Origin of the sequence: Actinomyces sp. oral taxon 181 (genome assembly GCF_018370895.1) — a bacterium.
GTDB lineage: Bacteria > Actinomycetota > Actinomycetes > Actinomycetales > Actinomycetaceae > Pauljensenia.
The window spans coordinates 1-56,922 of the sequence record NZ_JAGYZL010000012.1 but is presented as its reverse complement, the minus strand read 5'-3'; the positions used below and the strand labels follow the sequence as shown (position 1 = coordinate 56,922).

Genomic DNA, 56,922 nt, shown 5'->3' with positions numbered 1-56,922 from the left:
GGATCCGCGTTCGGATCGGTACTCGATGGAGTTGCTGCTTGCACTATTGCGAAATTGGGATAGTTAATGCGCCAGCATGGAAATTTCGACGCCGATGGGCGTAATAACTGGGAGCGGATGCTCGCGGGGGATTGGTATATCGGAGATCACCCGAAAATGGCTGAGGTTTCACAGCGTTCGCAGCGCCTGTTGAAACTCTACGAGCAGGCACTTCCAGACGACCCTGATATTGCGCACTATCTTCTTCAGCAAATCCTCGGCAGCGTCGGGGAACGGGTGACAATTCGTCCGCCTTTTCGCGTTGACTACGGATTTAATATTCATATCGGCGAGGGGGTCTGGGTGAACTATGGCTTGACCGCGCTCGATGTTGCAGAAATTCGTATCGGTAATGACGTTCTTATCGGTCCGAATTGTCAATTATTGACTCCCGTTCATCCCTTGGAACACGGGCCTCGCCGTGCGGGGTGGGAGAGCGCTGAGCCCATCACTATTGAAGATAATGTGTGGCTGGCAAGCGGGGTAACAGTATGCCAGGGAGTGACAATTGGCCATGACTCGGTAGTCGGAGCAGGATCGGTTGTCACGCGCTCACTTCCGCCTTATAGCTTGGCTGTGGGTAATCCTGCTCGCGTGATCCGTGAGCTGCGTGAGCGGGAGGATTTGCACGGTGCATTGGGCTCGCTCTCCCAGGAGGCCAATACGGAGTAGAACTTACGGTGTGAGAGGACGTGCACACCTGTCGTTCGATATGCGTGCCGATTTTCTTAGTCAGCACAGCCTTCGTCGATGTAGGAACGATAAAGCCTCAATCGTGACAAGAAAGTAGCCGCCCCTGAATCTAGATGGGATTCGAGGGGCGGCATAACTTTTGCCCGTCTACAGTTTCTCAGTGGACTTCGAAGCCTAGACTGCGGAAGTACTCACGAACCTTGTCTGTTGCTTCGGGCGATGGTGGCTTCGTATCTTCCAGCTTGTACTCGAGTCCCAAGCTCTTCCACTTATCGGAACCAAGCTGGTGGAAGGGAAGAACCTCAACACGGTCAATGACGTTCTTCCATCGCAAGACGATCTCGCCGACTCGGCGAATGTTCTCCGGATCATCGGTCAGACCGGGAACTAAGACGAAGCGGATCCAAATTCTGGTCGGACCGCCCCGCTGAGCGATGCGATCACCAAAGTCGATGGTCGGCTGAAGGTCACGGCCAGTGACTTCCTTGTAGGTCTCGGGGAAGCCAGACTTCACGTCCAGAAGGACAAGATCAAGGTTGTCCAGCATCTCATCGTCACAGTTAGCGCCAAGGTAACCGGAGGTATCGATGCAGGTGTGGATCCCCATGGCTTTCGTGCCCAAGATAATGTGCTTGGCGAATGCCGGCTGCATGAGGACCTCGCCACCGGAAAGGGTAATTCCACCGTTGGTCGCTTTAAAAACCCTGCGGTAGCGACGGATCCTATTCAAAAGCTCCACATCTGAAATGGGCGCGCCATCCTTCATGAGGAAGGTATCGGGGTTGTGGCAGTACAAGCAGCGAAGTGGGCAGCCGTTGAGGAAGACCGTCATGCGGGTTCCAGGGCCGTCAACGGCAGTGACCAATTCCCATGAGTGGATTGAACCAAGGGTTCCCTCACGCATTCGAGCCAAGCGATCCGAACGTTCAAGGTCGGTCAACTCTTCCAGGCCTTCAACACCCTGGCCGGCTGTTCGAGCCGTGGGTGCCTGGAAATCCTGATCGCGAAGTAGCTCAGCGCTGCTCATAGTCATGGTCATTGTGTGCTCCGTGGATTACTACCCAAAGGTTGGTTCCTACCTAGAGGAACGAAAGAAAGATAAGAGAAATTTCATGATCCGCCAGATAAATGAATGGGGCGCGGGCCCTGCGGCCAGCGCCCCATTCATGTCATCTACGCTCAGGCAGAGTGGTGGAAGGTGCGGGAAAGCACGTCCAGCTGCTGCTCGCGGGTGAGCTTCACGAAGTTCACTGCGTAGCCCGAAACGCGAACGGTCAGGTTCGGGTAGTTCTCGGGGTGCTCCATTGCGTCTTCGAGGGTTGCCTGGTCGAGAACGTTGATGTTGGCGTGGTACAGACCAGCGCCTTCCTCACGCTCTTCGCGGGCGGCCTTCATGGAAGCAAGACGCTCTTCGTAGGTCTTCGTTGCCATTTCATTTCTCCTTTTCTTCCGGGTGGGGCCGGATAGGCAAGCGGTGTTCCGTTTGCCTAAGACTTGTTTCTATCAGTAACCCTTGGTGCCGTCGTAGGCGCAGGAATCGTCCGGAACGAAGCCTGCATCCAAGATGCCGACCAGGTTGGTGATCTGCTCGTCACGCGTACGACCAAGACCCTGAGGGGTAATGGTGTTGGTCAGTGAGATGCCGTCCAGTGCGTCGTTGTAGTCGAGCTTGGCGACCGAAAGCATGGAGGCAACCATGCCGTGGGTATCGATACCGTTCTCGGGGTTTGCACCGGGTGCGAAGGGAGTGCCCTTCTGGTGGCCCGAGGGGAAGGAACCGGTTGCCTTACCGTAAACAACGTTCGAGGTAATGGTCAGCACCGACTGGGTCGGGATTGCATCACGGTACATGGGGATTGCGCGAATCTTATCCATGATGGTGTGAACGACAGTTGCTGCAATGTCGTCGGCACGATCGTCATCGTTACCGTAGGTCGGGAAGTCTCCCTCGGTACGGTAGTCGACAACCAGTCCGGTTTCGTCGCGAATCGGGTAAACCTTCGCGTACTTGATAGCGGACAGGGAGTCAGCAACGATGGACAGGCCAGCAATGCCGCAACCCATGGTCCGGACGATCTCGGAATCGTGCAGCGCCATCTCTACTGACTCGTAGGCGTAGCGGTCGTGGCAGTAGTGGATGATGTTCAGGGCCTCAACGTAGGTGCCCACAACCCAGTCCAGCATCTCTTCGTACTTTGCCCAGACCTCGTCGAAGTCGAGCGGGCCGTCGCCCTTAATGGGCTCGTAGCCTTCCATGATCTGCTTTCCGCTCATCTCATCGCGGCCACCATTGATGGCGTAGAGGAGAGCCTTTGCAGAGTTCACGCGGGCGCCGAAGAACTGCATCTGCTTGCCAACGCGCATGGGGGAGACACAGCAAGCGATGGCTGCGTCATCGCCCCAGTGCTCACGAATCTGCTCGTCGGACTCGTACTGAATGGAGGAAGTCTCGATCGAGATCAGTGCGCAGAATTCCTTGTAACCCTTGGGGAGCTTCTCATCCCAGAAGATGGTGATGTTCGGCTCGGGTGCGGGGCCCAGGTTACGCAGGGTCTGCAGAAGACGGAAAGCGGTCTTGGTGACCAAGGTGCGTCCATCTTCGCCGAAGCCTGCATCCGACCAGGTTGCCCAGTAGGGATCTCCGGAGAAGATCTGATCGTAATCGATCGTGCGCAGGAAGCGGGTGATGCGGAGCTTGATGACCAGGGAGTCAATGATCTCCTGAGCCTCGAGCTCGGTGAGGGTTCCGCGCTTAAGATCGCGCTCGAAGTAGCAGTCGAAGAATGCGGAGAGGCGGCCGATCGACATTGCGGCGCCGTCCTGGGACTTCACAGAGGCAAGGTAGCCGAAGTAGGTCCACTGGACTGCTTCGTGTGCGTTGCGAGCGGGGCCGGAGATGTCGAAGCCGTAGTCGGCTGCCATCTTCTTGAGCTTCTTCAGAGCCTTGATCTGCTCCGAGTGCTCCTCGCGGTAGCGGGCCCAGTGCTCTGAGAAGGGCTGATCTGCGTAGCGATCCTTGTCCTTCTGCTTCTCCTCGATCAGGTGGTCAACACCGTACAGTGCAACACGGCGGTAGTCACCAATGATGCGGCCACGGCCGTATGCATCGGGGAGACCGGTGATGATGTGGGAGGAACGCGCTGCGCGGATACGAGGCGTGTAGATATCGAAGACCGCGTCGTTGTGAGTCTTGCGGTACTGGGTGAAGATCTTCTTGACCTCGGGGTCGACTTCCTTGCCGGCTTCCTTAATAGCGGTCTCGACCATACGCCAGCCGCCGTTTGGCATCATTGCACGCTTCAGAGGTGCATCGGTCTGCAGGCCGACGATGACGTCGTCATCATCGCTGATGTAGCCCGGCTTGAAAGCGTCGATATCGGCGGGGGTATGGGTGTCGACATCGAGGATGCGAACCTTACGCTCCTTGGACAGGTAGTCCTTTTCGAGCGTCTCCCAGACGCGCAGGGTCTTTTCGGTCGGCCCGGCCAGGAAGGAAGCATCTCCTTCGTAAGGGGTGTAGTTGTGCTGGATGAAGTCGCGCACGTCAATTGCTTCGGACCAATGGCCCTTGACGAAACCATCCCAGGCGTCGGTTGTGACGTCGGCGGTCTGCTGATCAGTCATGTTCCCTCTTCTCGGTTGCCGTGGCTTTCGGACTGAAAACCTCCGGTTGATAAGGCGTCGGCCTCATCTTTGGTGCCGTATCGGGCATCTGCTAATAGTCTCTCGCACTTGGCGTACCGACAGCATCTTTATGCCTGTTCTGTGTATATGCCATGTCTAACAATCTGGGACTTTTGCCGCCCCGATCACTCATAGTGTAGGACAAAAGTCCTTTTTAGTCTTTGAGTGTGCGGTATGTAGTTCAATGGTCGATGCCCCTGTGCCTTCAGGGGGCGTGCACAGTAGACTCATCACTGGTCCATGAGCAATTTCAGCTGAAGATATACGTGCCGATTTGGCGCCCACGAGGAGTAAATGTGAACACGACACCATCCCCGATCCGTATTGGAGTTTTGGGTGCAGGCACTGTTGGCGCTCATGTGATCCACCTTCTTCAACAGTGGTCGGATGAATATGAGCGTCGTTTGAGTACTCGTCTCGAGGTTCAATCCGTGCTCGTTCGACGCCTAGAAGCCAAGCGCGCCTTCCCTATTGATTCGTCATTGCTGACGACTGATCCCTATGAAGTCATTGCGGGAAAAGATCTTGTCGTTGAATTGATCGGCGGGGTCGATCCGGCGTACGACTATGTCATGGCTGCCCTGAAGAATGGCAGCGCGGTCATCACTGGCAATAAGGCTCTTATTGCTTCTCGTGGGCCCGAGCTTTTTGCTGCTGCGCGTGAGGCGAATACCCGCCTCTATTTCGAAGCCGCCGTCGCCGGTGCAATACCTGTGATTGGCGCTTTGACGTCATCCCTGCGCAGCGATCGAATTCGCCAGATTGCTGGAGTCGTCAATGGGACGACAAATTTTATTCTTGATCAAATGACCACTCAGGGCGCGGACTATGGCGAAGCTTTGGCTCAGGCCCAGGGATTGGGGTTCGCAGAGGCTGATCCCAGTGCCGATGTTGAGGGTTATGATGCCTCAGCAAAATGCGCAATTATGTCCTCGCTCTCCTTTGGGCGATGGGTCAGCGTTGAGAGTGTGCCCCGTCAGGGGATCACCGCACTGTCGAGAGACGACATTGCGTTGGCCGAACGTCTGGGCTACGTCATTAAGCTTGTAGCTCGCGCTCAATATGATGAGGAGGCAGGAGAGCCTGTTCTTCGTCTAGGGGTTGAGCCGACGTTCGTCCCTCTCGATCATGCCTTCGCCTCTCTTCATGGACCTGCGAACGGTGTATTTGTCAATGCCCAGGCTGCGGGAACGCTCTCTTTCCTAGGCCTTGGGGCGGGTGGCTTCCCAACGGCCTCGGCTGTCTTGGGGGACATTGTTGCCGCCGCGCGTGACCGCCTCAGCGGGCTGGGGGCAATGCGTGAAGAAGATGAGTTACCTGTGAAGCTTTCAGACAATTGGAGTGTTGTTTCGCCATTCATTATCCGTTTGAGCATCCCGACGACTTCAGGTGTGAGTGAATCTGTGAGCCGGGTGTGTTCCTCATGCGAAGTGTCGCTACAGGGGATCGATATCGAAGCGGGGGATACTGAAGGAGAAAGCGTTGTGACCCTGACGACCCAGGCTGTCGCGCGAGACCGTGCTCATGGCCTCGTCGAGGCTCTGGTGCATGAGCTCAGCGCTCATGTTCCACCCGCAATCTTCCCGCTCCTGGATATCTAAATTCTGGAAAGTGACCCTCCATGCGCATCACTCAAGATTTTGTCGCTGTCCGCGTTCCCGCTACCTCGGCTAATCTCGGACCTGGTTTTGATTCCTTCGGTCTTGCCTTAGACCTGTGGGATGAGGTGAGTGTCCATGCGACCGCGGGGACAACCCACGTGACCATTGAAGGTGAAGGGGCGGGAGTCCTCGACGAAGGTGAAAATCACCTTGTTGTTCAGGCACTGCGTATGGGGCTGGATGCAGCAGGCGTTGCACAGGTTGGCATCCAGATGCGCTGTATGAACCGGATTCCTCATTCTCGAGGCCTTGGTTCCTCGGCCTCGGCAATCGTCGCTGGTCTTGGGCTTGCTCGTGCGCTTATTGGGGATCCCGAGGCTCTTACCGCGGAGGATATCCTTTCGATTGCGACCGAGATGGAAGGCCATCCGGATAACGTCGCCCCAGCTATCTCTGGCGGAGTGACAATTTCATGGATGGATGGTGAGCTGCCGGGCATGTTGCGTCTTTCAGGGGAAGCGCCGATTGAGCCCGTTGCCTTTATTCCTGATTTTGAGCTGGCGACCTCGAAAGCGCGCGCTGTACTTCCGCAGCAGGTCCCCTTTGATGATGCAAAGTTTAATCTTTCGCGTGCTGGAATCTTGGGTGCCGTCCTCAGCGGACAAAACCACGTTATTGGGGCGGGAAAGAATATTCATGACCTGCTCATGGCTGCGACTGAAGATCGCCTGCACCAAGACTATCGACGTCAATCAATGCAACCTTCTCATGCTTTGGTGACCTGGCTTCGCGGTGCTGGTAAAGCAGCGGTGATCTCTGGTGCAGGACCGACAGTGCTCAGTCTTGAAAGCATTGATCCCAAGGTTCAAACCGATGCTCAGACAGCAGGGTGGGCAGTGCGTCCTTTGAAACTTGCCACGTCAGGTCTTCAAATTACTCGCGGCAATCTTTCAAAGATTAACGATGGATGCCTATTTGTGTGATTTAGCGCGCAGAGCAAAACTGTTTGCGTGAAAGTAGTGAGAAAACGCGTTTAGCTTGCTACTATCGCACTGAAGGAAATCCTTCGATCTCCAAATGTGGAAATTCTTCCGTGTTCCTGTTGGAACATGTCCTTTCTATTCATCTCATGTTGATTGAGAAGTTCACCTGGTCTGTTGTGAGACCATGCATGTGAGGATTACCAGTTGAGCAACGATGTGACCACCCAAGAGCGCGAATTGTCGCACATGAAGTTGGTGGAACTCAAAGCCATGGCCACCGAACTGGGCCTTAAAGGCGTTTCTGCAATGCGTAAGCCCCAGCTGATTGAGGCGCTCAGTGCTGCGCAAGGTGGCGCGCCCAAACAAGAAGAGGCCCCGCGTTCGCGTCGCCGTCGCCTTGCGCGTGAGGAAGCGAGTGAGGCCCCGCAGATCAATATTGAACTGCCTGCTCCCGTTTCGCAGTCAACCTCGGAAGAGCGTTCGTCGAATGACGCTGGCCTTCTGCGAAAGAGCCGTCGTCGTCGCGTTGTTTCCAGTGAGGCTGCAGAACCGCAGACCGTTACCTTGGATCTGCCAACTCCGACCCGTCACGAAGAAGAGGAGAGTGCTCCCGCACCGGCACAGCACATTGAGATTGCTCTTCCCGATAGTGATGATCCCGAGGCTCGCGATCGTTCCCGTCGTGATCGCGAAGGGCGCCGCCGTGGACGCGGACGTGAGGGACGTCGTGAACGCGGTGAGCGCAATGAACGCGTAGAGCGTGGCGAGCGTCGTGAGTCTGCGCCGGTCTCCGAAGAGAATCTTGCACCAATTGCGGGCATCTTGGACGTTCAAGAAAACCACGCATTCGTTCGTACCTCCGGCTACCTACCCGGACCCAATGACGTTTATGTGACCCTCGGCAATGTTCGTCGCTGGGGACTGCGTCCCGGTGATGCTGTCGCAGGTGCGGTTCGTGCACCCCGTGAAGGCGAGCGCCAGCGCCAGAAGTACAATGCACTGGTTCGCGTTGACTCTGTCAACGGTATGAGCGTTGAAGACGCGCAGGCGCGCCGCGAGTTCTCCAAGCTCACGCCGATTTACCCTGACCAACAACTGCGAATGGAGACCTCGGCAAAAGCCTTCACTCCTCGCGTGATCGACTTGGTTGCCCCCATTGGTAAGGGCCAGCGTGGTTTGATTGTTTCGCCTCCAAAGGCCGGCAAGACCATGGTTATCCAGCAGATTGCCAAGGCAATCGAATTGAATAACCCCGAGGTTCACCTCATGGTCGTTCTGGTTGATGAGCGTCCTGAAGAAGTGACCGATATGCGCTCCATCGTTAAGGGTGAGGTTATTGCTTCGACCTTTGATCGTCCCGCATCGGATCACGCAATTGTTGCAGAGCTGGCGATTGAACGCGCCAAGCGTCTGGTCGAGCTCGGTCAAGATGTCGTCGTTCTTCTTGACTCAATCACCAGGCTTTCGCGTGCGTACAACCTCGCCGCACCGGCCTCGGGTCGAATCCTCTCCGGTGGTGTTGACGCCTCGGCGCTCTACCCGCCCAAGAAGTTCTTTGGTGGCGCACGTAACCTGCGCGAGGGCGGATCACTGACCATCATCGCTTCGGCTCTTGTCGAGACCGGTTCGAAGATGGATGAGGTGATCTTCGAAGAGTTCAAGGGTACTGGCAACATGGAACTGCGTCTGTCTCGCCAGCTTGCCGATCGTCGAATCTTCCCTGCCATTGACATCAATGCCTCGGGAACGCGTCGCGAAGAAATGCTGCTTAAGCCCGAAGAATTGCGCATTATGTGGAAGCTGCGCCGCGTTTTGGGCACTTTGGATCAGCAAAGTGCGCTGGAAGCGGTTTTGGATCGTTTGAAGGAAACGCAGTCGAACGCAGAATTCCTCATGCTGGTTCAAAAGCAAGTGCCATCTGCCGACTAATCGGCGAGACTGACGGGGACGGAAGGAGAAATCCTTTCGCCCCCGTTTGTTTTGCTGCTTAAACACTCTAAAAACACCATGTGAGGAGAGCAGCAAGCGTGGCGCGTAAACCTCGTCCTTCTTCTGCCTCAGACAGAAGAAACAGCTCAGCGCAAAGCGACGCGGAGTCTACCGTCTTCTTCTTTTTAGCGACGAGGCCAGCCTGCAGACACGCATGACTGGCTAGCTTCCATTTGTTTAGTCTTTGACGGTGCGCGTATCCTCAGTGAATCTGCGTTAGGAGAAATAGCTTCATGTCGAATACACCTCAAGCTTCACCCGAAACTCCCGAAAGATCTCAGAACATGCGTCGACGTGGCGTGGTCCGATTACTGCTTTCGCTAGCACTGATGGCTGTGTGTCCGCTATTTTTCCTGAGTTCTTTTATCCAAAACGGGATCAGCGGAGCAAGTAAGGCCGATTTCGCTCCTGAGGTTGTCGTTGAAGATCAATCGTCAGTCTTCGAAGATGTCAACGGGCAATCCTTGGATGCAGCCATGGAATCCATAGGTTTTCGTCAGCCTATTAAACTGGTGATTCTCTCAACCGATAACGTGCCGACTGGCAATCTCAACGAAGCAGTCTTGAACTATGCTCGTTCAAACCACAAAGAATGGTTAAACGCAAGCCGGGATAAGTGGGCAGACGGCTTGGTAATTCTTGCGGTTTCCCCCAGCTACCGAAAAGTTGGGACGTATTTTGGTGAAGACGTTAAGGTTTCTTCTTCGAAACAAAGCACAATTCAAGAGGCCGCGAAGAACGATTTTCGATCCGCTGATTGGAGTCAGGGGATGCTCCAGGCAGCTCAGGCGGCTGCCAAGTATGTGCCGGACTCTTCCGGTAACGGTGGGGAAGACTCTGTCCCGCCTTTCTATTCTTTCGTCTTGCTGATTGCCGGTGCAGCAAACCTGCTCAGAGGGTTCCGTCTGCGTTCCTTGACAAAGCGGAACCTTCGTGAAGCGCGAGCACACTGGGATGTTGTTCAGGCAGATCGCTACCGTGCAGAGCAAGCATTCGCAGGTATCGGGGATGCGGGCAAATACAAGACCGGACTTGACATGCGCTATAAGCGCTATGAGTCAGATTTCGTCGAGGCCGGGAAAGAATGGGATGAAATCGGTAATCCCACCTTCTTGCAAACCCTCAGCGCAGCGCTCAATAACACCAGTGCTGACCTGCGTCAGCGTACCGAATCTATGGATGCGAGCGATGACACCTTTGCTGCCGCGGCTGAGTTCTTCAATCTGGGAGCCGGATGGGTTGACGTCTGGATGAAAGAGATTGGCCCGGTCATGGAAGACCTCGAGGTCCTCTGTGAATTGGTCACTTCTGTGAGTGAGGAAATGGGCACTCCAGATGCCATACGTGGTCGTGATGAAATCCTTCAGTGGTCCAGCCAGCAAATGGCGCTGATCGACTCCCTGAAAGAACAACTGGCAAAGGGTGGAATTACTCCAATCGCTGCCCTTGAAAAGCTCGATGAAATCGCTGAAGGCACCCGCCGCTGGGCAAAGGGAATTATTCTTGCGTCCTTGAAGGCCGATCCTTCCTCGAATAGCGATAAGCGCTACGAGCAGTGGGAGAACTCCCAGAAGGAACGCGAAGCAGCCGATTCTGCCGATTACACCGGGTACTACCACCTGAACGGTGTTCTGCATAACTACGACCCCGCGAAAACTATCCGCTTGAACTCTCAGTCCGCGGGTATCGATCTTGCTGCCTTGAAGGCTGCCGCATTCGGTACCTATGCGGGTCGGAACTCCTCCACGGATAACTGGTACCTCTATCAACCTCTATCGACTGACCGTACGTATTATCAGTCCGCACACTCGTGGACACCCAGTAGTGATTCGTCGAGTAGCGACTATGGAAGCTCAGGAGGGGGCTTCTCGGGCTCTGGGTCTTCCTCGTCGTTCTAGACCAGAGCATTACCTATTTCACGCACGGCGAATGAACTGAGCGTGAAAAACTAGCGATTCGCATGGCATAATGTCATGTCGGCTTCCGCCTCACCGGAGTGCTTCTTTGAGAGAATCGAAGAAAGTGACTCATTGCCAGATGCAATGAGCACTGCATTTCGGACCCGGAGCACCAAACGATCCAGGAGATATTTCCATGAAGAAGGGCATTCACCCCGAATATGTGGATACCGTTGTGACCTGCACCTGCGGCAACACCTTCCACACCCGTTCCACCATCACCTCTGGCGAGATGCGCGTGGACGTCTGCTCCGCTTGCCACCCGTTCTACACCGGCAAGCAGAAGATCCTCGACACCGGCGGTCGTGTCGCCCGTTTCGAGGCGCGTTACGGAAAGCGCGTACGCCCCTCCAAGTGAGCTTTTACTCGGCGCCGACGACTTATGGTCGTCGGCGCCGATGTGTTTAAACAGCTACCCTTGAACTACTCCCGCAGGAAGGATCAGACATGAGTGCTCTTGGAGAAGAATTCTCCGCATTGGACGCGCTACTTGACGAACACGCGCAGCTTGAAACTCGAATGTCTGATCCGGAGGTCCTTTCTTCCCCCAAGCTTCTCAAGCAAGTCTCTCGTCGTTACGCGGAGCTTTCGCGCATTAAAGCCGCTGCGGATCAGCTGGAGCATGCGCAGGGAGATCTCGAGGCCGCTCGGGAGCTTGCCGAAGACGATTCCTCTTTCGCAGAGGAAATCCCCGCATTGGAAGAAGCAGAGCGAAACGCTCACGAACACCTTCTGTCTATCCTTGCACCGCGAGATCCCGATGATGCCTGCGATGTCATCTTGGAAATCAAAGCAGGTGAAGGCGGTGAGGAATCCGCACTCTTTGCGGCTGATCTTGCCCGGATGTATCTGCGCTACGCGGATTCGAAGGGGTGGAAGACCACTGAGCTGTCCTCCACCTACACGGAGCTAGGCGGTTTTAAAGAAGTCACCCTTGCGATTAGAGCATCTGGTAATCCCGCACCAGATGAAGGAGTGTGGGCGCACCTGAAGTATGAAGGGGGAGTACACCGAGTACAGCGAGTTCCCGTCACCGAGTCGCAGGGACGTGTACATACCAGTGCTGCGGGCGTTTTCGTCATGCCCGAACTTGAAGTCGATGATGAGATTGTCATTGACCCCAATGATTTGCGAATTGATGTCTACCGTTCCTCAGGTCCGGGTGGGCAGTCGGTGAATACCACCGATTCAGCTGTTCGCATTACCCACCTTCCTTCGGGGATCGTCGTTTCCATGCAAAATGAGAAGTCTCAGCTTCAAAATAAAGAGGCCGCGCTTCGTGTTCTTGCTTCGCGCTTAGCAGCTGAAGCGAAAGCCAAGCGCGAGGCCGAGGCCTCGGCACAGCGCCTTTCTCAGGTGCGAACTGTTGACCGTTCGGAACGTGTTCGTACGTACAACTTCCCCGAGAATCGCATTGCTGATCACCGCAGCGGTTTCAAGGCATACAACCTTGACCAGGTGCTTGACGGCGCGCTTGACCCGGTTATTGAATCTCTTCAAAGCGCAGATGAGGCCGAACGTCTCGCCTCCGCCGACGCACATGTATGAGTTCGCAAGCTGAGCTTATTGTGTGGGGTTCATCCCTCCTGAGCACTCTTGAGGGCGACGAGGGGGGAGCAACTCCCTTGGCCGAGGCGCGCCACCTCTTAACGTGGGCCTTGGGCGTTGATTCTTTACTATTTGCCCCCCGCGAGGTTCCTCCATCCAACGAGGCCGCCTACCGCGCTGCAGTCACCCAACGTGCCCTCCGTCGCCCGCGAAGCCATGTGACCGGTGAAATGTATTTCAGAGGCCTTGTTCTTTTCGGCGGTAAAGGAGTCTTTACTGTTCGGCCCGAAACGGAGATGCTTGTCGAGCACGTTGAGGAGCTGACGCGCTTGGGAGCGCTTCCTGAAGGTGAATGGGTTGATCTGTGTACTGGGTCTGCAGCGATTGCGCTTGCACTTTCTACTGAAACTGGTCATCAGGTGACCGCCGTTGAAATTGACTCCGATGCCTTTGCTTACGCCGAGCGCAACCTCGCTCGATACCCGAAAGCCCAGATTCGCCTCGTCAAGGGGGACGCGACGGCCACCGATACTCTCAGCGAGCTCAATGGAAAAACCGCATTGGTTGTGACAAATCCGCCCTATGTACCGGCTCAGGAAGCGCCGACGCAAATTGAGGCACAGCGGGATCCGGAGCGCGCCCTCTATGGTGGGGGAGACGACGGTACTGAGATTCCTCGTCGGATTATTGAACGCTCGCGCGAGCTCCTTGTTAGTGGAGGAATCCTGGCGATGGAGCACTCTCCCTCGCAGGCACAGACGCTCCGGCAAATCGCGGTGATGAACGGATTTACTCAGGTTCATACTCGCAGTGACTTAAGCGGAGTTGAGCGTTTCCTTATCGCTTGGAAAACACAGAGAAAGTAATTCACAGTGGAACATATTTTTGAGTGCACTCATGGTTGGGAAAAGGACGAGCTTGACCTCCTTAAAGGACAGATCGAGCAGGGAGCGTTGGTTGTCCTGCCAACTGATACCGTTTATGGAATCGGCGTATCCGCCGACGATCACGAGGGTGTTCGCCGTCTTCTTGCGGCGAAAGGCAGAGGAGAGACAATGCCGCCTCCCGTCCTCGTCGCCTCTGTTGAGCAAGCGCGGAGCGTCTCAATTGACCTTGATAACGATGCCATTGGGCTGATGAAAGCCTTCTGGCCGGGTGCGCTGACCTTGATTGTGCGTGCAAACCCCAGCGTGAACTGGGACCTTGGAAAAACTCACGGTACAGTCGCGCTTCGCATGCCCAACCATCCGCAAGTGTGTGAACTGCTCGAGGCCGTGGGACCGATGGCAGTGACCTCAGCCAACCTAACGGGAGAACCTCCTGCGACAAATATTGATGAAGCGCTCGGATACTTCCGTGGCACGGTAGACTACTACGTGAATTCGGGGCCGACCCAGAGTGCACAACCGTCAACAATTATCGATTGTGCACACGGACAGGCCCGCGTACTTCGCGAAGGAGCACTGAGCGTAGAAGATATTGCCAGGGTGCTGGACTACCAGCCCCTAGCTCGCTGAGGGAGGAGACATCGACGCCGTGAAGGTTTATGTCCTGCTGATGGTCGTGGCTGCCGCACTCACCGTGCTGCTGACACCGCTGGTCCGCTGGGCATGCCTGCGTTGGGGGATTGTCCCCAAGCTGCGCAGCAGAGATATCCAATCCACTCCGATTCCTCGACTTGGAGGAATCGCGATCACCATCGCCCTGGTGATCACGATGCTCATCAGTGCACGAATTCCCTATATGTCGCCTCTCTTTGAAACGAATGCTGCCTGGGCTGTTGTCGTGGGTGCACTCGCAATGTGCATTCTCGGCGTAGTCGATGATGTCGTGGAATTGGACTGGCTGACGAAACTTTCCGGACAGATTCTGATCGCAGGATCGATGGCTTTCAACGGCGTGCAATTGGTAAGTTTCCCAATTTTTGGTGTCACCATCGGCTCCTCACGTCTTTCCTTGATGCTCACCGTTTTCCTCATCGTCGGAATTATGAATGCGGTGAACTTTATTGACGGCCTGGATGGTTTGGCTGCTGGTGTCGTCGGGATCGGAGCTGCTGCCTTCTTCGTCTATTCCTATGTGCTCACGCGGATCATGGGGGCGGCTTCATACGCTACGACTGCATCTTTGGCGGTCATTACCTTGGTCGGAGTCTGTTTGGGCTTCTTGTGGTTCAACTTCCACCCATCCTCAATCATGATGGGTGGGGGCTCTGAGACAATGGGCTTGGTTCTGGCCGCTGCAGGAATCATCGTGACGGGGCAGGTTGACCCTTCTGTTTTAGGCGGACAACAGCTGTTGGTTTCCTTCCTTCCGCTATTGCTTCCTATTTCGGTGATCTGCGTCCCCATTGGAGATCTTGTCGTCACCACGATTCGACGAATGCTCAGGGGGAAGAGCCCCTTCCATGCGGATCGCTCACACTTCCACGACCGTCTACTTGCTAGGGGACACTCGCACCGAGGTGTTGTCGCAATCTTGTGGATGTGGACAGCCCTAGTAGCTTTTCCTCCGGTCGCCATTCTTGTTCATGACTGGAAACGTGTTGTACTGTGGGCGCTTCCGGCGCTGGCCTTGGGGGTCTGGCTCACCGCTTCAGAATTCCCCGCTTTTACGCGTGCGCGTCGGCGTGCGCGTCAGGATCACGTTGTAACCACTCCCGAGAATTCCAAGGAAAATGCATGAGTGATTCTTTGCAGGCGCATCAAAGAGATATTCAGTTGGTCATGTGCCGCCTGTGGGGGGTCGTTGCTGCGGGTGCCTTTATTGTCGGTGTATGGCAGGCATGCGTCGGACACGGCCTGCGTAGCTTGCTTCTTCCTGTACTTATGTTGGCATTGGGCGCTGTCACGCATCTGTGTCTTGGTGCCATGATTCGTAGTGATGCAACTACCCGACCGATGTGGATATGGGTCCATATGTTCGGAACATTTGCCATCCTGATCGGCGGATTGTTCCTGAGCAAAGCCTTGGGGGCATCTGCGATTGTCACCGGACTTGTTCTCATCTGTGAGCACTTTGTTGTTTTCGGTGGCCTTGGGGTCGCTTTATCACGCATAATTCGTGAGGTTCCGGTTGAGGAAGAGCCAGCGATCACAGATGCCGACTGTTCGTCGGAGTTGACGAAAGAACAAAATTCTCAGGGATGAGTTCTTGATCTCTGGTTAGCTGGGTTAGACTGGACCGGGTTAACCCTAGTGAGGAAGTGGAGCACGTGGAATCGACAGTTCTCGGCGAAGAGAAGGCCGCGCAACGCAGCTACGCTATGCCTTTGTGGTACAAGGTCCTCATCGGTATTGTCGCACTGATTGCTGCTGCAACATGTATTCCCGCTGTTACGCAGGCGCCCCACGCACCCGGTATCCATGATTTCTTCCCCGATGCATTTTTTGGTGAGGGGACGCTCTTCCAATTCAATCGGCTGACACTGGTGCGCGTGGTCGCCGGAATTACACTGTGCTTGGTTTTCTGGCTCGGTGCCCGCAGTGTCAAGCTCATGCCGGGGCGGGGACAGGTCCTCCTCGAAATGGCAGCCGAGTTTGTTCGCAATGGTATTTCCGTCGCGATGCTGGGTGAAGGCCGAGGCCGTCGGTGGGCCGCCTTTATCGGTGTTGTTTTCTTCGGCGTCCTTTTCATGAATATCCAGGGAATTATCCCCGGGATGAATATCGCAGCCTCCTCTGTGATGGCCGTGCCGATTGTTTTTGCCGTCATCGCCTACGTCTCATTCGTGGGTGCCGGAATTAAACAGTACGGTTTCTTCCATTTCTTCAAGTCACAGCTTTTCCCCAAGGGATTGCCCTGGCCGATCTACTTCCTCATCACCCCCATCGAGTTCTTCTCGACTTTTATTGTTCGTCCCGCAACCTTGGCTATTCGTCTTCTGTGCAACATGATTTCAGGGCACCTGCTTCTTGCACTGACCTATTTTGGAACGTCGAACCTTCTCATCGCTGCCGGTATGAAACAGACTGGTGCCCTCTTAACCGGAGCTGGCGCGGTTGCGGCGACGCTCTTCGAAATTTTCGTAGCTGTCTTGCAGGCGTACATTTTCGCCATGCTGACAGCGGTCTACATCAAGCTTTCAGTCGAAGAACACTAAAGGCTTCTTGCGCCTTCGACTGATTCACCAAAGGAAAAGGAAAGAAAAATGACCGGATCCCTTGCCTACATCGGCTACGGCCTGGCTGCGATTGGCCCTGGTATTGGTATTGGCCTCCTCGTGGGAAAGACCCAGGAAGCAACCGCACGCCAGCCTGAGATCGCCGGTAAGCTCTTCACCAACATGATTATTGGTGCGGCACTTGCTGAGGCTCTTGGCCTGATCGGCTTCGTTCTGCCCTTCATCGTCTGATGTTCACACAGCTTGTTCCTATGTCCGAGGGATCGGTCGGAGGAATTGGCGTTGTTCTGCCTCCTCTCTATGAGATTTTCTGGTCAGCGCTGGTTCTCCTGGTGATTCTCTTGGTCGTCGGTCTGTACGCGTTGCCGCGGATCTACTCGATGATCGACCAGCGGCGTGATGCAATTCAGGAAGGCCTTGATAACGCTGAGAAAGCTCGTGAAGATCTCTCTCTTGCTTCGCGTAAGAAAGATGAGCTACTGCGCGACGCTCAGGCTGAGGCTCACCAGATCCGTGAAGATGCACGTGCTCAGGCCCAGCAGATCGTCGCACAGGCACGTCTTGATGCGCAGGTAGAGGCTCAGCGCGTGCAAGATGCCGCTCAACGCCAGATTCTTGCCGAGCGGCAGGCCGCGCAGATTAGCCTGCGTAGCGATGTTGGTTTGCTCGCTAGCGAACTCGCAGAGAAGCTCGTGGGTGAGCATCTGGAGAATACTGATCTCACTGCTCGCGTTGTGGATCGCTTCTTGGATGAACTCGAGGCTGAAGAAGTTCCCATTGGTGGTGTGAACTGATGACTCCTGAGTTGTTACGCGAACGTCTTGCGCAGGCGGGCGATGAGCGTATGAAGGTAGCGGAAGATCTTTTCGGTGTCGCAGACTTTTTGCGAACGAATTCTTCTGTCCAACGTGCACTCACCGACCCTTCGCGAGAACAGAGTGATAAAGACGCTCTTGTTGATCGTCTTTTTGCTCCGGTTGTATCTGCTGTCTCGATTCAGTGTCTGCATGACCTGGTAGCGGGTCACTGGTCCCGTCCGCGTGACATCGTGCACGCTGTCGAAGAAGCAGGCTGCGATGCAGTGCTGCTCAGCGCGCAATTTGATGGGGTATTGGAAGAAACAGAAGCTCAGCTTGTTGCGGTTTCTGTTTTCCTTCAGTCACATCGCGATCTCAGAAATGAACTCTCTGACCTGTCTGCACTTTCTCCGAAGGGACGCGCAAATCTTGCCCAGACGGTGTTCCAGAGTGTTCTTGGCCAGCCGAGTCTGCGTCTTTTACGCCGATGCGTGGGACGAACCTCGCATGGTCATCTCTTGGGAAAGCTGCGGGAATTGGCTGTTCGCGCCGCAAAGCTCTCCGGTCGACGCTTCGTATTCGTTGAGTCGGCACACGAGCTGAGCGACGACCAAAAGATGCGTCTCGAGAAGATTCTTGAGGCCAAGCTGGCCAGCCCCGTTTCGGCAACCTATACGCTGCGCCCTGAACTGCTCGGCGGCCTCGTCATCCGAATGGGGACGGAGCGAGTCGATGCATCACTGGCGACGCGAGTTGGCGCTCTCAAACGTTCGATCGTCGGTTAAGCCCGATGTGTCTGAGGAATAGATAGAAGGAATGCTCAATGGCTGATCTGTCCATTAGCCCCGAGGAAGTACGGGCGGCGCTCGACTCTTTCGTGGAATCGTATCAACCTGCACAGGTTGCGACCGATGAAGTCGGTCATGTTACCGAAACTGCTGACGGTATTGCCCACGTTGAAGGGCTTCCCGGAACTATGGCAAACGAACTCCTGCGTTTCGAGGACGGGACGCTGGGGCTTGCTATGAACCTAGAACAACGTGAAATCGGTACTGTTGTCCTTGGGGATTTCTCCTCCATTGAAGAAGGCCAGCCTGTTTACCGTACTGGTGAAGTGCTCTCAGTCCCCGTTGGCGATGGCTACCTCGGTCGTACCGTTGACCCGCTGGGTCGCCCCATTGATGGCCTCGGTGATATCACAGACTTGGAAGGTCGACGAGCGCTGGAACTTCAGGCCCCTGGTGTCATGATGCGTAAGTCGGTTCACGAGCCGCTGCAGACCGGTCTGAAGGCGATCGACTCGATGATCCCGATTGGCCGTGGTCAGCGTCAGCTCATCATTGGTGACCGTCAAACCGGTAAGACCGCGATCGCCTTGGACACGATCATTAACCAGCGTGACAACTGGCTTTCGGGCGATGTCAACAAGCAGGTTCGATGCATCTATGTCGCTATCGGCCAGAAGGGCTCGACAATCGCGTCGGTTCGCTCGACTCTTGAAGATGCCGGAGCAATGGAGTACACGACGATCGTTGCTTCTCCGGCCTCGGATCCCGCGGGCTACAAGTACATGGCTCCCTACACGGGTAGCGCAATTGGTCAGCACTGGATGTACCAGGGCAAGCACGTCCTCATCGTTTTCGATGACCTTTCTAAGCAGGCTGAGGCCTACCGTGCGGTTTCGCTTCTTCTGCGCCGTCCGCCGGGGCGTGAAGCATACCCCGGTGACGTCTTCTACTTGCACTCACGCTTGCTGGAACGCTGTGCGAAGCTCTCCGATGAACTCGGTGGGGGATCGATGACCGGTTTGCCGATTATCGAAACCAAGGCAAATGACGTTTCCGCGTACATTCCGACCAACGTTATTTCGATTACCGATGGTCAGATCTTCCTTCAGTCTGACCTTTTCAACTCGAACCAGCGACCGGCTGTTGATGTCGGTATTTCGGTGTCTCGTGTCGGTGGCGCTGCTCAGATTAAGGCGATGAAGAAGGTCGCCGGTACATTGAAGCTCACGCTTGCGCAGTACCGTTCGATGGCGGCCTTCGCGATGTTTGCATCCGATCTTGATGCTGCAACGCGTCGTCAGCTCACCCGCGGTGAGCGTCTCATGGAGCTTCTCAAGCAGCCGCAAAACTCGCCCTATGTTGTTCAAGACCAGGTTGCCTCAATCTGGGCCGGAACAAATGGTTACCTCGATGACCTCGAGGTCAGCGAAGTTCTCTCCTTTGAAAGCGGTCTGCTCGACTACTTGCGTGCAAACTCCACGGTGCTTGATGAGATCGCCGCTACCGGCGAGCTCTCGAAGGAAACCGAAGAAGCCTTGCGCGCTGCGGTTGAGACCTTCCATAGCCAATGGGTGAGCGCGAAGGCAGCACCGGTCTCACTTGATGACGCTGAGGTGCAGGCCGAGCGTTCTCAGGAAGAAATCGTTCGTTCGCGCCCGGTAGTGTCTGAGGCCTGAGTATGGGCGGACAACAAAGGATCTATAAACAGCGGATTGCATCTACGCAGACGCTGGCTAAGGTCTTTCGTGCGATGGAAATGATTGCGGCATCGCGAATTGGTGCTGCGCGTCGGGCAGCGACTGAACTTGGACCCTATGAGAAGGCTCTGACTCAGGCAGTTGCCGCTGTCGCTATTCATACGGACCTTGACCACCCGCTGACTCGTGAGCGTCACGATACGCCACGTGTCGCGGTCCTTGTGGTTGCTTCCGATCGAGGGATGGCCGGAGCCTACTCTGCAACGATTCTTCGCGAGGCCGAACGTCTTGTTGAACGCCTCGAAGAAGAAGGAAAGGTTCCGGTCCTCTACACCTACGGTCGACGCGCTCAGGCGTATTTCCGCTTCCGGGGCGTGGAGATCGAAGATTCTTGGGAAGGGGAGTCTGATTCGCCTTCCCAGGAGATCAGCAGTCAAATCGCTCGTGAACTTCTTGAGCGTTTTACCGATTCAGATCCTATGACTGGCGTGTGCGAAGTTCATTTGGTTTACACGCGGTTCAAGTCGATGATGAGTCAGGTTCCTGAGGTTCGACGAATGATTCCTCTTTCCGTTGTCGATGCTCCTGAAGGGGATCGTGAACGCGATGAGGAACGCGGTGAGCACAAGGTGAATGCTGAGCTCTTCCCCGAGTACGAGTTCATTCCTTCACCCGGAGAAGTTCTTGACACCCTGCTTCCGCTGTATGTCTCGAGCAGGATCCGAAATGTTCTTTTGCAAGCTGCCGCATCAGAGTTGGCTTCGCGCCAGCGCGCAATGCATACGGCGACGGATAATGCAGAAGAGCTCATTACGAAATACACGCGTCTGGCGAATTCGGCCCGTCAGGCGGAGATCACTCAAGAGATCACTGAAATCGTGGGCGGTGCCGACGCATTGGTCCAGGGCTGAGGCCCGTGCACATGGAGAAAATAGAAATGACTACTACTTCAACAGGACAGGGACGGGTCGCACGTGTTGTCGGACCGGTTGTCGATGTTGAGTTCCCGCCGGACGCAATTCCTCCCCTGTACAACGCATTGCACGTTGATGTGAATCTTTCCGGGCAGAGCGAAGGCGAAGACGCGGTTCAGACGATCACTCTTGAGGTTGCTCAGCACCTTGGTGACAACCTGATTCGCGCGATTTCGCTCAAACCAACCGATGGTATGGTTCGCGGCTCGGTTGTCACCGATACTGGAGCTCCGATTTCGGTTCCGGTTGGCGATATCACGAAGGGTCATGTCTTCAACGTGACCGGTGAGGTGTTGAACCTTAAGCCAGGTGAACATCTGGAAATCACCGAACGCTGGCCCATTCACCGCCAGCCTCCGGCATTCGACCAGCTTGAGGCCCGTACGAAGATGTTCGAAACGGGTATCAAGGTCATCGATTTGCTCACCCCGTATGTTCAGGGTGGCAAGATTGGCCTCTTCGGTGGCGCAGGTGTGGGCAAGACTGTTCTGATTCAGGAAATGATTCAGCGTGTTGCTCAGAACCACGGTGGCGTTTCGGTTTTCGCTGGCGTTGGTGAGCGTACCCGTGAAGGTAACGACCTAATTCACGAAATGGAAGAGGCTGGTGTCTTCGATAAGACGGCACTGGTCTTCGGACAGATGGATGAGCCGCCGGGGACCCGTCTTCGTATTGCGCTGACCGGTTTGATCATGGCAGAGTACTTCCGCGATGTTCAGCATCAGGACGTGCTGCTCTTCATCGACAACATCTTCCGCTTCACTCAGGCAGGTTCAGAGGTTTCGACGCTTCTGGGTCGTATGCCTTCCGCTGTTGGTTATCAGCCGAACCTTGCTGATGAAATGGGACAGCTTCAGGAACGTATTACGTCTGCTGGTGGTCACTCGATTACGTCGCTGCAAGCAATTTACGTTCCCGCGGACGACTACACTGACCCGGCACCTGCGACGACCTTCGCCCACTTGGACGCAACGACGGAGTTGTCGCGTGAAATTGCATCACGCGGTATTTACCCCGCCGTTGATCCGTTGGCATCGACGTCTCGAATCCTTGACCCGGCGCTGGTCGGTCGTGAGCACTACGACACTGCTACTCACGTGAAGGCGATCTTGCAGAAGAATAAGGAACTGCAAGACATCATTGCCATTTTGGGCGTTGATGAATTGTCTGAAGAAGACAAGGTCACCGTTGCACGTGCACGCCGCATTGAGCAGTTCCTCTCGCAGAACACCTACATGGCTGAGAAGTTCACCGGTGTTGAGGGCTCGACTGTTCCACTGTCCGAAACCATCGAGGCCTTCAAGCGCATTGCTGAGGGCTATTACGATCAGGTCCCGGAGCAGGCCTTCTACAATATTGGTGGCATCGACGATCTTGAACGTCGTTGGCACGAGATCGAGAAGGATAACTAACGTGCCTGCCACCGATAAGTTGCAGGTCGAGATCGTTTCACACGAAGGCAGGCTGTGGCACGGTAGTGCATCTCAGGTCAGTTTCCCGGCAACTGATGGCTCCATCGGTGTGCTTCCCGGACGGCAACCGCTTCTTGCGGGTCTTGTTCGCGGACGTGTGAGTATCACGACTGAGCAAGGAGTTGTCGACTTCGATATCGATAAAGGTCTGGCTTCAGTAGATTCCGACTTTATTACGATTGTCGTGGAACACGCCTCCCAGATGTGAGTGAGCGGTGTGCGGGCTTAAACTGTCCGCACACCGTCATTTTCTTCAGGAGGTTTTCATGGTTGTGCTGAACATTATCGTGATGCTCCTCCTTGCCTTATTTGTCGTCTGGCTGCTTCTAAATCTGCGCGCGCGTCATCTCGATCAACAAGATGGTGCTTTTCGGGCGTGGGCGCGACTTGATTCGCATTCCGGATGGATGTCAGGAATCGGTCAGTATCAGGGGGACCGCCTGTGTTGGTATCGCTTGATTGCCCCTTCACTGAAACCGCATGTCGTCCTTCCTCGACATGGACTTGAAGTCTCCCTTCCCCTGCAACGCTCAACCGATGGATCAATGGTTGAGGTCCGCTTGACATCAGGGGATGTTTTTCTGGACCTCGCAGTTGAACCACTGACCTATAACGGGCTTGTGTCCTGGGGAGAATCCGAGCCTCCCGCAATCGAACATGGCTCTACGCTCTAGTTTTATTCCCACGACACTGCCAGTTCCAGAAAGGTAAGTTTGTGCGCGTTCTTATCGCTTCATGCACGGTCGATTACTCAGGCCGCCTCAGTGCGCACCTTGACCGCGCAATTCGCCTCATTATGCACAAGGCGGATGGCTCTGTACTGATCCACTCTGATGGCGGTTCGTATAAACCGCTGAATTGGATGAATGCTCCTTGTACTGTCACCACTGAAATCCCCGAAGAAGGGGAAGAGATGGATGGTGTGACCCAGGTTTGGCAGGTCCAATCTGATAAGACTGACGACCGACTAGTTATTCGCATTCACGAGATCATCAGCGACGTCACTGAAGAGTTTGGTATCGATCCGGGACTCGTCAAAGACGGTGTCGAAACCCACCTTCAAGAACTCTTGGCGCAGCAGGTTCCGCAGGTACTGGGCGAAGGATGGGAACTGGTACGTCGCGAATATCCCACTCCCGTTGGTCCAGTTGACCTGCTTGTCCGCGATCCGCAGGGGCTGCCCGTTGCAATCGAGGTCAAAAGACGCGGAGGAATGGATGGCGTTGATCAGTTAACGCGCTATCTGTCCCTCTTGGGCCGCGATCCATTGCTTGATGGGATTAGAGGGATCTTTGCAGCCCAAGAGATTACGCGGCAGGCCCGTACCTTGGCTGAAGACCGTGGTATCGACTGCCTCATTCTCGATTATGATGCCATGCGAGGTTTTGACGATCCCGATTCCCGTCTCTTCTAATGACTCAAGCTGCACTCAATCTGAGCCTGGCGCGCATTATTAGCCAAGGCCTCGTCGAAGAAACGGCTGCGGATCATCCCATTGCTGCGGTTGACAATATGCTCGCTTTGCAGGCGCAACTTCCTTCTTCGATTCCGTGGGCTATTAATCTTCGCGTGAAAGAGCCTTCTGTTCGTGCGATTGAAGAGGCTTTTGAGTCTGCTGAGCTTGTGCGTTCGTGGCCTATGCGCGGAACAATCCATGTCACCAGCGCACAGGATCATCATTGGCTGCGTCAGGTGCTTCGACATCGGTATCGCGCATGGATGCGCTCGTTTGAGGAAGAGGGATTGACTCGCGCGCGTATTGAAGAAGCCGCGCAGATTGCATATTCGCGCATTGCTTCGGAGGGACCTCAAAGCCGTGAAGAGCTGTGCGCGGTTTGGGAGCAGGAAGGAATCCGAACGGGTACGCGCCCACAACGCGAATTAGCCCTTCAAGCGGGGGAGAGCGGGACCTTCCTTGACCGTCGTAATCTTTTCCTTGCGTTGCATATTGAGGGATTCCTCGTGGGCGGTCCCAAGCGGGGTAATTCCTTCCTTTTTTGTGATGCGCGGGCTTTGCCCCCTGCAGAAGGGGTCGCCCAGGGAGAAGGCAATCACGAGGCCGCGCTGGCTGAACTTGCGCGTCGCTATGCTTGGGGGCACGGCCCCATCAGTGTCGAGGATTTTTCTCGGTGGACATCACTAACGAAACGCGAGTCTCGGGCTGCGCTGGAACGCGCAGTGCGTTTAAAGGGAAGTGAGCGCCCCATTGTGCTCGGTGAATCTGGATATCAACGTGCCGATCTTGACTCACTGTTGAGCCGCTACGCAGATGAAGCGCGAGCACTGTTTTCTTTCCCCTCTTTCGATGAAATCCATGTGGGATATGCCGATCGAAGTAGCATGGCCAGTTCGGAGGCAGAGAAGGCAATTTGCCCCGCAAAGAATGGGATGTTTCGGCCAATTGTTATCAAAGATGGCCGGGTGATTGCGGTACAGGATCCGCGTAAAGGATATGCCTTTTTGGATTCGGTGCGAGATGAATATGATCAATCTCTGCTGGAAGAAGCTAAAGAAAACGGTAAGTATTTGAGCGGCAAATAAGTGAACGCACAGCTGAAAATGTGCGAAAATATTCGTATGGATTCACAAGTTATGCGAGGCCGCATCGTCCTGAAAGATTCCATCATTGAAGATGGCGTTATCACCGTTGAAGGCCAGTTTATTTCTCATATTTGCCCGGCATCTGATTTCTTAGGCGAGCTTCCGCAGTCAAGTGGCTCGACTTTCCTTCCGGGACTTGTTGATGTGCACTGTCACGGAGGCGGTGGAGAGTCTTTCCCGAATGCAACCACTCCCGAGGCCGCAATGCAAGCCGTCATGGAACACCGTCGTCACGGTACGACCTCGTTGGTCGCTTCGTGCGTCACCGCTGATGCTGACACCTTGAAAGCACGTGCTCGCACCCTAGCTTCGCTTGCTGAAAAGGATGAAATCGCGGGTATTCACTTCGAAGGTCCCTTCGTTTCCCATGCACGTTGTGGCGCGCAGGATCCGACCTACATCGTTGATCCAGATCCCGATCTCACCCGCGAACTCATTGATGAATGCAAGGGATATGCGCTTTCAATGACGCTGGCTCCGGAAAAGCTCCGTGCATTCGGTGAAGGTTCTGTTGCTGAAGCGCTGATTGATGGGGGTGCTATTCCTTCGTGGGGGCACACGGATTCGAACTCAACCTTTGCGCGTCAAGCCTTGGAATACTCACGTGAGCATTTCGCAGATTCTTCGACCGCTCGTGGTCCTCGTGCGACGATTACGCATCTCTTCAATGGTATGCGTCCGCTTCACCACCGCGATACCGGTCCGATCGCGGAATTTCTTTCAGATGCAGCCCGTGGTGGTGCGGTTGCAGAGCTGATTTGCGATAACGTCCACGTTGATCCACTTCTTGTCCGTGATGTCTACGAACTTGTCGGTCGCGATCACGTTGTGCTGATTACAGATGCGATGGCTGCCGCCGGAATGCCCGACGGTTCCTACACACTTGGCCCTCAGGACGTTGTTGTTCGTGATGGCATTGCGCGCTTGGCCCAGGGTGATTCTATTGCCGGTGGTACTGCGCACCTTCTTGACTGTGTTCGCGTGGCGACGACTTTGGGCGGAATTCCTCTGGTGGATGCTGTCTACATGGCATCAGCTCAAGGAGCCAAGATCTTGGGTGATCCGCGAGTGGGCAGCCTTGAGGCTGGAAAATTTGCGGATATCATCGAGGTGGATTCCGAGCTCAATGTGCGACGCGTAGTTCGCCGTGGCACAGTAGTTGAGTGAGAGGGAAGCGATCTCGCAAGCGTCCTTGGGGCGAGAGCCGGCCATTACAAATGTCGGCTCTCGCCTCACTTGCGCGCAGCGAAATTGGTCCTGATGGTGAGTTCTATCAGGTCCAGTATCTTCGTTCTTCTTCAAAGCCCTATACCTGCCCCGCCTGCCTGCAACCAATCGCCATTGGCAGCGCGCACGTCGTTGCATGGCCAGAAGAACGTGCCTATGGATTGGATCAGGGAGTTCGCGCTCGGCGACACTGGCACCTGAACTGTTGGAAACGTGGTCTTCGCCCGGCATAATGGGCGTGATTGGCTACGTGCACGTGGCGTGAGACACCTCCAGTATGCACTCGTGTTGTTTGCCCGTAGAGTTACTAACTAGAGGTTGACACTATCCCATTAATAGGAGACTCCGAGTGGACCAGCTCAGAAGATTTTCAGGAGCAGCTGCAGCATGTGCAGTTGCGGTGATTGCTGCGATTGTCGCGGTATTGGCTTTGACGGTGTGGAAGCCAACCCAACAAATTAGTGCGACTGTTACCCCCCAGCAGCCGGTCGTCATCACCCGTGAGGGCCTCTTCCAACTCGAAGGGGGCGAAGTCACCGTTACCGCGGCTTCTGCCTCGGGAAAGCAAGTGACGATGGCACTGGGTACAGCGGCAGATGTTCGCGCATGGGTTTCCGATCTTTCCTACGCGGAAATCACTGGCATCTCGGCAAATCGTGAGAATCTTTTGACCGAGGGACATGACTCTGCGGCGTCGGCAACTTCATCGCCTTCTCCTTCGCCGTCCCCTTCCAGTGAGGCTCCGCAAAACCCTGATCAGAATGCTCAGCCTGCGCCTTCTCCCAGCGCGACTCCCACTCTGTCGGCTGCCGGTGGAGATATGTGGCTTGACGAGGCGACCGCTCCTTCAACCGCAACGATGACGCTTCGTGATGTTGAAGCCGGTCGTTCGCTGGTTATTACGTCGGATGGAACGACTCCCTCTGATTTGACGGTCACTATGACCTGGCAGACCCCTCATGCGAATGTCTTAGCAATCACTGCAGGCGTTATTACATTCATTTGTCTTCTCATCGCCGCAGCCTTGGTCGGCTTCGTTCTCTGGCGTGAACGTCATGCCGCTTCTGAGGAAGAAACCCGCGAGCAAGACGAAGCAGAAGAAGGCGCATCTCAACAGGTAGATCCTGCCTTCTTTGAAGCAGTAGATCATTCTGATTCTTCCGAAGAAGAGGCTGGAACTTCTGAAATCGACAACGAAGATTCTGAAGAGTACAGCAGCTTAATCGACGAAGAGGAAACACCTTTAGATTCAACGGCTCAGGATTCCTCCGCTGAAGTCGCTGAGTTTGACGAGGAGAAGTCAGAAGGCGAGTTGCCAGAAGACCACACCTTAGAAGAGAGCTTTGAAGTTGATGAAACTTCCGTTACCGATCAGGATGAGTCTTCGGATTCTGAGCTGCGTCGTGGTCGACACGGTATTGCCTATCACGATGATGAAGTAGATCCACCTGCTCGTGAATCAACAGATACGGGAATTATTGATTTGTCCGCTATTCGTCCAGGTGCAGTTCTTCCATCGCGCCGTGCGCTGCGTCAGGCACGCGAGAAGGGTGAAGGACGCTTGGTGATTGGTGGTCAAGAATTTGATACTGGCTTGATTCCTCAGGTGGAGAAGGAAGAAGAAACATCCACCGCTGATGGTTCCGAAGAAAAGCGCTCGTGGGGTTCGATCATGGGGAATTGGATTTCACCAAAGCAACGCGGACAGAAGGGACAGTGATGATGAAACTACGACGTATCCTTCCAGTCCTGTGTGTGCCTGCACTTGTTCTTGGGGCATGTAGCAGCCGCGATCTAGTTGCTCCTGAGGCGGCTTCCCAGCCTTCTTCCGCCTCGCCAAACCTCGACTCGGCTCGCATCGAGCGTGTTCTTGGATCTATTCAGGACACTCTTAATACTGCTGATGCAACACGCGACGCTGCTGCTCTTGAACCTCGACTTGAGGGTGGGGCGTTGCGTATGCGTAGCGACCAGTACGCTGCTGCTAAAGCAACGAATACCGAAGTTCCTAAGCTTGTCGTCAATCAGGGTTCGGTTGCAGTGACGAATTCGGATCAGTGGCCGCGCGTTATTGTGAATGTCTCCAGCCCTGATCAGGCATCTCTTCCTGTGCTCGCATTCGCAGTTCAAGATGACGCTCGATCGAAATACAAGCTCGTTGGTTGGACGCGTGCGCTTGGTGGAGCTCAATTCCAGTTGGATAATGTGGAGAAGGGTTCTGCGGCACTTGGTCCGGATGCTCAGGGATTCGTGAAGACTCCGAAGGAAGCGCTCCAAGGCTACGTGGACATGCTGAATTCCGGTAATGCCGGTAATGATCAGTATGCGGGTGATGATTTTGCTCGTCGCTACTTGCAGGATGCAAAGAGTTTGAATGATGCGGTTCAGGCTGCAGGAAACGTTCAGGCTCATGCTGATCTCTCGGCTGATTTCCCGATTCTCGGTGTCGAACTAGTCGATGGTTCAGCTCTTGTTGCTGCTTCATTCACCTATACTCAGACCTATCAGCGCACTGTTGCTCGTTCTACGATGCGCCTCGGGGGAACAACTGCTGCATTGGCAGAAGGCGATGACGATACGGTCAAGGGAAAGGCGACAGCAACCTACGTTGTGACCGTGCTCCTGCACATCCCTAAGTCCGGCTCGGGTTCGCAGCAGATTAGCGTCGTTGGCGCGGAACGTGCACTTGGCTCGGTCGTCAAGGATGATGGCGCCGGGAACCCTGATCAACGTTAAGGAGATCTTCTTTATGAATAATGATGCTCACAATCCTCAGCCTGCAGATTCGCACGGTGCACTTGACCTGAGTGCCGCTGCTTCTGCCGCAGGACAGGAAGGCCCCAGCGCTTCTCAGCAGACAAATCGAGAAGGCGGTGCCGGGGGCATCAGCATTCCGCTGATTGATTCCTGCGATGATTCCTCTTTTGAGGCCATTGCCGCGAATTCTCAAAAGGTTCCGGTTGTCCTCGTTCTGTGGGCTGCTCAGTCTCTTGAATCTAAACAGTTGCTGGCCACCCTTGAAGAGCTCGCACGCGAAAAGGCGGGTGCCTTCCAACTTGTTGAGGTTGATGTTCAACAGGCCCCTCGAATTGCACAGGCATTCCAAGTACAGGTCCTTCCGACAACGGTCGCTCTTGTCGGTGCGCGTCCTGTTCCTCTCTTCCAAGGTGTTGCTGCTAAGGAACAGATTGCCCCAGTTATTGAGGATTTGCTGAAGGCTGCTGGGCAGATGGGGGTGACCGGTCGGATTGCTGTGAGCGGATCCGATGTTGCGAAGCCCATTCCAGAGGAGCACGTCCCCGCCCTTGAAGCTGAAGAACGCGGAGATCTTCAAGCTGCGCAGGCTGCTTGGGAGAAGATTATTGAACACAATCCCCGCGATGAAGAGGCAAAGAATCACCGCGCGCGGATTAATTTCAAACTGCGTGAAGCTCAGGAAAATAGCGACCCCTCCGCACAGGCAGATACACTCTTCCATGAGGGAAAGACCGCCGAGGCGTTTAATGTCCTTCTGCGTCTCATCGAAGACAGCCCGGAGGATCAGCGTGAGGATTACCGTGTTAGGCTGCTTGATCTTTTCCGTATTGCGGGCAATACCCCGGAGGTTAAGGCTGCAAGAAGGCGTTTGTCTGCGCTGTTGATGATCTAGAAGCTGTTAACAGGCAGCTGATTAGGGGTGTGGGGAACAGATTTTCATCTGTTCCCCACACCCCTAAGTGCTCAGAAGTTCAGTGCTGCGGTGCCAGCCAGAGAGCGCCCCGAGGAGGAATACGAAGCTCAACCGAGTAGGGGCGTCCATTCCAGGGGATCTCTTCAGCAACGAGTTCGCCGATATTAACGACTCCTGAACCACCATATTGTGGATCGTCTGTATTGACGACTTCTTGCCAGGTTCCCGCATGAGGCAGGCCAATGCGGTAACCCTCGTGGGGGTTACCAGCAAAGTTCACCACGCACACAAGCTCATCCTGAGCGCGGTGGCCGCTGGTCGCCTCGGATTTACGGATGTAAGAGATCAGGTTGTGATCGCCATCTGAGGCGTCAATCCACTCGAAACCTGTGTAGGTGTCATTCCACAGTGCTGAGTGGGTGCGGTAGAGCTCGTTGAGGCGCGCAACCAAGGCTGCCATTCCGGCATGGTCGGGCTGATCATAGAGCCACCAATCCAGGGAATAGCTCTCATTCCACTCTTGTTCCTGTGCAAATTCCTGCCCCATGAAGATCAACTGCTTGCCGGGGTGCGACCACTGGTAGGCGAAGAGTGAACGTAGGCCAGCCATCTGCTGCCAATGATCACCGGGCATCTTGGAGATAAGCGCGCCCTTGCCGTGAACGACCTCGTCGTGAGACAGAGGCAGCACGTAGTTCTCTGAGAAGGCGTAAACCAATGAGAAGGTCAGCTCACCGTGATGCCAACGACGATTGACAGGATCTTCAGAGAGATAGCGCAGGGTGTCATTCATCCACCCCATGTTCCACTTCATTCCGAACCCTAGGCCACCGCCTGAGGTCGGAGCGGTAACTCCAGGCCATGCGGTCGATTCTTCCGCAATCATGACAATTCCAGGATGCAGGCGGTAGGAGGTCGCAGTTGCTTCCTGAAGGAAAGAAATCGCCTCAAGATTCTCACGACCGCCATATTGGTTCGGACGCCACTGGCCGTCCTTACGCGAATAATCCAGATAAAGCATGGAGGCAACGGCATCAACGCGTAGGCCGTCGATGTGGAATTGATCAAGCCAGTACAGCGCGTTTGCAACTAAGAAGTTTCGCACTTCAGTGCGGCCGAAGTTAAAGACGTAGGTTCCCCAATCCGGATGCTCGCCACGCAGCGGATCAGGATCTTCATATAGCGGGGTACCGTCAAAGCGCGCCAGTGCCCAATCGTCCTTGGGGAAGTGGGCTGGCACCCAGTCCAAGATCACGCCGATACCCTCTTGGTGGAGACGGTCCACGAGGTATCGGAAATCATCGGGAGTGCCATAGCGCGAGGTCGGTGCGTAATAGGAAGTGACTTGGTATCCCCACGATCCGCCGAAGGGATGCTCAGCAAGAGGCATGAATTCGACGTGGGTGAAACCCATCTTCTTAACGTAGGGGATCAGCTCATCAGCCAAACCGCGGTAACCCAGATCCTGTTTCCACGAGCCTGCGTGAACCTCGTAAATCGACATGGGGCCGTTGTGAGGGTTCGCGTCCCCACGTGCACGAAGCCAGTCTTTATCGTTCCATGTGTGGAAGACATCGGTAACGACCGAGGCCGTGGCTGGGGGAATTTCGGTTGCCCGAGCCATGGGGTCTGCTTTTTGGAACCAGTTTCCAGATGGTCCTTGGATTTCGAACTTGTAGCGGGCACCGACACCAACGCCGGGAATAAAGAGTTCCCACACTCCGGAAGCACCCATTGTACGCATGGCGTGTCCGGTGCCGTCCCAGAAATTGAAGTCACCAACAACGCGTACGGCCTGTGCATTGGGGGCCCACACTGCGAAGGCAACACCATCGACCGGTCCCATGACACCGTCAAAATGCCTGAGGTGGGCACCCAAGACCTCCCAGAGGCGCTCATGCCGTCCTTCGGAGATCAGATAGGTATCCATTTCGCCAACGGTTGGGAGGAACCTGTATGGATCATCAACGACCTGCGAATGATCTCCGTAGGTCACGCGCAGTCGGTAGTCGGGAATGTCATCTGCAGCGAAGACACATACCCAAACACCCCCGTGTTCGTGGCTTGCCGGGTAGCTATGGTCCTGAGTGAGCACCTCGACCGAATCGGCCAGATGGTGAACGCTGCGGATTGTGACAACACCGTCATTGAGGTGTGCTCCCAGCACATCGTGGGGGAGAGGATAGCGCCCTTCTGCTACCGCATCGAGGACGTCTGTGGCCACTGCTGTCGCTTGAGGTTCCATGTGTTCATCATCTCATGTTTAAAGAAGATCCAATAATTACTCGGTTTCGATGGCCATGACATGACCCAATCGATCCCAGGGGGACAGCCGTACCCAATTGGTGCGTGACCAGGAGTAACGCTGTCCATCGAGTTCATCGACCACGGTGTAGTGAGCCGATGATGTCCCCAAGGAAAGTCCGCTCAAATCAACATCGACTTCTCCTTCAACCGTGTTTTCCGGGTCCAAGGAGATCACGACGATGACTGTATCGGGCAATCCGGTCGGTGAGAATCGAGCGGGGACATGCTTGGAGAAGCACAGGATCTTCTCCGAGGTCGTGGGGTGGATGCGAAGATCGTGAAGCTGGCGCAGCGCTGGGTGACGTTCTCGAGCGCTATTGAGAAGTGTCAGTAGAGTGGGGATTCCCGTCTCCTGGGCAAGCCTTGGGTCGCGAGGCCGGAATTCGTACTTCTCATTATCGTTGGGTTCCTCGGCACCCTGGCGTTGAATATTTTCAACCCACTCGTATCCCGAGTAGATTCCCCAAGAGGGTGCGCCAAGTGCAGCCAGCATCGCACGAATTGCGAAGATTGCACTTCCCCCAGAAGTCATTTGAGGAGTGAGAATATCGTGTGTCGTTGGCCAGAAGGTCGGACGAATAAGGTGCGCAGTGTCGTGTGCGAGCTCCTGAAGATACTCCTCGATTTCTTGCTTTTCGGTTCTCCATGCGAAGTAGGTGTAGGACTGGTCAAAGCCAACCGCACCCAAGGTTCGCATCATTGCGGGGCGGGTGAAAGCCTCGGCAAGGAAAATAATTTCCGGATGACGCGTATGGATTTCTTCCAAGAGCCGTTCCCAGAAAGGAATGGGTTTAGTGTGTGGATTATCGACACGGAAGATCGTCACTCCGTGGGAAATCCACAATTCGAGCATGTCGCGAATTGCCTTGTAGATTCCCTCTGGATCGCGATCGAAGTTCAGGGGATAGATGTCCTGATATTTCTTCGGTGGGTTTTCTGCGTAGGCGATCGTGCCATCTGCGCGCTGGGTAAACCATTCGGGATGCTCGCTCACCCACGGGTGATCAGGGGAGCACTGAAGTGCGATATCCAGTGCAACCTCTAAGCCCAGTTCTTTTGACTGGGCAACGAAATAATCAAAATCGGCGAAAGTGCCCAACTCAGGGTGAATGGCATCGTGGCCGCCCTGCGCCGAACCAATGCCGTAGGGGCTGCCGGGTTCACCTTTATGAGCAACCAGAGAGTTATTCTTCCCTTTTCGATTGGTTAAACCGATAGGGTGAATTGGCGTCAAATAGACGACGTTGAAGCCCATAGACGCGATACGGGGCAGATCCTTGGTTGCAGTGCGTAGGGTTCCCGATACCCAGCGTCCTTTCTTGTCCTGGAAAGCACCGTGTGAACGGGGGAAGATCTCATACCACGCACCTGCGAGGGCGCGGTTTCGTGCAACGTACAGGGGGAAAGTGCGGGTTGACCCGTAGAGGTCACGGAGTGGGAAATTGCGGAAGACCGCGCGCACCGGGGCAGCCAGGCCAGCGGAGAGACGACGCTGGGGAGTTTGAGTGGTATCGCGTAGGGCCTGTGCGGCAGCAAGTAGGGTTTCAATACCTGCACGACTTGGTTGTTTTTGAGAAGGATTGTTCAGAGCTTCTCCGCGTGCGGCGCGTTCCATCAAGAGCGCGCCTTCTTCGAGCATAAGTTCGACGTCGACCTCGGCTCCAATCTTCACTGAGGCGTCGTGACGCCACGTGGCGTAGGGGTCTGACCACGTATCAATGCGGAAGCTCCACGTGCCAACCGCGTCTGGCATCAGCCATGCTTCGTAGCGGTCGAGGCCGGGAGCGATGTCATACATAAGGGCGCGTGAATGGATGGAGCCACCGGGGCGAATGAGAACTGCCTCGGCAGCATAGGCATCATGGCCCTCTCTGAAGACGGTTGCTCGGACAGGAAAAGCCTCAAAAACCGTCGCTTTAGCCGGCAAATTCCCGTCCTCGATGACGGGGAAAACTTCAGTGGCCGGGATGCGTGGAAGTAGTGTCTCGTTCACATACTCAAGCCTAATGGATGCTGTGACGATCGACATAGTCAGGAGGTGAAAAAGCTATGAGGGCCCAAAAAGGTGGTGGTTACTTCTGAGGAAGTAACCACCACCGTGAGCGCTTCAAAAAGCTCAGTAGACCATGTGCATCGCTTCGCGGACCTCGTTCAAGGTCTTTTCTGCACGTTCGTTTGCCTTCTCATTGCCTTGGCGGAGGATTGAGAGCAGGTATCCCGGATCAGCCGCTAGCTCGGCACGACGCGCGCGGATTGGCGCAAGCATTTCGTTGAGAGCCGCTGTAACGGTGGCCTTGAGCGCACCGCCGCCGCCATCACCGATACGCTCGGCGATAGCGACCGGATCCTCGCCTGTGGCCAAAGAAGCAAGCATCAGTAAATTGGCTACCTCGGGACGGTTCTCAGGGTCGAAGGTGATGTGACGATCCGAATCAGTCTTTGCGCGCTTTAAGATTTTTGCAGTCTCATCTGCGGTCATTGCCAATTCGATCGTGTTGCCGCGAGACTTCGACATCTTCGTTCCGTCTGTTCCCAAGAGCAGGGGAGTCTCTGAAAGAAGCGCATCAGGACGGGGGAATACGGCTCGCTTGGGGTCGACGCGACCGTAACGCTTATCGAAGCGCTGAGCAATCAGACGGGTCTGTTCAATGTGAGGGAGCTGGTCTTGCCCGACAGGAACGATATTGGCCTTGCAGAAGAGGATGTCACAGGCCTGGTGCACCGGGTAGGTCAACATCAAACCGCTCATTGCACGGCCGTCGGTAGCTTCCAACTCTGCTTTAACCGTGGGGTTACGGTGCAACTCGGCCTCGGTGACCAAGGAAAGGAAAGGAAGCATGAGTTGGTTCAGTGCAGGAATCGACGAATGATTGAAGATCGTTGTCTTCTCTGGATCTAAGCCAACTGCAAGGTAATCAGTAACCAAGCCAAGGACGCGTTCTTGAATGGGGCCGACAGCGTCGCGGTCTGTGATGACCTGATAGTCAGCTACAAGCACCCACGTATCGACTCCGCGTTCTTGAAGAAGAACACGGTTTCGCAGGGTGCCGAAGTAGTGACCGAGGTGCAGGCGTCCAGTTGGGCGGTCGCCAGTCAGCACGCGAAAACGCGTGGGATCTTGGTCGATTGCCTCGTCAATTTCCTTTGAACGCGCAAGAGAACGCGCAAGAGAAGCATCAGAGGTGGATTGCTCGAGAGTTTCTTCGCTGGTAGTCACCAGCTCAGTTTAGCGTGATCACTGCGAAGGCGAAGAGTCCACGGATGAGAGGTAGATATGCATACTGAAAGGATCCATGGAAACTGTTGCATCCGAAGCCTTGTAATCGAGAGTATGTGGCAAGGTCACCGCATCGCTTATCGAGGTCACACCACCGTCGTCGATCTGGCTCCATGCACTATCGAAGACATGCACCCACTGGACTCCTTGGCCTCGGGGAAGAAGAACATTGCGGTCCGCTGTCGTTCCGTTGAAGAGGACAAGAGCATCGCGAGAACGGTAGGGAGCACCTGAACGTAGCATTTGAAATACACGTGAATCGGGTGATGTCCATACGTCGTCACGCATGGGAACCCCACTTGCGTCATACCACGAGAGGTCAGGAAGCGTATCGCCATTCGGGTCGGTTCCGGAGAAAAACTTCATTGGACGCAGTGCAGGATGCTCACGGCGCAATGCGAGAAGCCAACGGACGATCTCGAGCTGTTCCTTTTGGAGCTCGGAAAGGTCCCAGTCGATCCAGGAAATGGGAGAATCTTGGCAGTAGGCGTTGTTATTACCAAATTGCGTGCGCGAAAACTCATCGCCCGCAACCAACATGGGCGTTCCAGAGGAAACAAGAAGTGTGGCAAGAAGATTGCGTTGTGAGCGCTGGCGCGCGGGAACAATATCTTCAACAAAGCCGGTGATATCACGGACATCGGGGTCAGCACCCAGAATCGGTGCGGCCAAAGCTCCCTCAAGGCCGTGGTTCCACGAGTGGTTGTTATCCGAACCGTCGCGGTTTTCTTCCAGGTTTGCCAAGTTGTGCTTATGGTCAAATGCCGTCAGGTCGGCCAATGTAAAACCATCATGTGCCGTCACAAAATTGACAGATGCTCCCGGCCCGCGAAGGTATCCAACGCCGTGGCCAAAGAGATCTTGAGAACCCGAAAGACGAGTTGCGAGCTCATTGGCTCCACCAGCCTGTCGTCCCGCACTCAGCTCTCGCAAATCAGAAAGCCAGAAGCTTCGAACGGCATCGCGGAAACGGTCATTCCACTCGCAGAAAGGATCGGGGAAATTACCCGTCTGCCACCCTCCTAAACCAACGTCCCAGGGCTCTGCGATGAGCTTAGTCTCGCGAAGAAGGGGATCTGACCCCATCGCAATAAGCAGGGGATGTAGGGGAGTGAAACCGGTTGAAAAACGCCCGATAGTCGCAGCGAGATCGAAGCGGAATCCATCAATTCCCATGCTGGCTACCCAGTAGCGCAGCGAATCCAAAATAAGAGAAATCACCTGGGGATTATCGGTATTGAGTGTGTTGCCACACCCTGTCGTATCGATGATCTGTGAGGGGTAGGCATCAGTTCGCCTGTAGTACAGAGGGGAATCAAGCCCGCGCAATGACAGCGTCGGACCGGTGTCTCCGCTCTCGCAGGTGTGGTTATAGACCACGTCAAGGATCACTTCAATCCCGGCCTCATGGAGAATTGAGACCATCCCGCGGAATTCATCAATCACGGCCTGCGGGCCTCGTGCGCGAGCGGCGGCGCTGGCATAGGAAGGCTCAGGGCTAAAGAAGGAGAGGGTGGAGTAACCCCAATAATTCGTCAGGCCGCGTTCAACTAAGAAAGGCTCATCAGACTTTGCGTGGATCGGGAGAAGTTCGACAGAGGTTACTCCCAATTCTTTGAGATAACGAATGGATGCGGGATGAGCAAGACCCGCATAGGTCCCTCGCAGATTAGGAGGGACCTCCGACATATTCTGCGTGAAGCCTTTGACGTGTAACTCATAGAAGACGGTCTCATCCAAAGGAACCTTTGGTTGAGGGGTAATGCGGAATGAGGTGTCAATGACCACGCTATGTGCGTTAAACGGCGCGGAATCAGTTGTCGAGGGTTCGAGGGGGTAAGAGACCGGGTAGAGATCCTCATCGACTTGGTGTGCGTAGACCTCGGGACGAATGTCGACAGCACCTGCGAGGCCACGGCCATAGGGATCGACCAGAAGCTTGTTCTCGTTAAAGAACAGGCCGGCATCGGGATCCCAGGGGCCTTGCGCACGGAAACCATAGTGGGTTCCAAGGCCAAAACCTTCGATACGCCCATGCCAGATGCCATGATCGGGGCCAAGAAGACGATAGCGCTGCTCAAACCCGGTATTCGGGTCGATGACACAGAAGTCAACCTGGGTAGCACGTGTCGATACCACTGCAACGTTGAGACCTGATCCAGAAACGGTGACGCCCAATTGACGATAGCGAGGATGAGGTTGTGTAACGGCGTGGTAGACGTAATTCGCCTGTTGCGACATTGCCGCCCCTTTTCTCATGTCAGAACTGAGAACATCATAGTCGTATCCGTCCGGTGGCACACATAGAGCTGCGCGTATCAGCACCGATATGGCACTCTGGATACATGAGGATTGCAGTTCTGGTCAAACAGGTTCCTGATACAAGCTCGGACCGGCGTTTTGAAAACTTACGTTTAGTGCGTGGTGAAGACGATGTCCTAAACGAAGGCGACGAACACGCAGTGGAAGCCGCGGCTGATCTTGTTCGCACCCACGGAGGCGAAGTCGTTGCGGTGAGCATGGGGCCAGAAGATGCCAGTGACGCACTGGTTCGTGCGCTGGCACTTGGTGCCGATAGTGCTTATCTGCTCTCTGATCCGGGGCTTGAGGGTGCGGATGTCACTGTTTCAGCGCGTGCGCTCGCGGCTTTGCTGACGGTATTGGCGGATGAGGAGCCTTTCGATCTGATCATCGCCGGGATGGCAGCGGCGGATTCAATGACCTCGATGCTTCCCGCTGCACTTGCTGCGGTCCTTGGCCTTCCTTTGGTTTCACAGGCTCGAGAGTTAACTGTTGATGTCGAGCACTCACGGCTTAGCGCCTCGCGAAGCGTTGATGGTGTTGATGAATCTCTTGACGCGCCTTTCCCTGCTGTTATTTCTGTTTCAGATCAGCTCAACGAACCGCGTTTCCCCGGTTTTAAGGACCTCAAGGCTGCTCGGATGAAGCCCTTAGTTCGTGCTGAACTTGATGACATCGCCGAGTGTGATCCCAGCGGAGTGCTCTCATCTGTCCTGGCTTCTGGACTCGATGCAATGCCTCTTCGTGTGGAATCGATCGAGGAACATCAACGTGGTGGATCAGGTGAGGTATTCCCCGATACCGGTGATGGTGGCAAGCGTCTTGCGGAATTCATTGAGGAGAAGTTGAAGTGAAGGCTTTGTTGAACTCTGCGGTCGTTGTTCTTGACCTGGTGTCCTCTGAAGGAACAATTGACGTCCGTCACAAGGACATCATTGCTCAGGCTCACGAGTGCTGCGAAGAGCTGCATGCGATTGTCTTGTGCCCCGAGGTCCCTGATTCCCTTGGAGTGGAATTGGGACGAATTGGCGTGTCCTCTGTGATCCCGATTATTTGCCCCGAGGCCGCCCTTACGACATCGGCTTTGCTTCCTTCGCTGGAATCTGCGTACCGAAGCCTCAATCTCCTTGGAGCGCCGATTTTCTTCGCCACGCGTTTCCTTGACCGTGAGTGCGCCGCTTCCCTTGCCGTAATTTTGGGTGGTTGCGCCATTGCCGAGGCCGTCGAGATTCACGTTGAAGAGGATCGTTTGCGCGCGACGACGGAAGCGCTGGGCGGCTCGTGGAGGGGAGAGGCTCTCGCTATGGCTGCCCCCGCCTGCGTGTGTCTGCGTTCGCGCGGCCTCGTTCCTGAAGAGGTTGAGGGCCAGTGCCGGGTGGGGGAGCCTATTGTGCTCTCCCTGAGTGATCAGACCACCAGGGTTGAGGAGCGCGCATATCAAAGTGGAGACGGTCGCCCGAAGGTGACTGAAGCAGAGGTTGTTGTCGTTGGTGGCCGTGGCGCAGGGCAAGACTGGAGTTTAGTTGAAGATCTTGCTGATGCTTTGGGTGCTGGCATCGGTGCAACGCGTGATGCTGTCGATGAAGGCTGGGCGAAGCGTAGCGCGCAAATCGGGCAAACCGGCGTCACGGTTACTCCGAAGCTCTATATCTCTCTTGGGGTTTCCGGTGCAATTCATCACACGATTGGAATGATGTCCTCGGGAACGATCGTTGCAGTCTGTGATGATCCAGATGCTCCGATCTTCGAAATTGCTGATTTCGGAGTTGTTGGAGATCTGTACGAAATTGTTCCCCAAGCGTTGGAGCATATTCGCGCGTGGCGCGCGAATGAGCCCCAGGACAACTGAAAGACACCCGTGTCGCACTATCTTGATCACGCAGGTTCCACACCCCTGGCACCCGGAGTACGTCAGGCCTGGCTTGACGCCCAAGACGCTCTCAGTCGGCGTCCCGGGAACCCCGCGGCTCTTCATGCTGGCGGACGTTCCGCTAAGCGTTTGCTGGAGGACGCGCGTGAACGCGTAGGCGCTGCCGTGGGTGCGTCTCGTGCGGAGGTTGTTTTTACCTCGGGTGCGACAGAATCAGATGCGCTGGCGCTTGTTGCTGCCTCTCGGGGGATGCGTGGGGCAGATGCCAGACGTGTCGATGTTTGGATGTCTCCAGTCGAGCATGATGCGGTGCACGAGCAGGGCGAAGTCCTGCGTCGAGAGGGATTTAGGCCGCGGATTTTCGCGGTGAATTCTTCGGGGCGTGTGGAATATTCGGATTTAGGACCAGCAGAGTTTGAACGTGCGGCATTAATGTCAATGACGTGGGTGTGTTCTGAGCTTGGAACGATTGAACCCGTGGGTGAATTTGCCAGCTTTGTTCACGACGCACGGGCGGATCAAGCACCTCTTCTGCATTCGGATGCCGCTCAAGCAATCGGCTACTGCGACGTTAATTTTGCGCAATCTGGCTTAGATCTACTGTCGATCGGTGGTCATAAAGTCGGTGCTCCTGTTGGTACAGGTGCACTGATCGTCCGTCGAGGGATCACGATGGTCACTGACCGGCCCGGTGGGGGACACGAACGCGGAATCCGCTCTGGAACCCCCGATGTTGCCGGGGCCTGTGCGCTTGCAACTGCCCTCGAATTTGCTGTGGAGCATCGCCTCGAGCGTGTCCAACGTGCGCAGCAACTCCGTGAGCGTCTTATTTCTGGCCTCCCCGAGGGAGTGCGTTTAAGTGTTGACCCAGCTACGGCCTCGGCAGCGATTATTCACTTGTTGATCCCGACTCACCATCCCGAGGCAGTCCTCTTGGCTATGGACATGGCAGGCGTAGACGTGTCTGCTGGCTCGGCATGTCATGCCGGAGTGACTCGGCCCTCGCGTGTTGTGATGGCCCTTGGCTACAGTGAAAAACAAGCACTTGGTGTCCTGAGGGTTTCCACGGGTTTGGAAACTACCGTAGAAGATATTGATGCTTTTCTTTCAGCACTTCCCGCCGCAATCCGAGCGGGACAGGCATTGGACGAACGAGACAGGATGGATGCATGAGGGTTCTTGCGGCTCTATCGGGTGGAGTGGACTCTGCAGTCGCGGCAGCGAAGGCTGTAGAGGCCGGACACGAGGTCGTTGGAGTGCATATGGCCCTCTCGTCTCAACCTCAAGAATGCCGTTTGGGTTCGCGCGGCTGTTGTTCGGTTGAAGATGCTGCTGATGCTGCTCGTGCTGCGGAAATCATGGGTATTCCATTTTACGTGTGGGATCTTGCCGAAGAATTTGAGCAGACAGTCATCACTGACTTCGTTGAGCAGTACAAGGCCGGACATACTCCGAATCCTTGTGTTCGTTGCAACGAATTCGTCAAGTTTAGGGAGCTTGCCCAGCGTGCGCGGGCACTGGGATTTGATGCGGTTTGTACGGGCCACTACGCGCGTATTGTTCAGACAGATTTGGGTCCTCAGCTCCATCGCGGACGTGACGAGGCAAAAGATCAGTCCTATGTGCTTGCAATTATGGGACCCGAAGAACTTCCACGTGTAATTTTCCCCCTGGGAGATGCTCCATCGAAATCATGGGTGCGTTCTGAAGCGGAAAGAATGGGGCTCGGAGTATCAAATAAGCCGGATTCTTACGATATCTGCTTCATTCCTGATGGAGATACGCAGGGCTTTTTGCGTTCACACCTCGGGAGTAACCCGGGCGACATTGTTGATACCGAGGGCCGCGTTGTGGGTCGTCACGATGGCTACTGGAATTTCACTGTTGGTCAGCGACGAGGGTTGAACTTGGGCAACCCGGCAGCCGACGGGCGGCCTCGATATGTCGTTGAGACGAAGCCTCAGCTCAACCAGGTTGTCGTTGGTGCTTCTGAATTGCTCTCTGTCGACCATATTGATTGTTCTGAACTTGTGTGGCTTGCCCCTGATGATTTGGGAGAGATCAATGAGATTGCCACACGCGAGTTTGGCCCAAGCCTTGGCCAGCGTTCCCTGAATGAAGTCGATGAGGGAGTTGTGACAGCTCAGATTCGTGCACATGGGGTGCCCAGCGTCGTGACCGAGCTTGTTCGTGAGAATGATGAAGACGGAAGCTCGCGCCTGTCCGTGGCTTTGGCACAGCCAATCCGCGGTGTCGCTGCGGGGCAATCTTTGGTCCTGTACCGGGGGACTCGAGTGATTGCCGAGGCGACAATCGAGCGCGCGTACCGCGGGTAGGCAAGCGCGGCCTCGTAGGGCCAAAGGAATCTATCAGTGCGCAAGATGGGACTCGAACCCACACGTCAAAGACACTGGAACCTAAATCCAGCGCGTCTACCAATTCCGCCACTCGCGCAACAGCACAGAGTTTACCTTATTGGAAGGGGTAAGTGCTGAGGATCTAACTTGGATGGGCGCGTCAATGGAACCCCAGCTAAGCTCAGCTTATGACTCAACTTCAGGTGGGGGAGAAAGCCCCCGATTTCACTCTTGAAACAACTTACGGCACGCTTTCCTTGCACGATCTGCTGGGACAGGCGAAGTCAGGTGTGGTTGTTTATTTCTACCCCAAGGCATCGACCCCCGGGTGCACGAAAGAAGCATGCGATTTTCGCGACAGCCTCAATTCACTGAAAGGTGCAGGGTATTCGGTAATCGGCGTTAGTGCCGATTCGATGACTGCTCTTGAGAACTTTGCTTCGCGTCAAGATCTGAATTTCCCCTTGGCTTCGGATCCCGAAAAGGAAGTTCTCACCAAGTGGGGTGCCTTTGGTGAAAAGAAGAACTATGGAAGGGTCTTTCAAGGAATTATCCGCTCCACAGTTGTCCTTGACCCCTCTGGCACCGTCACCCACGCCCTATATAACGTGAAGGCAACGGGGCATGTCGCACGTTTGCGGAAGTTGCTGGGATTGGATCAATAACGCTCCTGAACAGGAAATCGGGCCAAACCGCTTCATTGCGATTTGGCCCAATTACTCTGTGGTGTCGGGATAATCTCTGGGCAACTCTGATAATCCGCGAAGTAGCTTCCCAATCAGTGAAAAATGCCTATTGTGAAGCTGGAGCTTTCTCTTATAGAGAGGTCGCCTGAATCTCCGGATCGAAAAGCGGCACCGGTGAAGGACGACGTTCCTCTGCGGTAGCAAAGGCTTCAGCTGCACCGACTACGGTGTGTAGATCGTGCCCATCGAGCATCCACTGTGCCGGAGTTGCTTGCTCTAAGGCGTCGAGCGGACGCTGGAACCATGTTGCCGCAGTCAATTGATGCACGCGTCCACGCAGGCGCCCGAGCACTTCGGACATTTCATCGATAACCGAGTGGTTGGCCATGAGCTGCCAGGTGGGGTAGTACCACATAGTGGTGGGTGACTGAACTGCAAGAATACGGTTTGTTCGCACGGCCTTGTTGATCCCCTGACGCGAGATACCCAGCCAGGCAACGATATCTGAGGTGGTACATACGGGGCCAACGAGCTCGTGAAGACCCGGACGCGGGTCTGTCATAGAACGGATCAGGTGAGTCGCTTGTTCGACGATATCTGGGGTAATCACCGTGCGGCGACGGGCGCTGAGCTGTTGTTCAATCGATGCGAGCAGATCTTTCTCAGAAGAAGTAAGACGACGCATAAGAAGCTCCGAGGATAGTAGGGCACGAATACTCATAGTCGTATCCGACCATTGGCGCCGCCTCGGCAATGGGTGCGTCATGGGGGACTTGAACCCTCAACCCGCTGATTAAGAGTCAGCTGCTCTGCCAATTGAGCTAATGACGCTTGGGTTATGTGTTTACAGTAGCACATCTATCAACATGCTGCGTGCGTCATGAGGGAATTGAACCCCCAACCCGCTGATTAAGAGTCAGCTGCTCTGCCAATTGAGCTAATGACGCGTGTCCTTGGGACAGGAGAAAACAATACATACGTTTCGAGCAGTTCGCAAATTCACTTTGCCTTTCTCAAGTCGCAAGGCGCTAGGCTAGGGGAGTGCATGCAGCTGACATTTTTATGAGCGATAGTCGTTCAGTACGCGAGAACGCGGTTACTCAGGACTATCTCAAGACAATCTGGAGCGCTGAAGAGAACGGACAAGCCGGTATTGCGGTCCGTCTCCTTGCTTCGCGTGTCGGCGTTGCTGTCTCCACGGCCTCGGAGAAGGTCAAGCGTCTGGTTACTGAAGGGCTTGCCTTCCATGAGCCCTATGGAAAAGTGACCTTGACCGAGCAAGGACGCCGGCGCGCACTGGAGGTGGTCAGACGCCATCGCTTGCTCGAAACCTATTTGCATGATGCGCTCGGTTTTGAGTGGGACGAAGTTCACGAAGAAGCGGAAATCCTCGAGCATGCGATCTCAGACCGCCTGCTCAATCGAATCGATGAACGCTTGGGGCGCCCGGTGCGTGACCCGCATGGAGATCCAATTCCTTCTGCTGACGGTAGTGTCGAGCTCGTAACAACGATTCCCCTTATTGAGATCCTCCCGGGGAACAGAGTGTGTATCACGCGTTTTAGTGACAGTGACGCAGCGAGCTTGCGTTCGATTGAAAATAAAGGGCTTGGTCTTGACGACCAGGTTGAAGTTCGTGAACGTGGTGAAAATGGAGAGCTTGTGCTCAGCGTTTATCCGCCTAAAACTCGCAGTGGGGCCCAAGAAAAAGAGCGACGCCTTGAGCTGAGTGCCCAAGAAGCCGCACTTATTTCTGTCGTGGGAACGCTGCCTAAGTAGTGTTTGCTCAGTTGTATGAGGTTAGTTCAGCGTGTTCATCGACGCTGGGACCAGTGAGCCGTAACCCTCACTGATCAGCTCTTGACGAAGGTTATCCATGGCCTCGTCAAGCTCGGTATCACTGGCCGGAGCGGCATTGCTGAGCAGGACGTCGCTTTCTTGGCGCAGGGGAATGACGTGGAGGTGGGTGTGTGGCACCTCGAATCCGGCAATCACCAATCCGGAGCGCTGTACTTCAAAAGCGACTTCTTGGGCGCGTCCAATAAGCTGCGCAACCTTCATGAGATGCTCGCACGTTGACGTATCCAAGGCTGTCCATGAAGGGACGGGCTCGCGCGGAACAACTAGGACGTGCCCGGGACTTGTCGGCTCGATTGTCGCGAATGCGACGCAGATGTCGTCGGCCCACACAAAGCGTCCGGAGAATTCACCAGAGATGATTTTTTCAAAAACGGTACTCATAGCTCTATTGTCTAGCCCCCGGCTGGTTTTGCCTAGTGGGAATAAACAGGCAAATTCGCGCTAATGCACTAACCTATATAAGGCATAGAACGAGCCTGAAGATAGTGAATTTTCAGGGTAAATGGAGGCAAGGATGAGCGAGATCTCGACAGGCGAGCCCAATTTCCGTTATACGGCACAGTTGGCCGGTGAGATCGAAAACAAGTGGCAGGACCTATGGGATGAGCGAGGGACCTTCTTTGCAGATAATCCTGAAGGAGATCTTGCTGGAGACCTTGCTTCGCGTGATCCTTTCTTCCTCCTCGACATGTTCCCCTACCCCTCAGGTAAGGGCCTGCATGTTGGGCACCCGCTGGGCTATATCGCGACTGATACGGTTGCTCGTTTCCACCGCATGCGTGGCGAAAATGTTCTCTACACAATGGGATATGACGCATTCGGTCTTCCTGCCGAGCAATTCGCTGTTCAAACCGGTCAACACCCGCGCGTGACGACCGAAGAAAATATCGCCAACATGCGACGCCAGCTGCGTCGTCTGGGTCTTTCTCATGACCGTCGCCGTTCGTTTGCAACCACTGATGTCGACTACGTTCACTGGACTCAGTGGATCTTCCTACAGGTCTTTAATTCCTGGTTTGATCCCCAGGCACCCCGTCGCGATGGTCGAGGCCTGGGTGCTGCACGCCCGATTTCAGAGCTTGTTGCGCAGTTTGAGTCAGGAGAGCGTGAGCTCCCGGAAGAATTCTCCGCTCGCTCATGGAATGAGCTGAGTCCGCGTGAGCGTGCGCGCGTTATTGATTCCTATCGACTGGCCTACATTTCTGAGGCTCCTGTTAACTGGTGCCCCGGTCTGGGTACTGTCTTGGCGAATGAAGAAGTAACCGCCGAAGGACGTTCAGAGCGCGGTAACTACCCGGTCTTTAAGCGCTCGTTGCGCCAGTGGATGATGCGCATTACCGCTTACGGCGATCGCCTGATCGAAGACTTGGACACCATTGATTGGCCTGAAAAGGTGCGCACCATGCAGCGCAATTGGATCGGGCGCTCGCACGGTGCAGAGGTCGATTTCCGCGCCGTGGGTGATGGCGTGTCAGATAGCGAGTTCACCGTTTACACGACACGTCCCGATACGCTCTTCGGAGCGACCTTCGTGGTCTGGTCTCCCGAGCACCCCCTGCTTGGTGGAACCACTCCCGGTTCATCCTCTGACCAGGCTGCGCTCAAACTTCCCGCATCGTGGCCGCAAGGAACGCGCCCCGAGTGGAGTGCTGGCTATTCAACTCCTGCAGAGGCAGTGGCGGCTTACCGTGCACAGGCTGCGGCAAAGACCCCGGAGCAGCGCGCAGAGGATGCGGGAGAGAAGACCGGTGTCTTCACTGGACTGTGGGCAATTAACCCTGTGAATCAGAAGCGTATCCCCGTCTTCATTGCTGACTACGTGTTGATGGATTATGGAACCGGCGCCATCATGGCGGTTCCTGCGCACGATGATCGTGACTGGGAGTTTGCGCGTCGTTTCCAGCTGGACATCATTCGCACGATCGGTGATGCTGAGGATCCCACTGCCCACGATCTGACTCAGAGCGCCTACACCGGTGACGGTGTTGCTGTCGACTCAGCCAATGAGGAAATCAGCCTCAATGGCCTCGATAAGGATGCTGCAAAGGCAGCGATGACGCAGTGGCTGGAATCCAAGGGACTGGGGCGCGCCGCAACAACCTATCGTTTGCGCGACTGGCTCTTTAGCCGTCAGCGTTACTGGGGCGAGCCCTTCCCGATCGTGTGGGATGAGGATGGCGTTGCGCACGCGCTTCCCGAAGATATGCTCCCCATCGAGCTTCCTGAAATCAGTGATTATTCACCGCGTACTTTCGACCCCGACGATGCCGATACCGAACCCGAGGCGCCTCTGGGACGCGCTCAGGAATGGGTCAATGTCACCCTTGATTTGGGTGATGGCCCCAAGAAGTACCGCCGCGAGACGAACACCATGCCTCAGTGGGCAGGTTCGTGCTGGTACGAAATGCGCTATACCGATCCGAGTAACCCCACGACCTTCGCAGGTGCAGAAAATCTGAGCTATTGGATGGGGCCGCGTGAGGACAAGATCAGTGGTGGCACCGACCTATACATTGGTGGTGTCGAGCACGCTGTGCTTCACCTGCTCTATGCACGCTTCTGGCAAAAGGTTCTCTTCGATCTGGGATTCGTTCCCGATAGCGAGCCCTACCACAAGCTCTTTAACCAGGGCTATGTGCAGGCTTACGCATACACCGATGCGCGCGGACAGTACGTCCCGGCTGACGAGGTCGAAGGCGATGAGACAAGTGGCTTCACCTGGAAGGGGCAGCCCGTCAATCGCGAATACGGCAAGATGGGCAAGTCGCTCAAGAATATCGTTACGCCCGACGAGATGTACGACGCCTACGGTGCGGATGTCTTCCGTGTCTACGAAATGAGCATGGGACCCCTGGATGTTTCGCGTCCGTGGGATACACGTGCAGTCGTCGGCTCGCAGCGCTTCCTTCAGCGCCTGTGGCGAAATGTTTTGGATGAAGAGACGGGCGAGGTCACCGTTAGCGATGAGCCGATGGACAAGAAGACGGCTCGTCTGCTTGCACGCACAATCTCCGAGGTCACCGTTGAATACGAGAACCTGCGTATCAACACGGCGATCGCCAAGCTGATTGTTCTGAACAACCACCTGACCTCTTTTGATCGCGTCCCTCGCGCGGCCGTCGAGGCACTGATTCTTATGCTCTCTCCTGTTGCTCCGCACATTTGTGAGGAACTGTGGCAGAAGTTGGGGCATGAGGAATCGCTTGCTCGCGTACCTTTCCCGGTCGTGGAAGACGAGTCCTTGCTTGAAGACGACACCGTGACGGCTATTGTCCAGGCCAATGGCAAGCTCCGTGCGAAGCTTGAGGTTCCCGTGTCGATTAGCGAAGATGATTTGCGCGCTCTTGCTCTTGAGCAGGCGCCGATTGTCAAGCTTCTTGACGGACGCGAGCCCCTAAAGGTCATTGTGCGTGCGCCGCAGCTGGTAAACATCGTTCTTCCGAAGTAACCATGCCTGAAGGAGATGCGATCCATCGGATCGCCAACACGTTTTCTGTCCTCTTCCAGGGCAGCCAGGTCGAGACTTCGTCACCGCAGGGGCGTTTTGCCTCATCCGCACAGTTGATTAACCACCACAAGGTTGTCGCTGTGCGGGCGGTGGGCAAGCACATGTTCGTTGGTTTTATGCCGGCCGAGGCTGCTGCCTCTTGTGCTGAGGAAGCAAAGGCTGCGGAAGCTGAGTTCGCCGCTCACTTGGGCAGTCCCGAGGCCGAGGCCGCATTGCCCTTCACGGGATCATCGCCGTTGTGGGGAGAGCACGCTTTCCCCTGTGACGAGGAGCTCCAATGGCTCCATATTCACTTGGGTCTCTATGGGTCTTGGCGTTTTGATGCTGATGAGCGTGCATTTGATGTCCCATCCTCCATTGGAGCGCCACGCACGAACTGGGTGGCAACAAAAGGTCACCGACATGCGGCTCTGAAGTGGGCAAGCTACGCAGACGATACTCTGTACGTCGAAGATAATTTGGCGTCTGGAAATATCCAGAAGCACGGTGAGGAATGGAATGCCCCCGATCCTGTTGGACAGGTTCGCCTGCGCGTGTTGTCTGAGCACGCAGTCGCAGATGTTACCGGTCCGAATCGGTGCGAGCTAATTTCCGATGAAGATCGACGTGTTGTCGAATCCAAGCTGGGGTGTGACCCACTTCAGCCGGGTGCCACGCAAGATCCTGCAACGCGTAAGCGTTTCATTGAGATGATCCGCGGACGTAAACGTCCGATCGGTGAGCTCTTAATGGACCAGTCGATCGCTGCTGGAGTTGGGAATATCTATCGTGCGGAAGCATTGTTCCTGGCCGGTATTTCACCGATGAGGGCAGGTAATCGCCTCTCGGTTCAGCGTGTTGGGCATCTGTGGGATATCGTCTGCGAGCTGATGACGCGAGGCCTAGAAATTGGACGTATCGATACGATTCGCCCCGAGGATCAGCCTGATCCAATTCCAGAAGGCGATGAAGAATTGGCGCGCTGGTACATCTACCATCGCAGCGGACGGCCATGCATTAAATGCGGGACGATGATCAGTGAAAAACTCATGCAAAATCGCCGTCTTTTCTGGTGCTCGAATTGCCAGAACTAAAGCGGTAGAAAGACTTCGCGGTAGGGGACAGCTCAACTAATTGCGAAGTGTTTCCCTGTGCTTGAAGCATTTCTGTCTAGCTTGCGGGGGAGTTTTCGCCTTCTTGGAAGATGTCGTAGATCTGTGGAAGGTGAACATTCGCCTCGTCGATTCTGACGATGAGGGAGGATGCTCCCCAGTCCTTACAGCGACGCGCGCACTCTGCGACCAATGCGGTGGCAATTCCGCGGCCTCGGAACTTTGGGTGAACCATCAGGTCGATGACCTGTGGAAGTCCACTGGGTTCCTCGACGGGGGGATCGACGACGACAATGATCGCGGCGATTAACTCTCCTTCGATCCAGCCACCTAGGAACGATCCCTCCAATGGGGTGCCGAAAACCCCGTCAAAGCACAGGCGCATCTCGTCTGTTGCTTCAATATGTGCCTCGATACTTGGGCGGATACCGTATGCCGCTAAAGAAAGCTCAGCGAGTTCCGGGATATCGAAGCGCGTCAGTACGCCGATCTCACACTCTGTTGCACCGCGAAGGCGCGTCAGTGCGTCAATCTGTGCCTGTAGAGAATGTCTGTCCATAAGGACAGAATATGTGATCTGTTACACGGGTGACGGTGCGTGAGAAGGTGTGCGAACTCACAGAGTGGGTTCTGGAAGTTTGTTCCAAAGCTTGACAAATAGAAGGAACTTAGATGTACCAGGTGGGATCATCTTCCCAGCAATTTGGATCGATGATGAGGTCTCGATCGTCCTCCACCATTCGTTCTTCTGGTTTCTGACGTAACTTTGCTGGGACGCCGATCGCAACAGCGTCTTCGGGGACATCCTTGGTGACGACGGCATTGGCTCCAACTTTGGCTCCATCACCTACAGTGATCGGGCCAAGAACCTTTGCGCCAGCACCGATCATGACGTGATTACCAATGGTTGGATGACGTTTTCCGGGGTTCATGGCGACACCACCCAAGGTCACCCCGTGGAAGATCACAACGTCTTCACCGACCTCGGCTGTTTGCCCAATCACGACCCCAGTGGCGTGGTCTATGAATACGCGGCGCCCGATAGTTGCCTCGGGATGAATATCAACCCCGGTCGCCATCCTTGCAATTGAGGAAAGGACACGGGCGGGGGTGCGTAGCGCGGGGTGAGACCACATCGCGTGTGTCACCCGGTGAGTCCACAGTGCGTGGACGCCGGGGTAGGCGAGTGCGACTTCAAGAGTCGAACGTGCCGCGGGATCGCGCCGTTTTGCCGTTCGAAGATCCTCTGCAAGAAGCTGAATGATCTTGCGTGGAGACGAGGCCATGGGTAGTTCTCCGTCAGTTGCTCGTGGTCAGTGTTGCACTTGTGGGGGGGATGAAGTGCTCGGGGCTTTGGATTGTCCTGTGCGTTCTTGGGTGAGAACGCAGAAATGGGGTGGATGAGCCGCGAGCTCATCCACCCCAGACCTGTCAGTCGCGCAGGTTTTCGAAGAGCGCTGTCGAAAGGTAACGCTCACCGGTATCGGGGAGGATCACGACGATTCGCTTACCTTCGTTTTCAGGGCGCTGGGCCACCTGGATCGCTGCGGCAAGTGCTGCTCCTGAGGAAATACCAACAAGCAAGCCTTCTTCCGCGGCTGCTCGTCGCGAAGTCTCCAGAGCAAGTGGGGTTTCAATATCGATCACTTCGTCAACGACGCTGGGGTTATAGGTCTGAGCAACGAAGTTCGGGCCGAGTCCCTGGATGCCGTGAGGGCCAGCCTCACCACCGGTAAGAAGCGGGGACTCTGCAGGTTGAACTGCAATGACCTTAACGTTGGGCTTGAGTTCCTTGAGGACAGCACCCACACCAGACACAGTTCCACCCGTACCAACGCCTGCGATGAAGATATCAACGTTCTCATCGGTATCGCGAAGAATTTCTTCTGCAGTTGTACGACGGTGAACGGCGGGGTTTGCAGGGTTGGTGAACTGGGAGGCGATGATGGATCCGGGACGAGAATCGCGGATGCGCTCAGCTTCTGCGACAGCGGCGGTTACTCCACCCTTGGGGTCGGTAAGGACCAGTTCCGCACCAAAAGCGCGAATAAGAACGCGGCGCTCGAGGCTCATCGAGGAAGGCATGACAATGACAACCTTGTAACCGCGTGCTGCACCGACCATCGAGAGTGCAACGCCGGTATTTCCTGAGGTGGCTTCGATAATGGTTCCGCCCGGCTTAAGCTCCCCGGATGCCTCTGCGGCGTCAACAATGGAACGAGCGATACGATCCTTGACGGAAGAAGCGGGGTTGAAAGCCTCGACTTTTGCGACGATTTCCGCGCCACCTTCGTTCAGGCGGTTAATTCGAACCAGGGGAGTGCCACCGATGAGATCGGTGACATCTGTTGCGATGTTGGTCATGATGTCTCCTAGATGTCGCTTCGTGCCATGCACGTAACTGCAACTCTATGGGGAGCCAGATTATTCCGCGATTTCTATGTAACGTTGTCCCAGGGGGCGAAAAACGTACTGGCCTGAACTGAGCGTAGCGAGCAGGTTCTCAGCTTTTTCCAGTTGCTCAGGGCTCATCGCCATGGTGAGTAATACAGAGGATCCCCACTGAGCATCGAGTACGTGCCCACCTAAACGACGTAACTCGCCTTCAATTCGTCCAGCATCGACGGGAGCGAGTTCGGTTTCAACGACAGTCAGCGCTTCCAAGCGTGCGAAAGGGGCCCGAGCAAGCGCCTCGCTGGTCGCGCTTGAATAAGCCCGCACGAGGCCACCGGCGCCTAGGAGAATTCCTCCGAAGTAGCGCGTCACAACGGCCGTCACATTCCATAGCTCATTGCGCTTGAGAACATCCAACATGGGAGTTCCAGCGGTTCCTGAGGGCTCTCCGTCATCCGAAGAATGTTGAGAAGGTGAATGGCCTTCTTCTGCGATCATCCATGCTGAGCAGTTGTGGCGTGCCTGCGGATGGGCGTCTTTCACCGAATTGATGAACTCACGGGCTTCTTCGGGTGTATCTGTCCTAGCGATCGATGCAATAAAGCGCGATCGTTTAATTTCAATCTCATGGGACAGGCTCGTGCCTGAAGCAAGCACTCGAAGAGAGGACATAGTGTCTTCATTGTTGCATGAGTGATTGTGAGGCCGGGAATGAGACGAGCTTCGCACGAATAATTCCTTTGGAATATGCGTACTTTTGGCCCGTCGTGCTACAGTGGTCAGGTTGTCGAAAGTCATATCTATATGGCTGTGTATCTGAAGGATACGCATCGACGCGGTAAAAACGTCAGAACTAGAAGAGGAGCGGTAGGGTCATGGCAGTTCCCAAGCGCAAGATGTCCCGAGCAAACACCCGCACTCGCCGGTCCGCATGGAAGGCTGATCTCACTGAGCTGAACACCATCAAGGTGGGCGGCCGTGAGGTGCGTGTTCCCCGTCGTCTGGCGAAGGCGTACAAGAACGGCCTGCTGGACGTCGAGGACTGATTCCTCCGTTCGCAAGTTTTTGTGGGGCCCGGTACCGATTGGTGCCGGGCCCCACACTGTTGTTTCAGGTTCAGCGTTCTACGATTGACGCATGTGGAACGAACTCATCCTTGACGCGCACTCGATTTTCCGGCTCTTCATCGGTATCGTGATCATCTCTGCTCACCTGACTTTGACAAAGAAACAGAGCCTTACCCAATTCACTTCTATTGACTTCATCGGAAACTTTATTCTCGGTGGGATCATCGGCGGTATTATCTATAACCATTCGGTTTCTACTTTCTCCTACGTTGTACTGCTGCTTGCAGCTGTGGGCATGATTTCGCTTTTTAACTTCATTGCTTCCCGCTTTATGCCCGCGCGGCAAATTGTCAAGGGCAAAGCGGTGACCATCATCAATCACGGCCATTTCGTCATTGATTCTCTCGATGATGCAAGTAGCGCGTTCGACATGATTAACTTCACCGAGCAACTTCGTTCGCGTGGAATTTTCTCAGTTGAAGATGTCGAATTTGCACAGTATGAGTCAAACGGCTCTTTGACTGTGATCAAGAAGGGCGATGGAAGCTTGAGCTACGTCTTAGTCTCGAAGGGACAGATTGTTCAAGATCAACTTGAAGCCTCTGGCCAGAGCAAGGAATGGCTTACTAAGGAACTCGAACAACAGGGAATTAAGCTCGAAGACATTTTCTTTGCTGAGCTCGAGGGGCGCGAGAAAATTTATATCGTGATGAATGATATGACGGCTCGTTCTTTCGCATTCAGCCTTGAGAACTCGCAGGAAAATGCGGAGCAAAAAATGGATTAGGCGACTTCGTTAAGTCAGCTCTTTGCTTCTCCTTTGAACAAGGAAAGTTAAAGTGGTGGGGCGGTCCTTTCGGAACCGCCCCACCACTTTAACTACACGGTGTCAGTCGTGGATCGCTTAGTGTGCGATGATCACTCGCAGGTGACGAGGACCGTGAACGCCATTGACACGAACCAATTCGATATCCGAAGTTGCAGAACCACCGGCGATCCAGGTTGTTGGACGCTCGGGATGCTCACCTAAGATATCGACGGCCTGTGGGACGGTCGGAACGATCGCAGAGCGCTCCAGAATTGCCACATGAGTATCGGGAACAAGAGTGATGGCGCGGCGTCCTTGATCAGGTTCGCCGTCCAAAATAATCGTTCCCGAAATGGAAATCCCGACGCGAGTGCGGGTCACAACGGCATCGATATCGTCCAATTCCAATGTCGGAATAGCGTTCTCGCGCGAATCTTCACGTACCTTTCGCTTATCGCGTCCAGCCGCCTTCTTGAACTGATCATCGAGGCCGGTGGGAACGACAACCGAGGAAGCCTTGGCCTCGGAAAGGAACTTTGCGATCGCATCTTCGATTGCCTGATCATCGCGTGCTTCGACAACCTGCGCTGAGTAGTCCTCAAGCTTCTCAATCATCTCAGCAACGACTTCATCCGAACCGGGGGCATGTTGGCCTTCGCGGATGTAGTTACGAGGAATTTCTCGGACGGGACGTCCCTCTTGCGAACGCTCAATGGCCTCGCGCGCACGGGCGAGGATAGCGGTCTTCGCATCCATAACCATCTCAGGCCTCCTCAGTATTCGTGTGAGTAGTCATTCCGTGCTCACTCGCCAAGGGGATGTCCCTCGCCGGCGCATCGGAGCGCGGAGCCGAGGCATCTGAATCGGGGTGAGTGCGCCGCCACCACTGGCGGAATGTTTCCTTCGGAGCGACCGGAAGATCGCGGGCAGTAGTCCATAGCGAGGCCGGGAAGGGAAGAGCACCGATCTTTCCCTTCTTCTTGGCAATACGGGTTGCCTTGACACCGCTCGTTGCCAGCTCCCACGCCTTTGAATTAGACATAACAGGAGTTGATGCACCCATCGCCAAATCCCAGATATCGGGCACGAAATTGTGCTTGACATCCACGGTACGGGCACGCATATGGATGAGGATATTCGGAATCTTGATCTTGACCGGGCAGACCTCGCCACACGCACCGCACAGAGAGGACGCGAAGGGAAGGGTGTGGACAGGATCCTTCTCATCCAAGCCTTGAGTTAGCTGTGGCGTGAGGATGGCGCCGATGGGACCGGGGTAAACCGAACCGTAGGCGTGGCCTGAAGTGTGCTGGTAGACCGGGCAGATATTCATGCAGGAACCGCAACGAATGCATGCAAGGGCTTCACGGCCAATGGGATCGGCAAGCGTCTTGGTGCGTCCGTTATCCATCAAGATCAGGTGGAATTCCTGGGGGCCATCGCCTGGGGTGACGCCGGTCCACATCGAGGTGTAGGGGTTCATGCGCTCACCAGTGGCAGAGCGGGGGAGAAGCTGGGAGAAGACCTCGATGTCCTGGTAACGAGGAACCAGCTTTTCGATACCCATCAATGTAATGAGCGTATCGGGAAGGGTCAGGCACATACGTCCATTACCTTCCGATTCGAAGACCGACACAGTTCCGGTTTCAGCGATACCCATATTGGTGCCTGAAACCGCGACCTTGGCGTGCAGGAACTTCTTACGAAGGTGTGCGCGTGCGGCGGCCGTCAATTCCTGAGGATCATCAGAAAGATCGCGCGGAGCGTCTTCCATTCGATCGAGGAAGATGCCACGAACCTCGGAACGGTTACGGTGAATTGCGGGAACGACGATGTGGCTGGGCATATCGTCAGCAAGCTGAACGATCATTTCCGCCAGGTCGGTCTCGCGTGCGGAAATACCTTCGTCCTTCAGGAACTCATTGAGGTTTGTTTCCTGGGTTGCCATCGACTTGATCTTGACGACTTCGTCGACGCCCTTGGACTTAATAATGTCCGCGATGATGCGATTCGCTTCATGCTTATCGCGTGCCCAGTGGACAATGCCTCCGCGGGCGGTGACATTGCGCTCGAATTCTTCCAGAAGTTCAGGGAGTCGGGATTCGACCTCAAACTTGATCGCTTCTGCAGCGTCACGCAGATCTTCCCAGTCGGGCATTTCTGCAACGCGCTGACCGCGCTTAGCGCGAATGGTGCGGGTCGCGTGGCCCAGATTGCGACGCATCTGGGTGTTTGCGAGGGTTTTATGCGCGGCCTCGGGGAAGGTAGGACCCCAGCGAAGAGTGTCTTCGGGAATCTCAACTGTCGTTCGCCATCCTCCGGTGTGAACCGCAGCATTGGAGTCATCGCCCGAGGCAACCCCGGGCATACCGATGAAGGTTTCAGACATTTCAGATCACCTGTGCGCTTTCTGGAGCGAAGGAAATGTTGCCAAGGAAAGGCTTGTCCTTGGTGGATGCAAGAATCTCTGCGAGGTGCATGGGGCGGATTCCCGAGTTCAGTCGAGACAGGCCACCACCGACGTGCATCAAGCAGGAGTAATCACCCATGACCAGAACCTCGGCGTGCGTTGACATGACATTCGAGACCTTGTCGGCAAGCATTGCAGTCGAGGTCTCGGAGTTCTTCATGGCGAAGGTTCCGCCGAAGCCACAGCAAACCTCAGCGTCCGGCAGGTCAACAAGGGTCAGGCCTTCGACTGCGCGAAGCAGGCGGTAAGGGCGATCTCCCACGCGTGCGATACGCAGTGAGTGGCAGGTCGGGTGATATGTCACCGTGTGGGGGAAGTAAGCGCCGACATCTTCCAAGCCCAAGACATCGGTGATGAGCTCGGTGAGATCGTAGGTGTGTGCGGCAATCTGCTGAGAGCGCTTTGCGAGCTGATCGTCGCCAACGTGCTCAGCGACGAGCTTTTGCTCGTGTCGGGCGGCACCCGTGCAAGAGCCGGAAGGAACCACAATTGCGTCCCATTCGCCGTCAAGGACGGGTTCGAAGGTTCGAACGTGGTTGCGAGTGATCTTGGCGGCATCTTCGAAATAGCCGGTGTTGGCATGCATCTGGCCGCAGCAGACCTGGCCTTCAGGGAAGACAACTTCATGGCCCAGTCGTTCAAGCAGCGTGACTGTTGCTTGGGCGGCCTGGGGGAACATGACGTCTGCCAGGCAAGTTGAGAAGAGAGCGATACGCACTGGGAGATCCTTTCTCGTAGGTGCTATTTCTCAAAGTATGGCTGGGTCTGAGGTCCCGATGGGGGATAAGGTGTTACGGCTTTGCTGAGTGTGGGCCAGAAGTGTTGATTTCGTGCGGAAAAGTCGCAGAATTAGATCGCTGAAATGGCGGCTTCTCTTGAGCGATTCGCCGCCCCAAAAACACGACTTAAGACAGAGTATCCTTTCCTTTTTCAGTTTTACGTCGCTGCGGTACGCGAAAACAATGACCCGGCCTCGTGGATTGTGAACTGCCTCCCGTTTCTTGGACATCGAAATTGAAGTCCAGGGAATGGGAGGCTTTTCATGTCTGTGGATCTGCGGTTGAGGCATGATCGTTTGCTTC

General features: G+C 55.2%; 54 protein-coding genes and 3 tRNA genes (1 of these 57 only partly in view). 38 read left to right on the top strand and 19 right to left on the bottom strand.

Annotation, left to right across the window (positions count from 1 at the left end):
- Both KHW85_RS06660 and KHW85_RS06655 read left to right on the top strand, forming a co-directional pair.
- Positions 1 to 67 carry the 3' portion of a gamma-glutamyl-gamma-aminobutyrate hydrolase family protein gene (locus tag KHW85_RS06660; protein WP_291459282.1) on the top strand. It extends 641 nt beyond the left edge of the window, so the window shows 67 of its 708 coding nt (coding positions 642-708); its start codon lies beyond the left edge, outside the window; its stop codon occupies positions 65 to 67.
- Positions 67 to 711 (top strand): sugar O-acetyltransferase, encoded by a 645-nt coding sequence (locus tag KHW85_RS06655; protein WP_178704009.1) that lies wholly within the window; start codon positions 67 to 69, stop codon positions 709 to 711. The genes KHW85_RS06660 and KHW85_RS06655 overlap by 1 nt, the downstream gene beginning before the upstream one ends.
- Positions 712 to 889: 178 nt before the next feature.
- On the opposite strand, the gene pflA is transcribed toward KHW85_RS06655, so the two are convergent.
- From pflA to pflB, 3 genes are all read right to left on the bottom strand, one after another.
- Positions 890 to 1,771, bottom strand: coding sequence for a pyruvate formate-lyase-activating protein (gene pflA / locus KHW85_RS06650; RefSeq protein WP_291459281.1), 882 nt, complete (start codon positions 1,769 to 1,771; stop codon positions 890 to 892).
- Positions 1,772 to 1,911: 140 nt separating this feature from the next.
- Positions 1,912 to 2,163: an autonomous glycyl radical cofactor GrcA2 gene (grcA2, locus tag KHW85_RS06645; RefSeq protein ID WP_009409237.1), complete on the bottom strand. Its 252-nt coding sequence runs from the start codon at positions 2,161 to 2,163 to the stop codon at positions 1,912 to 1,914.
- A 72-nt stretch (positions 2,164 to 2,235) separates the two neighbouring features.
- Entirely contained in the window at positions 2,236 to 4,356 is a 2,121-nt protein-coding gene (gene pflB, locus KHW85_RS06640) for a formate C-acetyltransferase (protein ID WP_291459280.1), read from the bottom strand.
- A 356-nt stretch (positions 4,357 to 4,712) separates the two neighbouring features.
- On the opposite strand from pflB, the gene KHW85_RS06635 reads away from it, so the two are divergent.
- From KHW85_RS06635 to KHW85_RS06510, 26 genes are all read left to right on the top strand, one after another.
- Positions 4,713 to 6,017 (top strand): homoserine dehydrogenase, encoded by a 1,305-nt coding sequence (locus KHW85_RS06635; protein ID WP_291459279.1) that lies wholly within the window; start codon positions 4,713 to 4,715, stop codon positions 6,015 to 6,017.
- Between the two features lie 20 nt (positions 6,018 to 6,037).
- Entirely contained in the window at positions 6,038 to 7,000 is a 963-nt protein-coding gene (gene thrB, locus KHW85_RS06630) for a homoserine kinase (protein ID WP_291459278.1), read from the top strand.
- A 204-nt stretch (positions 7,001 to 7,204) separates the two neighbouring features.
- The gene (gene rho / locus KHW85_RS06625; RefSeq protein WP_291459277.1) at positions 7,205 to 8,929 is read left to right on the top strand and encodes a transcription termination factor Rho; all 1,725 of its coding nucleotides are present in this window, start codon (positions 7,205 to 7,207) and stop codon (positions 8,927 to 8,929) included.
- 293 nt (positions 8,930 to 9,222) lie between these two features.
- Positions 9,223 to 10,887, top strand: a complete 1,665-nt coding sequence (locus tag KHW85_RS06620; protein WP_291459276.1) for a DUF5129 domain-containing protein — start codon at positions 9,223 to 9,225, stop codon at positions 10,885 to 10,887.
- A 196-nt stretch (positions 10,888 to 11,083) separates the two neighbouring features.
- Positions 11,084 to 11,305, top strand: coding sequence for a 50S ribosomal protein L31 (rpmE, locus tag KHW85_RS06615; protein ID WP_009409245.1), 222 nt, complete (start codon positions 11,084 to 11,086; stop codon positions 11,303 to 11,305).
- Positions 11,306 to 11,394: 89 nt separating this feature from the next.
- Positions 11,395 to 12,495 (top strand): peptide chain release factor 1, encoded by a 1,101-nt coding sequence (gene prfA / locus KHW85_RS06610; protein WP_291459275.1) that lies wholly within the window; start codon positions 11,395 to 11,397, stop codon positions 12,493 to 12,495.
- Positions 12,492 to 13,361 (top strand): HemK/PrmC family methyltransferase, encoded by an 870-nt coding sequence (locus KHW85_RS06605; protein WP_291459274.1) that lies wholly within the window; start codon positions 12,492 to 12,494, stop codon positions 13,359 to 13,361. The genes prfA and KHW85_RS06605 overlap by 4 nt, the downstream gene beginning before the upstream one ends.
- A 6-nt stretch (positions 13,362 to 13,367) precedes the next feature.
- Positions 13,368 to 14,012: an L-threonylcarbamoyladenylate synthase gene (locus tag KHW85_RS06600; protein WP_291459273.1), complete on the top strand. Its 645-nt coding sequence runs from the start codon at positions 13,368 to 13,370 to the stop codon at positions 14,010 to 14,012.
- Positions 14,013 to 14,031: 19 nt separating this feature from the next.
- Positions 14,032 to 15,180: an MraY family glycosyltransferase gene (locus KHW85_RS06595; RefSeq protein WP_291459272.1), complete on the top strand. Its 1,149-nt coding sequence runs from the start codon at positions 14,032 to 14,034 to the stop codon at positions 15,178 to 15,180.
- The gene (locus KHW85_RS06590) at positions 15,177 to 15,644 is read left to right on the top strand and encodes a hypothetical protein (RefSeq protein ID WP_291459271.1); all 468 of its coding nucleotides are present in this window, start codon (positions 15,177 to 15,179) and stop codon (positions 15,642 to 15,644) included. The genes KHW85_RS06595 and KHW85_RS06590 overlap by 4 nt, the downstream gene beginning before the upstream one ends.
- Positions 15,645 to 15,709: 65 nt before the next feature.
- Entirely contained in the window at positions 15,710 to 16,597 is an 888-nt protein-coding gene (gene atpB / locus KHW85_RS06585; RefSeq protein ID WP_291459270.1) for a F0F1 ATP synthase subunit A, read from the top strand.
- A gap of 48 nt (positions 16,598 to 16,645) precedes the next feature.
- Positions 16,646 to 16,849: an ATP synthase F0 subunit C gene (gene atpE / locus KHW85_RS06580; protein ID WP_178703982.1), complete on the top strand. Its 204-nt coding sequence runs from the start codon at positions 16,646 to 16,648 to the stop codon at positions 16,847 to 16,849.
- Complete coding sequence (locus tag KHW85_RS06575) at positions 16,849 to 17,412, top strand: F0F1 ATP synthase subunit B (protein WP_291459269.1); 564 nt, start codon at positions 16,849 to 16,851, stop codon at positions 17,410 to 17,412. The genes atpE and KHW85_RS06575 overlap by 1 nt, the downstream gene beginning before the upstream one ends.
- Positions 17,412 to 18,200: a F0F1 ATP synthase subunit delta gene (locus KHW85_RS06570; protein WP_291459268.1), complete on the top strand. Its 789-nt coding sequence runs from the start codon at positions 17,412 to 17,414 to the stop codon at positions 18,198 to 18,200. The genes KHW85_RS06575 and KHW85_RS06570 overlap by 1 nt, the downstream gene beginning before the upstream one ends.
- A 38-nt stretch (positions 18,201 to 18,238) precedes the next feature.
- A complete protein-coding gene (gene atpA / locus KHW85_RS06565; protein WP_291459267.1) occupies positions 18,239 to 19,879 on the top strand; it encodes a F0F1 ATP synthase subunit alpha in 1,641 nt (546 codons plus the stop codon).
- A gap of 2 nt (positions 19,880 to 19,881) precedes the next feature.
- Positions 19,882 to 20,811, top strand: coding sequence for a F0F1 ATP synthase subunit gamma (locus tag KHW85_RS06560; protein WP_291459266.1), 930 nt, complete (start codon positions 19,882 to 19,884; stop codon positions 20,809 to 20,811).
- 26 nt (positions 20,812 to 20,837) lie between these two features.
- The gene (gene atpD, locus KHW85_RS06555; RefSeq protein WP_291459265.1) at positions 20,838 to 22,286 is read left to right on the top strand and encodes a F0F1 ATP synthase subunit beta; all 1,449 of its coding nucleotides are present in this window, start codon (positions 20,838 to 20,840) and stop codon (positions 22,284 to 22,286) included.
- A 1-nt stretch (position 22,287) separates the two neighbouring features.
- The gene (locus KHW85_RS06550; protein WP_291459264.1) at positions 22,288 to 22,554 is read left to right on the top strand and encodes a hypothetical protein; all 267 of its coding nucleotides are present in this window, start codon (positions 22,288 to 22,290) and stop codon (positions 22,552 to 22,554) included.
- A gap of 58 nt (positions 22,555 to 22,612) precedes the next feature.
- On the top strand, positions 22,613 to 23,020 hold the full coding sequence (locus KHW85_RS06545) for a DUF2550 family protein (protein ID WP_291459263.1): 408 nt from the start codon (positions 22,613 to 22,615) through the stop codon (positions 23,018 to 23,020).
- Between the two features lie 41 nt (positions 23,021 to 23,061).
- A complete protein-coding gene (gene nucS / locus KHW85_RS06540) occupies positions 23,062 to 23,760 on the top strand; it encodes an endonuclease NucS (protein ID WP_034251840.1) in 699 nt (232 codons plus the stop codon).
- Positions 23,760 to 24,887 carry a crosslink repair DNA glycosylase YcaQ family protein gene (locus KHW85_RS06535; protein ID WP_291459262.1) on the top strand — a complete coding sequence of 376 codons (1,128 nt, stop codon included), beginning with the start codon at positions 23,760 to 23,762 and terminating at the stop codon, positions 24,885 to 24,887. Before nucS ends, KHW85_RS06535 begins: the two co-directional genes overlap by 1 nt.
- A gap of 36 nt (positions 24,888 to 24,923) precedes the next feature.
- On the top strand, positions 24,924 to 26,114 hold the full coding sequence (locus tag KHW85_RS06530) for an amidohydrolase family protein (protein WP_291459261.1): 1,191 nt from the start codon (positions 24,924 to 24,926) through the stop codon (positions 26,112 to 26,114).
- Positions 26,115 to 26,164: 50 nt separating this feature from the next.
- Positions 26,165 to 26,407: a hypothetical protein gene (locus tag KHW85_RS06525; protein WP_291459260.1), complete on the top strand. Its 243-nt coding sequence runs from the start codon at positions 26,165 to 26,167 to the stop codon at positions 26,405 to 26,407.
- Positions 26,408 to 26,523: 116 nt separating this feature from the next.
- Positions 26,524 to 27,894: a hypothetical protein gene (locus KHW85_RS06520; protein ID WP_291459259.1), complete on the top strand. Its 1,371-nt coding sequence runs from the start codon at positions 26,524 to 26,526 to the stop codon at positions 27,892 to 27,894.
- Positions 27,894 to 28,910 carry a hypothetical protein gene (locus tag KHW85_RS06515; protein WP_291459258.1) on the top strand — a complete coding sequence of 339 codons (1,017 nt, stop codon included), beginning with the start codon at positions 27,894 to 27,896 and terminating at the stop codon, positions 28,908 to 28,910. The genes KHW85_RS06520 and KHW85_RS06515 overlap by 1 nt, the downstream gene beginning before the upstream one ends.
- Before the next feature lie 13 nt (positions 28,911 to 28,923).
- A complete protein-coding gene (locus tag KHW85_RS06510; protein ID WP_291459257.1) occupies positions 28,924 to 29,823 on the top strand; it encodes a tetratricopeptide repeat protein in 900 nt (299 codons plus the stop codon).
- 79 nt (positions 29,824 to 29,902) lie between these two features.
- Here KHW85_RS06510 and glgB read toward each other — a convergent pair whose 3' ends face one another.
- From glgB to glgX, 4 genes are all read right to left on the bottom strand, one after another.
- Positions 29,903 to 32,089, bottom strand: a complete 2,187-nt coding sequence (gene glgB / locus KHW85_RS06505; protein ID WP_291459256.1) for a 1,4-alpha-glucan branching protein GlgB — start codon at positions 32,087 to 32,089, stop codon at positions 29,903 to 29,905.
- 36 nt (positions 32,090 to 32,125) lie between these two features.
- Complete coding sequence (locus KHW85_RS06500) at positions 32,126 to 34,144, bottom strand: maltotransferase domain-containing protein (RefSeq protein WP_291459255.1); 2,019 nt, start codon at positions 34,142 to 34,144, stop codon at positions 32,126 to 32,128.
- A gap of 123 nt (positions 34,145 to 34,267) precedes the next feature.
- On the bottom strand, positions 34,268 to 35,368 hold the full coding sequence (gene trpS / locus KHW85_RS06495) for a tryptophan--tRNA ligase (RefSeq protein WP_291459254.1): 1,101 nt from the start codon (positions 35,366 to 35,368) through the stop codon (positions 34,268 to 34,270).
- A gap of 18 nt (positions 35,369 to 35,386) precedes the next feature.
- A complete protein-coding gene (gene glgX, locus KHW85_RS06490; RefSeq protein WP_291459253.1) occupies positions 35,387 to 37,669 on the bottom strand; it encodes a glycogen debranching protein GlgX in 2,283 nt (760 codons plus the stop codon).
- Between the two features lie 104 nt (positions 37,670 to 37,773).
- Between glgX and KHW85_RS06485 the strand changes: the two genes are divergently transcribed.
- From KHW85_RS06485 to mnmA, 4 genes are read left to right on the top strand one after another with little or no spacing between them, the layout of a single operon-like run.
- The gene (locus KHW85_RS06485; protein ID WP_291459252.1) at positions 37,774 to 38,583 is read left to right on the top strand and encodes an electron transfer flavoprotein subunit beta/FixA family protein; all 810 of its coding nucleotides are present in this window, start codon (positions 37,774 to 37,776) and stop codon (positions 38,581 to 38,583) included.
- Positions 38,580 to 39,578 carry an electron transfer flavoprotein subunit alpha/FixB family protein gene (locus tag KHW85_RS06480; RefSeq protein WP_291459251.1) on the top strand — a complete coding sequence of 333 codons (999 nt, stop codon included), beginning with the start codon at positions 38,580 to 38,582 and terminating at the stop codon, positions 39,576 to 39,578. Before KHW85_RS06485 ends, KHW85_RS06480 begins: the two co-directional genes overlap by 4 nt.
- Before the next feature lie 9 nt (positions 39,579 to 39,587).
- Positions 39,588 to 40,772 carry a cysteine desulfurase family protein gene (locus KHW85_RS06475; protein ID WP_291459250.1) on the top strand — a complete coding sequence of 395 codons (1,185 nt, stop codon included), beginning with the start codon at positions 39,588 to 39,590 and terminating at the stop codon, positions 40,770 to 40,772.
- Entirely contained in the window at positions 40,769 to 41,935 is a 1,167-nt protein-coding gene (mnmA, locus tag KHW85_RS06470) for a tRNA 2-thiouridine(34) synthase MnmA (RefSeq protein WP_291459249.1), read from the top strand. Before KHW85_RS06475 ends, mnmA begins: the two co-directional genes overlap by 4 nt.
- A gap of 37 nt (positions 41,936 to 41,972) precedes the next feature.
- Here mnmA and KHW85_RS06465 read toward each other — a convergent pair.
- Positions 41,973 to 42,053: transfer RNA gene (locus tag KHW85_RS06465), tRNA-Leu, on the bottom strand.
- Between the two features lie 91 nt (positions 42,054 to 42,144).
- Here KHW85_RS06465 and KHW85_RS06460 point away from each other — a divergent pair.
- A complete protein-coding gene (locus KHW85_RS06460) occupies positions 42,145 to 42,621 on the top strand; it encodes a peroxiredoxin (RefSeq protein ID WP_291459248.1) in 477 nt (158 codons plus the stop codon).
- A 151-nt stretch (positions 42,622 to 42,772) separates the two neighbouring features.
- Here KHW85_RS06460 and KHW85_RS06455 read toward each other — a convergent pair whose 3' ends face one another.
- From KHW85_RS06455 to KHW85_RS06445, 3 genes are all read right to left on the bottom strand, one after another.
- The gene (locus tag KHW85_RS06455) at positions 42,773 to 43,363 is read right to left on the bottom strand and encodes a hypothetical protein (protein ID WP_291459247.1); all 591 of its coding nucleotides are present in this window, start codon (positions 43,361 to 43,363) and stop codon (positions 42,773 to 42,775) included.
- Between the two features lie 37 nt (positions 43,364 to 43,400).
- Positions 43,401 to 43,473: transfer RNA gene (locus tag KHW85_RS06450), tRNA-Lys, on the bottom strand.
- 43 nt (positions 43,474 to 43,516) lie between these two features.
- Positions 43,517 to 43,589: transfer RNA gene (locus tag KHW85_RS06445), tRNA-Lys, on the bottom strand.
- Between the two features lie 115 nt (positions 43,590 to 43,704).
- Between KHW85_RS06445 and KHW85_RS06440 the strand changes: the two genes are divergently transcribed.
- Complete coding sequence (locus tag KHW85_RS06440; protein WP_291459246.1) at positions 43,705 to 44,421, top strand: metal-dependent transcriptional regulator; 717 nt, start codon at positions 43,705 to 43,707, stop codon at positions 44,419 to 44,421.
- Between the two features lie 21 nt (positions 44,422 to 44,442).
- Here the strand turns inward: KHW85_RS06440 and KHW85_RS06435 are convergent, their stop codons facing one another.
- Entirely contained in the window at positions 44,443 to 44,883 is a 441-nt protein-coding gene (locus tag KHW85_RS06435) for an HIT family protein (RefSeq protein ID WP_291459245.1), read from the bottom strand.
- Positions 44,884 to 45,016: 133 nt separating this feature from the next.
- Here KHW85_RS06435 and KHW85_RS06430 point away from each other — a divergent pair, with 133 nt between their 5' ends.
- Together KHW85_RS06430 and KHW85_RS06425 are read left to right on the top strand one after the other, a co-directional pair.
- Positions 45,017 to 47,950, top strand: coding sequence for a class I tRNA ligase family protein (locus tag KHW85_RS06430; RefSeq protein WP_291459244.1), 2,934 nt, complete (start codon positions 45,017 to 45,019; stop codon positions 47,948 to 47,950).
- A gap of 2 nt (positions 47,951 to 47,952) precedes the next feature.
- A complete protein-coding gene (locus KHW85_RS06425) occupies positions 47,953 to 49,083 on the top strand; it encodes an Fpg/Nei family DNA glycosylase (protein ID WP_291459243.1) in 1,131 nt (376 codons plus the stop codon).
- A gap of 76 nt (positions 49,084 to 49,159) precedes the next feature.
- On the opposite strand, the gene KHW85_RS06420 is transcribed toward KHW85_RS06425, so the two are convergent.
- The 4 genes from KHW85_RS06420 to KHW85_RS06405 all read right to left on the bottom strand — a co-directional run bounded on the left by KHW85_RS06420 (position 49,160) and on the right by KHW85_RS06405 (position 52,167).
- A complete protein-coding gene (locus tag KHW85_RS06420; RefSeq protein ID WP_291459242.1) occupies positions 49,160 to 49,660 on the bottom strand; it encodes a GNAT family N-acetyltransferase in 501 nt (166 codons plus the stop codon).
- Between the two features lie 109 nt (positions 49,661 to 49,769).
- On the bottom strand, positions 49,770 to 50,387 hold the full coding sequence (cysE, locus tag KHW85_RS06415) for a serine O-acetyltransferase (RefSeq protein WP_019126136.1): 618 nt from the start codon (positions 50,385 to 50,387) through the stop codon (positions 49,770 to 49,772).
- Between the two features lie 145 nt (positions 50,388 to 50,532).
- On the bottom strand, positions 50,533 to 51,465 hold the full coding sequence (gene cysK, locus KHW85_RS06410; RefSeq protein WP_291459241.1) for a cysteine synthase A: 933 nt from the start codon (positions 51,463 to 51,465) through the stop codon (positions 50,533 to 50,535).
- Between the two features lie 60 nt (positions 51,466 to 51,525).
- Positions 51,526 to 52,167 carry a YigZ family protein gene (locus KHW85_RS06405; RefSeq protein ID WP_291459240.1) on the bottom strand — a complete coding sequence of 214 codons (642 nt, stop codon included), beginning with the start codon at positions 52,165 to 52,167 and terminating at the stop codon, positions 51,526 to 51,528.
- Between the two features lie 203 nt (positions 52,168 to 52,370).
- Between KHW85_RS06405 and rpmF the strand changes: the two genes are divergently transcribed.
- Entirely contained in the window at positions 52,371 to 52,541 is a 171-nt protein-coding gene (rpmF, locus tag KHW85_RS06400; protein WP_009409287.1) for a 50S ribosomal protein L32, read from the top strand.
- A 91-nt stretch (positions 52,542 to 52,632) separates the two neighbouring features.
- Positions 52,633 to 53,349: a DUF421 domain-containing protein gene (locus tag KHW85_RS06395; RefSeq protein WP_291459239.1), complete on the top strand. Its 717-nt coding sequence runs from the start codon at positions 52,633 to 52,635 to the stop codon at positions 53,347 to 53,349.
- A gap of 117 nt (positions 53,350 to 53,466) precedes the next feature.
- On the opposite strand, the gene KHW85_RS06390 is transcribed toward KHW85_RS06395, so the two are convergent.
- From KHW85_RS06390 to KHW85_RS06380, 3 genes are read right to left on the bottom strand one after another with little or no spacing between them, the layout of a single operon-like run.
- Complete coding sequence (locus KHW85_RS06390; RefSeq protein WP_026066557.1) at positions 53,467 to 54,126, bottom strand: LUD domain-containing protein; 660 nt, start codon at positions 54,124 to 54,126, stop codon at positions 53,467 to 53,469.
- Positions 54,127 to 54,133: 7 nt separating this feature from the next.
- On the bottom strand, positions 54,134 to 55,759 hold the full coding sequence (locus KHW85_RS06385; RefSeq protein ID WP_291459238.1) for a LutB/LldF family L-lactate oxidation iron-sulfur protein: 1,626 nt from the start codon (positions 55,757 to 55,759) through the stop codon (positions 54,134 to 54,136).
- Between the two features lies 1 nt (position 55,760).
- Positions 55,761 to 56,558 (bottom strand): (Fe-S)-binding protein, encoded by a 798-nt coding sequence (locus KHW85_RS06380; RefSeq protein ID WP_291459237.1) that lies wholly within the window; start codon positions 56,556 to 56,558, stop codon positions 55,761 to 55,763.
- Positions 56,559 to 56,922: the final 364 nt, after the last annotated feature.

Excerpts from the sequence above, each read along its gene's own strand:
- KHW85_RS06430 (WP_291459244.1), top strand. The coding sequence starts at position 45,017 with ATGAGCGAGATCTCGACAGGCGAGCCCAATTTCCGTTATACGGCACAG.
- KHW85_RS06385 (WP_291459238.1), bottom strand. The coding sequence starts at position 55,759 with ATGTCTGAAACCTTCATCGGTATGCCCGGGGTTGCCTCGGGCGATGAC.
- pflA (WP_291459281.1), bottom strand. The coding sequence starts at position 1,771 with ATGACCATGACTATGAGCAGCGCTGAGCTACTTCGCGATCAGGATTTC.
- thrB (WP_291459278.1), top strand. The coding sequence starts at position 6,038 with ATGCGCATCACTCAAGATTTTGTCGCTGTCCGCGTTCCCGCTACCTCG.
- KHW85_RS06535 (WP_291459262.1), top strand. The coding sequence starts at position 23,760 with ATGACTCAAGCTGCACTCAATCTGAGCCTGGCGCGCATTATTAGCCAA.
- atpA (WP_291459267.1), top strand. The coding sequence starts at position 18,239 with ATGGCTGATCTGTCCATTAGCCCCGAGGAAGTACGGGCGGCGCTCGAC.
- KHW85_RS06440 (WP_291459246.1), top strand. The coding sequence starts at position 43,705 with ATGAGCGATAGTCGTTCAGTACGCGAGAACGCGGTTACTCAGGACTAT.
- KHW85_RS06435 (WP_291459245.1), bottom strand. The coding sequence starts at position 44,883 with ATGAGTACCGTTTTTGAAAAAATCATCTCTGGTGAATTCTCCGGACGC.
- KHW85_RS06655 (WP_178704009.1), top strand. The coding sequence starts at position 67 with ATGCGCCAGCATGGAAATTTCGACGCCGATGGGCGTAATAACTGGGAG.
- KHW85_RS06460 (WP_291459248.1), top strand. The coding sequence starts at position 42,145 with ATGACTCAACTTCAGGTGGGGGAGAAAGCCCCCGATTTCACTCTTGAA.
- KHW85_RS06590 (WP_291459271.1), top strand. The coding sequence starts at position 15,177 with ATGAGTGATTCTTTGCAGGCGCATCAAAGAGATATTCAGTTGGTCATG.
- KHW85_RS06405 (WP_291459240.1), bottom strand. The coding sequence starts at position 52,167 with ATGTCCTCTCTTCGAGTGCTTGCTTCAGGCACGAGCCTGTCCCATGAG.
- KHW85_RS06530 (WP_291459261.1), top strand. The coding sequence starts at position 24,924 with ATGGATTCACAAGTTATGCGAGGCCGCATCGTCCTGAAAGATTCCATC.
- rpmF (WP_009409287.1), top strand. The coding sequence starts at position 52,371 with ATGGCAGTTCCCAAGCGCAAGATGTCCCGAGCAAACACCCGCACTCGC.
- KHW85_RS06485 (WP_291459252.1), top strand. The coding sequence starts at position 37,774 with ATGAGGATTGCAGTTCTGGTCAAACAGGTTCCTGATACAAGCTCGGAC.
- KHW85_RS06570 (WP_291459268.1), top strand. The coding sequence starts at position 17,412 with ATGACTCCTGAGTTGTTACGCGAACGTCTTGCGCAGGCGGGCGATGAG.
- mnmA (WP_291459249.1), top strand. The coding sequence starts at position 40,769 with ATGAGGGTTCTTGCGGCTCTATCGGGTGGAGTGGACTCTGCAGTCGCG.
- KHW85_RS06560 (WP_291459266.1), top strand. The coding sequence starts at position 19,882 with ATGGGCGGACAACAAAGGATCTATAAACAGCGGATTGCATCTACGCAG.
- atpD (WP_291459265.1), top strand. The coding sequence starts at position 20,838 with ATGACTACTACTTCAACAGGACAGGGACGGGTCGCACGTGTTGTCGGA.
- prfA (WP_291459275.1), top strand. The coding sequence starts at position 11,395 with ATGAGTGCTCTTGGAGAAGAATTCTCCGCATTGGACGCGCTACTTGAC.
- glgX (WP_291459253.1), bottom strand. The coding sequence starts at position 37,669 with ATGTCGCAACAGGCGAATTACGTCTACCACGCCGTTACACAACCTCAT.
- grcA2 (WP_009409237.1), bottom strand. The coding sequence starts at position 2,163 with ATGGCAACGAAGACCTACGAAGAGCGTCTTGCTTCCATGAAGGCCGCC.
- KHW85_RS06545 (WP_291459263.1), top strand. The coding sequence starts at position 22,613 with ATGGTTGTGCTGAACATTATCGTGATGCTCCTCCTTGCCTTATTTGTC.
- cysE (WP_019126136.1), bottom strand. The coding sequence starts at position 50,387 with ATGGCCTCGTCTCCACGCAAGATCATTCAGCTTCTTGCAGAGGATCTT.
- KHW85_RS06425 (WP_291459243.1), top strand. The coding sequence starts at position 47,953 with ATGCCTGAAGGAGATGCGATCCATCGGATCGCCAACACGTTTTCTGTC.
- KHW85_RS06395 (WP_291459239.1), top strand. The coding sequence starts at position 52,633 with ATGTGGAACGAACTCATCCTTGACGCGCACTCGATTTTCCGGCTCTTC.
- KHW85_RS06420 (WP_291459242.1), bottom strand. The coding sequence starts at position 49,660 with ATGGACAGACATTCTCTACAGGCACAGATTGACGCACTGACGCGCCTT.
- KHW85_RS06510 (WP_291459257.1), top strand. The coding sequence starts at position 28,924 with ATGAATAATGATGCTCACAATCCTCAGCCTGCAGATTCGCACGGTGCA.
- KHW85_RS06515 (WP_291459258.1), top strand. The coding sequence starts at position 27,894 with ATGATGAAACTACGACGTATCCTTCCAGTCCTGTGTGTGCCTGCACTT.
- atpE (WP_178703982.1), top strand. The coding sequence starts at position 16,646 with ATGACCGGATCCCTTGCCTACATCGGCTACGGCCTGGCTGCGATTGGC.
- KHW85_RS06455 (WP_291459247.1), bottom strand. The coding sequence starts at position 43,363 with ATGAGTATTCGTGCCCTACTATCCTCGGAGCTTCTTATGCGTCGTCTT.
- KHW85_RS06620 (WP_291459276.1), top strand. The coding sequence starts at position 9,223 with ATGTCGAATACACCTCAAGCTTCACCCGAAACTCCCGAAAGATCTCAG.
- KHW85_RS06605 (WP_291459274.1), top strand. The coding sequence starts at position 12,492 with ATGAGTTCGCAAGCTGAGCTTATTGTGTGGGGTTCATCCCTCCTGAGC.
- pflB (WP_291459280.1), bottom strand. The coding sequence starts at position 4,356 with ATGACTGATCAGCAGACCGCCGACGTCACAACCGACGCCTGGGATGGT.
- KHW85_RS06390 (WP_026066557.1), bottom strand. The coding sequence starts at position 54,126 with ATGGATGCGAAGACCGCTATCCTCGCCCGTGCGCGCGAGGCCATTGAG.
- glgB (WP_291459256.1), bottom strand. The coding sequence starts at position 32,089 with ATGGAACCTCAAGCGACAGCAGTGGCCACAGACGTCCTCGATGCGGTA.
- cysK (WP_291459241.1), bottom strand. The coding sequence starts at position 51,465 with ATGACCAACATCGCAACAGATGTCACCGATCTCATCGGTGGCACTCCC.
- KHW85_RS06575 (WP_291459269.1), top strand. The coding sequence starts at position 16,849 with ATGTTCACACAGCTTGTTCCTATGTCCGAGGGATCGGTCGGAGGAATT.
- rpmE (WP_009409245.1), top strand. The coding sequence starts at position 11,084 with ATGAAGAAGGGCATTCACCCCGAATATGTGGATACCGTTGTGACCTGC.
- KHW85_RS06525 (WP_291459260.1), top strand. The coding sequence starts at position 26,165 with ATGTCGGCTCTCGCCTCACTTGCGCGCAGCGAAATTGGTCCTGATGGT.